Raw genomic sequence first — 56,059 nt, forward strand, 5'->3', positions numbered from 1 at the left:
TCCTTCCAGTTCGGGTGGTCGGCACGGGCAGGCCTGCTGCGACGGCGGCGAAGCCCTGCCGGATCAACGTGGTGATGGGCACGGGTGGATCGGCCATCGCGTAGGCGTCCATCGCGGCCTCAGCGATTGCGCCCATCACCCCGGCCACCATGCGCGGGTACATGTCACGCTCCTGGTCGGTTCCGGTGCGCTCGGCGATCGCCTCCACCCAGTCGGCGAACAAGGTCTTGAACATCGCGAGTCGCGTTTCCGGCACCAGCACCACCGTGCGGATCACGGCGAGTTGCTTGCGGGTCGGCGCTACTTCCGCGACACCCTCGGCCGTCAACGGTTCGAGTACCGCCTCGGCAATGGCCGACCAGAGCTGCTCGTCGACGGGCCGCTCGCGAAACACCGCGAGGCTACGCTCCATCCGCTGCACCTGGCGGTAGGCCAGCGCCTCGTACTTGTTGCCGAAGTAGTTGTTGAACGTCCGCAGCGACACCCCCGCCAGCTCCGCGATGTCTTCGCGGGTGACGCCGTCGAGGCCGCGCTCGAAGGCCAGCTTCAGCGCGGCGTCACTGAGCGCCCGACGGGTGTCGACCTTCTTGCGTTCGCGAAGTCCGGTCATGCATCCACCATAGGCCGGATTTTTGCACAGTAGGCAAGATTGCCTAGTGGGCAATTTCCTGAGGGTCTCCCGGCCGCGGAGGGAAAGAGTTAGCTGGTGCCCAACGGGTCGATGGTCCATGCGATGTAGAGCATGGCGGCGCTGACCGTCGCGGTGGTGACGAAGTCGATGCCCCTGCTGCGCACGACGAGCAGCCCGGCGCGGTCCTCGGAGAGCGTCAGGCGCATGGCCGCCGCGACACCGACGCCGATCGCCATCACCAGTGCGCCGCGGCGCCAGTAGCCTGCGACCACCAGCCCGAACGCCGCGAGCAGAAACAGCCCCACCGTCAGGATCGGCCATTGGCCTGCGAACACCTTGCGAGCAAAATCCCTTGGTGTCACACCAGACCGGCAATTCTGCTCTTCGCGCAAGCGCTCATCGCCCTTCCTCGAGCTCGACCACGTTCGTCAGCAGGAACGCCCGCGTCAACGGCCCGACGCCACCAGGATTCGGTGACACGTACCCCGCAACGTCCCAGACATCCGGAGCCACGTCGCCGACCAGCTTGCCCGCTTCGTCGCGGCTCACCCCGACGTCCACCACCGCGGCGCCGGGCTTGACCATGTCCGCGGTCACGATGTGCGCAACCCCGGCGCCGGCGATGATGATGTCGGCCCGCCTGGTGAGAGCAGGCAGGTCGCGAGTCCCGGTGTGGCACAACGTCACCGTGGCGTTCTCTGAGCGGCGGGTCAGCAGCAGGCCCATCGGCCGCCCGACCGTGACACCGCGGCCGATCACCACGACGTGCGCGCCTGCGATCGGGACGTCGAACCGGCGCAGCAGGTGCACGATGCCGCGCGGCGTGCACGGCAGGGGTGCGGGCTCGTTGAGCACCAGCCTGCCGAGGTTCATCGGGTGCAGACCGTCGGCGTCCTTGGCCGGGTCGATGCGCTCCAGCGCGGCGTTCTCGTCGAGATGCTTCGGCACCGGCAACTGCACGATGTAGCCGGTGCAGTCCGGGTTGTCGTTGAGCTCGTCGATCGTCGCGTTGAGCGTGGCCTGGTCGATGTCGGCCGGCAGGTCGCGGCGGATCGAGTTGATCCCGACCTTCGCGCAGTCGGCGTGCTTGCCCCGGACGTAGGCCTGCGAACCCGGGTCGTCGCCGACCAAGACGGTACCCAGCCCGGGAGTTCGGCCCGCCGCGGTCAGCGCCGCGACCCGTTCCTTCAGATCGACGAAGATCTCGTCGCGCGTGGCCTTGCCGTCCAGAGTGATCGCTCCCACGGCAGCCATTGTGGCAGGCTCACCAAGATGAACACTCCGCCCAATGTGTTCACCCCGGCCAAGCTCGGCCCGGTGACGCTTCGCAACCGCATCATCAAGTCGGCCACCTTCGAGGCGTCGAGCCCGAACTCGCTGGTCACCGACGATCTGATCGAGTTCCATCGACTGCCTGCCGCGGGCGGGGTCGGCATGACCACCGTCGCCTACCTTGCGGTGACCCCCGGTGGCCGTACGCAGGGACCGGTGATCTGGTGGCGCCCCGAGGCCATCCCCGGACTACGCACCCTGACCGAAGCCATCCATGCGGAGGGCGCGGCCGTCAGCGCACAGATCGCGCATGCCGGACCCGTCGCCGATGCTCGGTCCAACCAGACAGAGGCGCTGGCCCCGATGACGAGCAAGCACGCAAGGGGTGCCACTCGCGACGACATCGCCGACGTCGTCGCGGCACACGCCACCGCGGCCCGCTTCGCGATCGACGCGGGGTTCGACGCCGTCGAGATCCACCTCGGACACGGCTACTTCGTCAGCTCCTTCCTGAGCCCGCTGATCAACAAGCGCGACGACGAGTTCGGTGGCTCCTTGCAGAACCGCGCGAAGGTGGCGCGCAGCGTGGTCGAAGCGGTGCGCCGCGCCGTCGACGACGCAGGAGCGGGCAAGATCGCGGTGACCGCCAAGCTCAACATGGCCGACGGGGTGGATGGCGGAATCACGGTCGAGGAGTCACTCCAGACGGCGAAATGGTTGCAGGACGACGGCTGCCTGGACGCGATCGAACTCACTGCGGGAAGTTCGTTGGTGAACCCGATGTACACGTTCCGCGGCGGCGCACCGGGCAAGGATGTGCCCGCCCTTGCCAAGGTCGTCCGCGAATACCCTTACTACGACGCCTATCTACTCGACGATGCCCGCCTGTTCCGTGCCGAGCTGACGATTCCGCTGATCCTTCTCGGCGGCATCACCAACCGCGAGACCATGGATCTGGCCATGGCCGAGGGATTCGAGTTCATCGCGATGGGCCGAGCCCTGCTCGCCGAACCCGATCTGTTGAACCGCATCGAGGCCGACGGCGACGCGCACACCGTGACGTCGGTCTGCACGCATACCAATGACTGCATGGTCACCATCTACAGCCACACCCACTGCGTGTTGACGGGTTCGCCGCGTTGATTTCCCGGGTCTACCGGCCCGACATCTGCGTCACGACTCCCACAGCGGGATTGCGGAAGTCCTTGAACTCCACCATCGCCTCGTCGCGCATGATCCGGATGCCCGACGTGAGCAGGAGCTTGCGCTCGGACACGGTGTAGACGACCTGTTCGGTATGCGCGCCGAAGCATCCGTTGGCCAGTGCCGTGGCGGGCAGCCTCATGATCGCCCGGTCGGATATGCGCACGCCCCGGTACTCGTAACCTCCGCGGCCGTCGGCGCAGATCGCGATCTCCGACAGCTTGGTACGCCCGATCAGGACGGCCGTCTGCTGCGGGTCGCAGCGCGCCGGGGAGTTCACGAAGCCGCGCGCATCGGCGTCGTCGAGAGGTTTGGCAGCGGCAGACGGCAAAGCGACGCCCGTAGCCACGACGGCGAACGCCGCGCATCCCGCGATCAGTACCGCAACCATCCCGCGCGACCCGGAGCAGCGACGTCGCGCCTGGGCGTTCATCCTCGCCATGTCGACTACGAGACCACGTATTGCCTGAACATCGATGGATCTCGGCCGTACCAGTACCGAATCGTTAGCCGCCTGAGATCAAGGCACGCACGCAATCCTCCACGATCCCGTCCGCCGCATCCGGGATCCTTTGCCCCGCAACGAGGTGCCGACGCACGACGGCGTAGGGCACGTCGACGAGCGCCGCGCTCAGCCGGTCGGGGTCGGCGTCCAGTTCGGCACGCAGTCGATTCACGGTGCGATGGAGGCGTTCGCGCCGCGCCGCGATCGATTCCGGCCACGCCGCGCGGTCCAGTGCGTCGGCCCCGGCGAGCAGCACCTGCGCTTCTACCGGGTGCTCACGGCACCACTGGACCGCGAACCTCGCGGCCGCAACGCACCGCTCCGTCGTGTGACCCGGCGAGGCGAGCGCGTCGGCGAAGCCGCCCTGGAACCGCTCCTCGGTGCGCATCCACAGCTCGCCGCACAACGCCGCCCGCGTCGGAAAGCGGTGGTAGACCGAGCCGCTCGGCGCGCCGACCGCTCTCGCGACCGCCGACATCGACACTGCGGCAGGCCCATCGCCCGCCAGCAGAGCGGCGGCGGCATCGAGCAGGTCATCGACGGAGTAGCGCGCTGGTCTGGCCACGAGGTAATAATAGAGAGGTATCTCTAAAAAGGAGGCCGCGACATGCCCACCGCCAACTCAATCGCCCATCGGTTCTACGACGCACTCGCCGGAATCGACCAGGGGGCCCTGACCACACTGCTGTCCGACGACTTCGAAGGCACCGTCAGCGCAGGCATGCCGCACGGGGTCGGCGGCGTGCACCACGGCCCCAACGACATGCTCGGCGTGTGGGGCACGATCAACGCGCTCTACGACATGCGCGTCGAACCCAGCGATTTCCTCGAGATCGACAACCACCGCGTCGTCGTCATCGGTCACTATCGCGGCCCCGCCCGCGACGGTAACTCCGCGGTCGATGCGGCGTTCGCCCACGTCATCAAGACCCGTGGCGACCGCATGACGGCCCTGCAGCAGATCACCGACACCGCACGCTGGGGTATCGCCACGGCGCAGTGATAGTCCCCGTCGCTCCGCTCGCCCCCGGTGAGCGCGCGGACCGCCGTTACGCACGGCGCCGGAACCGATAGAGTTGCGTCCGATGACGCGACCTTCCCCACCCGCGCTGACCGTTCGTTACGACGGGTCGTCTCGCACCTTTGCGGCAGGCAACGACGTTGTCGTCGGCCGTGACTTGCGTGCCGACGTCCGCATCGCCCACCCCCTGATCTCGCGCGCGCACGTGATCCTGCGCTTCGAGGGTGGTCGCTGGCTGGCTGTCGACAACGGCAGCCTCAACGGAATGTTCGTCAACGGCCACCGGGTTCCGGTGGTCGACATCACCGACGGACTCAACGTCGACATCGGCAATCCCGACGGTCCGCGGCTCACCTTCGAGGTGGGTCGTCACCAGGGTTCGGTCGGCACGCCACCACCGACCACCTCGGTGCCGATTGCGAACCGCGCGAGCAGTTCCTGGCCCACCCAGCCGCCGCCAGGCGCGCGGCCACCCACGCCGCCTTCGGGAGCGTCGTACTCGCAACCGGTGTACCCACCACCCCAGCAACCGCGCTATCCATCGGGCCCGACACCCGCCGCGCCGTCCTACCCCAGCAGCCCGCAGTCCTATACCGGTGCGCCGCAGGCATATCCGAGCGCCCCCCCGCAGAGCTACCCGACGCCAGCGCCGTCGCAGCAGACCGCTGGCTATTCGGCCGCCACCACCATGGGGCCGACGGCGCAGCCGCGCCAGAGCGAGGGCAACCTCGCGACCAGCATGCTCAAGATCCTGCGGCCCGGTAAGGCCGCGGATGCGCCTGCGGGGTCGGTGAAGATCGGCCGGGCCACCGACAACGACATCGTCATTCCCGACGTGCTGGCCTCACGCCATCACGCCACCTTGATTCCGAGTCCCAGCGGCACCGAGATCCGGGACAACCGCAGCATCAACGGCACGTTCGTCAACGGCGCGCGGGTTGACTCCGCGAAGCTGCGCGACGGCGACGTCGTCACCATCGGCAACGTCGACCTCGTCTTCGCCGGGGGCACGCTGGCCCGGCGCAGCGAAACCGAGGCGGCAACGCGCACCGGCGGCCTCGAGGTGCACGGCGTCACGTGGACCATCGAGGGCAACAAGACGCTGCTCGACAACATCTCGCTGACCGCGCGGCCAGGCACGTTGACGGCCGTCATCGGACCGTCGGGTGCAGGCAAGTCGACGTTCGCCCGACTGGTGGCCGGGTACACCCACCCGACCACCGGCACGGTCAGCTTCGAAGGCCACAACATCCACTCCGAATACGCTTCCCTGCGAAGCAGAATCGGCATGGTCCCGCAGGACGACGTGGTGCACGGCCAGCTGACCGTCAGGCAGGCCCTGATGTACGCCGCGGAACTGCGACTGCCGCCGGACACCACGAAGGACGACCGCGAGCAGGTCGTGATGCAGGTCCTCGAAGAGCTCGAGATGACCAAGCACCTCGAGACGCGGGTGGACAAGCTGTCCGGCGGGCAGCGCAAGCGCGCGTCGGTGGCACTCGAACTGCTGACCGGCCCGTCGCTGCTCATCCTCGACGAGCCGACGTCCGGCCTCGACCCCGCGCTGGACCGGCAGGTCATGACGATGCTACGGCAACTGGCCGACGCAGGCCGCGTGGTGCTGGTGGTCACGCATTCCCTGACCTACCTCGACGTCTGCGATCAGGTGCTGCTGCTGGCGCCGGGCGGCAAGACCGCGTTCTGCGGCCCACCGAGCCAGATCGGCCCGTCCATGGGGACGACGAACTGGGCCGACATCTTCAGCAGCGTCGCCGGTGATCCGGATGCGGCCAAGGCCCGCTATCTGGCGCAGACGGGACCGCCTCCGCCGGTACCGCCCGTCGAGGCGCCGACCGACCTCGGTGAGCCCGCCAAGACCAGCCTCCTACGGCAGTTCTCCACGATCGGGCGACGCCAGATCCGGTTGATCGTCTCCGACCGCGGCTACTTCATCTTCCTGGCGTTGCTGCCGTTCATCATGGGCGTGCTGTCACTGTCCGTGCCCGGCGCGACCGGCTTCGGTCCCCCTGACAAGCTCAGCGACGCGCCCAACCAGCCGGGGCAGGTGCTGGTGCTGATGAACGTCGGCGCCATCTTCATGGGCACGGCGTTGACCATCCGCGACCTCATCGGCGAGCGCGCGATCTTCCTCCGCGAACAGGCGGTCGGGTTGTCGACGAGTGCCTATCTGCTGGCCAAGGTCTGCATCTACTCGGTGTTCGCGATCCTGCAGTCCGGAATCGTCACGGCGATAACGATCATCGGCGTCGGTCCACCCAAGAACGGCGGATTGCTGTTCGGCTCTGGCGAATTGGCGGCATCGATAGAGCTGTTCATCGGCATGGCCGCCGCGACGGTCTGCGCGGCGACGGTCGGCTTCGCGCTGTCGGCGATGGCGAAGACCAGCGAGCAGATCATGCCGTTGCTCGTCATCGCGATCATGTCCCAGCTGGTGTTCTCGGGCGGCATGATCCCGGTGACGGGCCGGATCCCGCTCGACCAGATGTCGTTCGTCACGCCAGCCCGCTGGGGCTTCGCGGCGACGGCGTCGACGGTGGGACTCACGGACCTGGTGAAGCCACCGATCATGCCCGACGACTCCTTCTGGAAACACACGTCGGGCGCATGGTTCCTCGACATGGGGATGCTGGCCGCGCTGTCGATCTTCTACCTTTGCTTCGTGCGGTTCAAGATCCGCCTCAAGGCCGGCTAACGCCGTCGTTCTGCAGCACGGCGGTGGCCGAACGCATCGAACGGGCCGAGGCCGTGGCAACGGCGGCAACGCCGGATTGATCGGCAACGGGTAGCCCGTCAGCCGCCGTGGATGTCCAACCCGTGTGCAGCGGCGTAGGCGACGGCCTGGTCGATGTCGATCTTCGCGCCACGCACCTTCGCCGTCGTCCAGAACGTCGGGTCGACGCGCGCCCCGCGCAGATCGGCGTCGTCGAGGCGGGCGTCCTGCGCGCGAGCTCCGGTGAGATCCGCCCCGCGCAGCACTGCCTTGCGCAGATCGGCGCCGACGAGGCTGGCCTCCCGTAGCCGGCAATCCGACAGGTCGACCGTGCGAAGGTCACAGCCCCCCAACACGGCCAGCGTCAGGTCGACCTCAGTGAAGGTCACCGGACGGATCCGGCTTTCGGTGAACACCGATCCGAGCAAGGTGCAGTGTCGAAAAGTGCTGTGCATCAACGATGCCCGACGGAAGTCGCAATTGCGGAAGGCCGAGCCCACGTGCACGGACTCGGACAAGTTCACACCGGCGAACACACACTCGGTGAACACCACGCGTTCGGTGTGCAGCCGGCTGAGATCTTCATCGCGAAAGTCGTGACCTTCGAACTCTCGATCTGCCCACTGCTCGTCGGGGTCGGCCACGGATCAGCCGGGCAGCGAGCTGAGGTTCATCAACGAGTACTCGGTGATGGCGATCAGTGCGGCTCGAGCCGAATGCCGGTCGCGCGCGTCGACGGTGACCACCGGGATGTGATCGGCCAGTGCCAGCGCCTTGCGCACCTCGTGCGGCGGATGCCTGCGCCCGTCGTCGAATTCGTTGATCGCGATGAGGAACGGCAGCTTCCGCGCCTCGAAGAAGTCGACCGCGGCGAAGCTGTCCTGCAGCCGGCGGACGTCGACAAGGATCACCGCGCCGATGGCACCGCGGACCAGGTCGTCCCACATGAACCAGAACCGCCGCTGACCGGGCGTGCCGAACAAGTAGAGCACCAAGTCTTCGGCGAGCGTGATGCGACCGAAGTCCATCGCCACCGTCGTGGTGTTCTTCTCCGGCGTCGCGGCAAGACCGTCGAGACCCTGCGAGGCATTGGTCACCAGGGCCTCGGTCCGCAGCGGCATGATCTCCGACACCGCGCCGACGAACGTCGTCTTGCCTGCGCCGAAGCCACCCGAGATGACGATCTTCGTGGAGGCCTTTTCTCGGCGCAGCGCGGGGCCGCCGGTGGAACCCGGGGGGCCCTCAGAGTGCCCGTAGGCCACGCAGCGTCCTTCCTATCAACTCACGTCGTTCGTCGGGAGTCGCCGACTCGCCGAGGGTGGTCTGCACACGCGCGTATCCCTGCGTCACCAGATCACCGATCAGCACCCGCGCCACACCAAGCGGCAACGATAGGCGAGCGGCGATTTCGGCGACCGACGGGCTGTCGACACCCAACCCGAGAATCTTGGCACGCACGTCGTTTCCGGGCCAGCGCGGCGCGGGCCCGAATTCCATTGTCCTGATCGGCGCCTCGAGTGGAAGGTCGACACGCGTACTGGTGCGACCGGACGTCAGCGTGTACGGCCGGACCAGGCTGGCCTCGACCCCCGGTTCAGCGGATTCCCACGCGTCTCGCACCTCGTCCATCGCAACTCACGAGTGCTGTGCGGTACGGCGGGACGCTTGGACGACGGTGCCCACTCGCTCGACCAGGATCGCCATCTCGTAGCCGATCTGGCCGATGTCGCAGGACCTGGTGGCCAGCGTCGCGAGGTTGGATCCGTCACCGACGCGCATGAGCAGCAGGTAGCCGTTCTCCATCTCGACGACGGACTGCATCACGTAGCCACCGTCGAAGAGTTGCGCGGCGCCGGTCGACAGGCTGGCAAGTCCCGACGCCACGGCGGCCAACTGATCGGCGCGCTCGGTCGGCATGTGCTCGCTCGCAGCGCGCAGCAGCCCGTCGGCGGACACCAGGATCGCGTGCGACACCCCTGCTACCTCGTTGGCGAACTTCGAGACCAACCAGTCGAGTGAGTCACGCTGGGTCGAACGGGTCATTCGTCGTCTGTTCCTCTGGTTTCTCTGGCGTGGGTGCGGCCTGCGTGCACGCCACCGAAATGGTTGCCGATGCTGGCGCGCACGGCCTCCGGATCTCGGGAAGGGCGTGCGTGCGCACCCGTGTCGAATCCCGAGTCGGCGGACTCCTCGACACCGTTGGCGCCGTTGGCGTCTCCGTTGCGATGCCTGCCATTGTGGTCGTCGTCCTGCACGTCGGCAGCGCCGGGCACCAGCCGGGCGCCGGGTTCCCGCATCGGAAGACCGTGCTCGGTGTGCTGCGACACCGGCGATTCCTCCGCCGCGGCAGCTGCCTCCCAGCCGTGGTCCCACACCGTCTTCCAGTCCAAGTCGGTGCTCTGAGCGAGCTGGTGCGGATCATCGATCAGCCACTCGGACAGCATCTTCTGGAAGATGGCGTCTTCGGTTCCCGAGGTCTGCGACGGCGCGGCCTGAACCGGTTCGGCCTGGACGGGCTCAACAGCCGGGGGCGGTGGAGGCGCTGGGGGCGGGTACATCCCGTTGGTCGGTGGGTTCGCAGCCTGCGCACGCGCCGCGAAGAAGGACGACGTGTTGGTGGGAGCCTGGCTGGGCCGCTCGACGGGTTCCACAGGCGGAGGGGGCGTAGCCGTCTGCGCGGGCATCGACTCCTCGGGCCACTCCTCCTCGTCGCCCCAGAGCGAAACGGGCTCCGGCGCCGGGGGCGGCAAGGGCACCGACGGGATGCCGGATATTCCACTCGCACCCGGGTTGCGTTGCGGCAGAAGCGAGATGGGAATGTCCGCGTGACCGTTGCGGTACTCGGCGGCTGGGGGTTCGTATTCGTAGCTCTGCTCTTCGACGTACTCGTCGTACTCTTGCTCGTACTCTTGGTCGACCGGCTGCTCGAACGCGATGGCGGCGTGGGAATCGGTGTGGGCGTCGGCGGAGTCGCCATAGTCCGTCGCCTCGACATAGTCCGGCGCGTCGACCGGCAGCGGCGCCGAACCCCGGAGCAGCAGTTCGGCCGGAATGAAGACACCAGCGGTGGTGCCCGAATTCGCCTCTCCCGCAATGGTGCTGCGCAACCGGACGACGAGACCGTGCTGCGCGGCCAGGCGACCGACCACGAAGAGGCCCATGTGGCGCGCGGTGTAGGGGTTGACCTCACCACCGGACTGCAGTCGCGTGTTGGCCACCCGCAGGTCGGGCTCCGTCATGCCGAGGCCGATGTCGCTGACCTCGACGACGAGACCGCCGTTGCCGGTGTGCACGGCCGACACCCGCACCTGCGAGATCGGCGGCGAGTAGCGCAACGCGTTGTCCATCAGTTCGGCGAGCAGATGGACCAGGTCGCCCGCGAGGACGCCGTGGATCTCGCTGTCGGGCGCGACGGCGGTGACCACGCGCGTGTAGTCCTCGACCTCGGAGGCGGCCGCGTTGATCACGGCGGCAACGGGAATCGGGGCGGCCTGCTCGCGCGGCACCCTCGAGCCGGCCAGCACCAGCAGGTTGGCGCCGTTGCGGCGCATGCGCGCGGCCAGATGATCGAGACGGAAGAGGCTCTCCAGCCGTTCGGGGTCCTGTTCGTCGCTCTCCAGACGGTCGATGAGCGTCAGCTGCTGGTCGACCAGCGAGCGGCTGCGCCGCGACAGCGTCTCGAACATGTCGCCCACCTGCAGCTGCAGCCTGGCCTGCTCACCGGCGAGCAGCACGGCCTGCTCGTGCAACTCGTCGACGGCATGCGCGACCTGCCCGACCTCCTCGGTGGTGTGCACGGGCAGAGGTTGCACGGGATCGGCAGGGCCACCCGCGCGGACCCGCTCCAACTCCTGAGCGAGATCTTGGTGGGCGACCTGCAGGGCGCTGTCGCGCAGCCTGCGCAGCGGTCGCACCAGGGTGCGCGCCACGAGCGTCACGATCAGCAGGGCGATCAGGATGGCCGCGCCGACGATCACCGAGTCGCGGATGGCCTCGTTGCGCTTGGCGGTGGCCTGGTCCTCGACACCCGTCGTGACGGACGTGATGGTCGAACGGATGACCTGGCCCGCGATCTCATTGGTGGCCTGCAACGACTGCGTCAGGTCGGGATTGTTGACCAGCACGACTGCCGGGTCGGACAGCATGGCCATCCGCTTGACCATCTCGGCCTGCAGCTTCTGGGCATCGGCAGAGCCGACCCCGAGCACCTGGCTCATCCCGAACAGCGTCGACGGCTCGGTGCCCGCCAGGGTGATCATCGAGGTGCGCAGCTCCGGCTCGGGGATCTCGCCACCGAGGTTCACCAACAGCTGCTGCATCATCATCTGCCCGCGCGCACCGATCGCGCGGGACAGGCCAAGCGTCTCGCCCCGGATCGTCTCGTCGTCGACGCGCACCGATCCGTTGATGACGTCCTCGGCGGTGAGCAGGATCGGCGCGTAGGTGGTGACCCTGTCACGCAGTCCGATGCCGTTGGCCGTCACCTTGTCCAGAAGTGCCTGCCCGCCCTGCAGCAGTGCGGTGACGCCCTTGCCGACGTCGGGCACGACGGCGGTGTCGCGCAGCCGGGTCTGCAGGGTCTGCTTGCTGGCATCGAAGGCGCTGAGCGCGGTCTGGGCGTCGCCGCCGGTGGAATTCGCCAGCAGCGCGGCGTCGAGGGTGGCCATGTAGTCCTCGATCGCCGGGACCATCTCGGCGCGGTCGGCAGCAAGGCGAAGGTCGGCGGCACCGGTCCAACCCGAGTAAACCCGCAACCCACCGAATGTGCCCGCCAAAAGCAGCGGCACCAGAACGATCGCAAACACTTTCCATCGAACCGGCCAATTGCTCACCGACCATCGCGATGGCCGCTTCACCGGTGCTGGCACATTGCTCCTGAATTCGACAGCAGCGGCCTGCGGTTGCTGCTCGAACGCCGTCATTGCGGCGCGACCCTACTACCGGCCGCTGGTCGGCATTTCAATCGCGCACAGGTCATAAGGTTCCTACTGCTCTTTGCCCAAAACGTGGGCAGGCGTGGTCCGCCCGGCAATTGGTCGAGTATGACAGCGATTAGCACCCGTTTCCACAATTCTTACTGAACAGACAGAGTTCGTGACCGAGGTGTTGCCAAGTTGTGTGCTATGCGAGCAAATGCCCAACGCCGCCTTTGATTACCCCTGCTCGGGCCGGTCTTCCCGGGCGAGTGCCAGCGGTACATTCCGGGCATGAGGCTAACGGGCAGAAGCGACGATGAGCTACTGACGGAGGCGTGGGCCTACCTGACCGCAGAGGAACTGCTCGACCTCTTTGAGTCGCTGACCTATTACTTCGCGGGCGACCAAGACGACCCCGGTTGGCACTGCCACGTCGGCGTCCCAGACGGTCCCGAGTTGACCATCGCGATCGATAATTGATCATGAAAGGCACCGCGCCGTGTTCAAGCTGATGTTCTTCTCACCGCGCATCGCGCCGAACACCGGCAATGCGATCCGGACGGCGGCGGCGACGGGATGTGAATTGCATCTCGTCGAACCGCTTGGATTCGATCTGTCCGAACCGAAGCTGAGGCGCGCCGGCTTGGACTACCACGATCTGGCGTCGGTGACCGTGCACGCCGACCTGCCGAGCGCATGGGCGGCCCTGTCCCCCGCCCGGGTGATCGCGTTCACCGCACACGCCGAGTCGTCCTACGCCGACGTGGACTACCAGCCGGGAGACGTGTTGATGTTCGGGCCCGAACCCACCGGCCTTGACGCCGCGACGCTGGCCGATCCGCACGTCACCACGCGGGTGCGCATCCCGATGCTGGAGGGCAGGCGGTCCTTGAATCTGGCCAACGCCGCGGCGATCGCGGTGTACGAGGCGTGGCGCCAGCAAGGTTTTTCCGGCGCGGTCTAGCCGGTCAATCCGTCTGCGCCAGAACGTCGTCCAGCCAATCGAAGATCACTTGGTGTGCACGTCCCATCGCGCCCATGTGGCAGTGCTCGCCGGCACCCTCGGATTCACGCAGGGTGACCAGGGTGGTCTTGGAGTTCACCATCGCCTCCGCGGCCCGCGCCGGTTCGCCCTTGAAGAACTGGTCGTTCTCCGCGTCGAGCACCAGGGCCGGGGCGGTGATGCGGTCGGCGATCCCGGCAAGCGTGTAGAGGTGAAACTTCCTGGCGAGGTCGGCGGTTGATTCGGCGCCCATCACCCACATGCCGTTACGCAGTGCCCAGCGGACCTGGGTGTTGACCGACATCAGCAGCGAAAGCACGGGGATGGCGGCATCGTCGTTGCCCTCGGCGATCCACTGGGTGACGAAGGGCGGCATCGCACCGGCCACGGCGGTCTGGAAGTCGTAGACGCCGTCATCGAGGATCAGCGCGGCGATCCGGTCGTCGAACGCGGCGGCGCGGGCCACCAGGTAACCGCCAAGGCTGTAGCCGAAGAGCGCGATCCGTCCGGGGTCGATCTCGGGGTGGGTAAGCGCGAAGTCGATCACCGGCGTGACGACGGCTTCCCAGTCGGGCCGGAAGACCAGGCGCTGTTCGCGCAGCGCGCCGCCCTGCCCCGGACCATCGAAGGCCAGCACGTTGTAGCCGCGGACCAGCGCGGCGGCCGCGATCGCGAAGTAGGACTCCTCGAGGGTCGAGTCGTAACCGCTGTTGTAGATCACGGTCGGCCTGGCCGCTCCGCCATCGACCAGGTACAGGTAGCCGGGCAGCGTGGTGTCCTGGTACGGGATCGCGATCTCGACGGTGGTGAAGTCGAACAGCCGGATCGCGGTCAGGAACGTGTCGTGTGACCGGTGCGAGAGTTCTGCCACCTCGGGGTCGTTGAACGGGTCGTCGCGACGGTAGAACTCCGCGGTACGGTAGTAGTTCGAGGCGCGCAACAACGCCTCGCGGGCGCTCACTTCGTGCCCGGCTTGCAGCGATGCGCGTCCCAGCGCCTCGGCCCGTTGGGCGATCGCCTTCCACTCCCGATGCCAGGCGGCTTCGTCGCCATCGGGGATTGCGCGGGCTGCGACGAGCACTTCGCCAAGGTCGGCGCCGCCATAGTTGGCGAACCCCGCCGCGCGCAGAGCCTCGAACGAGAACGACTCATCGTCGAACAGGAATTTCATGGCTCTCCTCCTAAGCGAAACGGAACTGCATCGTCTCGGCAAGTATGGAACAGAAATAAACGGAACGCAACCGTTCCGTCTTGTTAGGCTGGCCCGCATGACGACCACGCCGGAACCTCGCCGCCGGACCTCCGGTGGCCCTGTCTTGCAGGACGACGTGACCGCGGCCATCGAAGGGGCGTTCTTCGCCGAACTCGCCGAGGTCGGCTACGGCAGGCTATCGATCGACGCGGTCGCGAAGCGGGCGGCGGTGGGCAAGGCCGCGGTTTACCGGCGCTGGCGGTCGAAGCTGGACATGACGATGGCGCTGGTCTCGAAGACGGCGGTGGCCGCCATCGACGTCCCCGACACCGGCACCCTGCGTGGCGACATCCGTCAGTACCTGCGCAACGGCCGTGATGCACTGACGCACCCCCTGGCTCGTCGCATCGTGCCGGACCTGCTCGCCGAGGCGATCCGGAATCCCGAGCTGGCCGACCTTCTCGGCGAAACCGTGCGCGAGCCGCGACGACTCAAGGCCGTCGAGCTCTTCGAGCGTGCGGTCCAGCGGGGCGAGCTGCCCGCAGGAACCAACTTGGAGCTGTCGATGGACGTGCTCGCGGGTCCGCTGTACTGGCGGCTCGCGGTGATGGGACTCCCCGTCGACGACGACTACTGCGACCAGTTGGCCGACCGTGTCATCGCCGCCATCGCGGGCGGTTAGATCGCCATCCGCTGGTTGACGGTCCCCTGCCACGCATCGACGGCATCCTGCAGCGGCATGCCGAGCGCGTTGCAGAGTCCGATGACCGTGCCGAAGCTCGGGCTGGGGATTCTTCCGACCTCGATCTTGCGCAGCGTCTCGGGCGAGATACCGGCGTGACGCGCGATCGTCTCGGGGTCGCGACCGGCTCGGGCCGCCCTGATCAGCGCGCCGAGCCGTTCCCCGGCTCTCACCTGCTCCGGGCTCAGCGGTAAGCGCACCATGCAGGTCAGCATAGCCGGTATTCATATACCGGAGCTGGTACCGTCGTACGGTATAGAAATACCGATCGACGAAGGAGGCCGGACGTGATCGAACTCAAGACTGCCGACGAGATCGACAAGATGGCAGTGACGGGTGAGTTCGTCGCGCAGACGCTGAAGACGCTGTCGGCTGAGGCTCAGCCCGGCGTCAACCTGATGGCACTGGAGCACCACGCCCGGGAGCTGGTTTCCGAGCGGGGTGCGGAGTCCTGCTACTGGGATTACGCGCCGTCATTCGGTCGCGGTCCATTCCGGAACGTCATCTGCCTGTCGGTGAACGACGCTGTGCTGCACGGGATGCCACGCGACTACGTGCTGCGCGATGGCGACGTGTTGAGCCTGGACTTCGCGGTGTCGATCGACGGCTGGGTGGCCGATTCCGCGGTCACGGTCATCGTCGGCGACGGCGCCGACCCCGCCGACAAGGAACTCGTCGAGTCAACGCGACGTGCGCTTGACGCGGGTATCGCCGCGGCCGTGCCGGGGGGTCGACTCGGTGACGTCTCTGCTGCCATCGGCGACGTCGCCGCCGAAGCCGGCTATCGGGTCAACGCCGAATTCGGTGGCCATGGACTGGGCCGGACCATGCACGAGGATCCGCACGTCTCCAATCGCGGACGACGCGGGCGCGGATTGCTGCTGCGCGCCGGGATGACCCTCGCACTCGAACCGTGGTGGGCGCGCGGCAGCGATCGCCTGACCATCAACGGGGACGGGTGGACCCTGCGCTCGGCGGACGGGTCGAACACGGCGCACTCCGAGCACACCATCGCGATCACCGAGCGAGGCCCTCGCATCCTCACCCAGGGCTAAGAGCTCACCAGGTGTTCCAGTGGGTGAGCTGCTCGGCGGGCAGCCGTTTGGCGGGCCGGAAGTCGGTGCCCCTCGTGTAGGCGATCGGGAACAGCCCGCCCTGGGAGTACTTGTCGAACGGGATGCCGAGGATCTCGGCGGCCTGCTTCTCTCCATCGCCGATCAGGTGCAGCGTCGTCCATGCCGACCCGAGGCCGCGGGAACGCAACGCCAACATGAAGCTCCACGCCGCGGGAAGCAGCGACCCCCAGAAGGCGGCGCTCCTACCCGCGGGCGCACCGTCCGGCCTGCCCTCGAGACACGGAATCAGCATGACCGGAACCTCGTGCAGGTGTTCGTTGAGGTACTTCGCGGAGCCCATCACCAACGGCGTGCGCTCGTCGCGGCTGTCGCCGTACGTCGGCTTCTCCGCGTCCAGGTAGGGCGTTGCCGCGGTGCGGTAGATGTCGGCCAACGCCCTCTTCTTCTCCGGCTCGTCGACGAACACGAACTGCCAACCTTGGGCGTTGGATCCGGTGGGGGCCTGCAACGCGAGTTCGAGACACTCCAGCAGCACCTCGCGCGGCACCGGCTTGTCGAAGTCGAGACGCTTGCGGACCGAGCGGGTCGTGGTCAGGAGTTCGTCGACGGTGAGGTTGAGAGTCATAGCCGGAGACTACATTCGGAATCATGAGCGCTGATCTGACGCCCGAAGTCATCGACCGACTGACCAACGACCAGTACGGCTGGCTCACCACCGTCGCGAAGTCGGGCCAGCCCGTGCCGAAGCTCATCTGGTTCCAGTTCGACGGAGCCGCCGTGTTCATCTACACGATGCCCGGCGCGGCGAAGGTCGCCCACGTTCAGCGCCACCCCCGGGTCAGCCTCAACCTCGATTCCGACGGCAACGGCAGCGGCATCGTCGTGATCGGCGGCGAGGCCACCATCGACGCCACCGACGTCGACTGTCGTACCGACGAACCGTACTGGGCCAAGTACGCGGAGGCCGCCGCCAAGTTCGAACTGAGCGAAGCGATGGCGGACTACGGCACGCGGATCAAGATCACCATCGACAAGGTGTGGACCACGCCGACCGACTGACCCCCTCCCCCGCGAGCGCGCGTGTTTGCATGCCGACACGCCGCATTTCGCCAGCATTTTGCGCGCGCTCGTGCTCGACTGCTACCGATGGCGATACGACTCGTCTTGGCAGCGGGGCTGTTGGTCCTCGCCGCCTGCGGAAGCGAGCAAGTGGCTCCCGATCAGTCGCCGCCAGAGTCGATGGCCACCGCGACGACCGAGCCTGCGCCGACGTCACGGAACATCGTCACCGAAGGCGTCATCGACAAGCGCGTCGGCCAGGCGGGTGGCCTCGGCTGCGGCGAAGGTCCCGATGCGGTCTGCGACGTGGTGTTCACGGTGACGGCGCTGGAACAGGACCCGAAGTGCCCTGGCGTGTCCGTCCCTGCAGGAATGCGGTTGTTGCGCATCGAGGTTGACGCCGAAGCAGCTGTCGCCTTTCAGTTCGAACAGCCGCCGACCGCGCTGCTGCTGGCGCACTGGGACGTCGAGACGGACGACGGCGCACGCCACCCCCTTCGGATGGTCGATGCCTGCAGTCCGGATGCCGGAGTGTTCGCCGAAACGCTGGCTGCCGGTGCGCATCCCCGCGACAGCGTGGTGGTCGAGGCGCCGAAGCGCGCCACCTTCCTCTGGCTGCAGTATCTCCAGATGACATGGCGGTGGTCGGTGCGTGCGCCGGTGTGAGGGGCTTCGCTCACTGGAAGTCCCTCGACTTGGACGCCACCCGCATGTCGAGCTTGCTCATCCGGTCGGCGATCACGGTGACGGCACCGCTGGCGTTCTGTACGATGCCGCGGATCACCAAACCCGACGCCGTCTGCGCCAGCTTGCGATGCCTGCCCCAAACCCCACGCGAACACAGCACGTTGACCATCCCGGTCTCGTCCTCCAAGTTCATGAACGTCACGCCTTGGGCCGTAGCCGGCCGCTGTCGATGCGTCACCGCGCCGGCAACCAGCACCCGGGTGCCGTCCGGCACCGACAGCAACCGGTTGGCAGGCACGACGCCGATCTCGTCGAGGCGCTCGCGGAGGAACTGGATGGGGTGACTGTCCGGCGAGACGCCGGTGGCCCATACGTCGGCGGCGGCCAACTCGAGGTGGGTCATACCTGGCAGGGACGGGACGTGCGAGGACGACCCGACACCGGGCAAGCGGTCGGGGCGCTCGGATGCCGCTGCGCCTGCCGCCCACAACCCCTCGCGTCTGGAGATCCCGAAGCAGCCCAACGCACCCGCGGTGGCCAATGCCTCGGTCTGAGGCACAGAGAGCTGAACCCGGCCCGCCAGGTCGACCAGAGACGTGAACGCGCCGTTGGTGTTTCGGTCCTCGACGATCAGCTCGGCCAACTCGTCACCGATGTGCCGGACGGCACCAAGACCCAGCCTGACGGCGTTGCCCGCGTCCTCCAACGTGGCGTGCGCCAGGCTGGCGTTCGCGTCGGGCCCATGCACGACGACGCCGTGCCTGCGGGCATCGGCGACCAGTGACTGCGGCGAGTAGAAGCCCATCGGCTGCGCGCGCAACAACGCCGCGCAGAACACCGCGGGATGGTGCAGCTTGAACCACGACGAGTAGAACACCAGCGAGGCGAACGACAACGAATGACTCTCGGGGAAGCCGAAGTTGGCGAAGGCCTCCAGCTTGTCGTAGATCCGGTCGGCCACCTCGCCGGTGATGCCGTGCCGGTTGTGCATGCCGGCGTAGAACCGGTCCCGTAGCCCTCGCATCTTCTCGGTGGACCGCTTGGACCCCATGGCACGGCGCAACTGGTCGGCCTCGGCAGCCGAGAAGCCGGCACAGTCCACCGCCAACTGCATCAGCTGCTCCTGAAAGAGCGGAACTCCCAACGTCTTCCGCAGTGCCTGTTCCATCGACGGGTGGTCATAGGTCACCGGCTCCAGACCGTTGCGCCTGTTGATGTAGGGGTGCACCGAGTTGCCCTGGATCGGCCCCGGCCGGATCAGGGCGACCTCGACCACCAGGTCGTAGAACACCCGCGGCTTGAGCCTTGGCAGCGTGGCCATCTGCGCGCGCGACTCCACCTGGAACACCCCGACCGAGTCGGCGCGCTGCAGCATCTCGTACACCGCGGGCTCGGAGAGATCCAGCTTGGCCAGGTCGACTTCGATGCCCTTGTGCTCGGCGATCAAGTCGATGGCGTAGTGCAGCGCCGAGAGCATGCCAAGCCCGAGCATGTCGAACTTCACCAATCCTATTGCCGCACAATCGTCCTTGTCCCACTGCAACACGCTGCGGTTCTCCATGCGGGCCCACTCCACCGGGCACACGTCGGCGATGGGCCGGTCGCAGATCACCATGCCGCCGGAGTGGATGCCCATGTGCCTTGGCAGGTTCTTGATCTGCAACGCGAGATCGATCACCTGTTCGGGGATGTCCTCGACGTCGGGCGAGTCCGCCAGCCCGTTCCATCTGCTGATCTGCTTGCTCCAGGCGTCCTGCTGGCCTTGCGAGAAGCCGAGCGCGCGGGCCATGTCACGCACGGCGCTGCGGCCCCGGTAGGTGATGACGTTGGCGACCTGCGCGGCGTAGTCGCGGCCGTAGCGTTCGTAGACGTACTGAATCGCCTTCTCCCGCAAGTCCGATTCGATGTCGATGTCGATGTCTGGTGGACCGTCGCGCGCCGGGGAGAGGAACCTTTCGAACAACAACTCGTTGGCAATCGGATCGACGTGCGTGACACCCAACGCGTAGCAGACCGCCGAGTTGGCCGCCGATCCCCTGCCCTGAGCCAGGATGCCGTTGTCCCTGCAGAACCGGGTGATGTCGTGCACCACCAGGAAGTAGCCGGGGAAGTTCAGTTGGGTGATGACCTTCAGCTCGTGCTCGATCTGCTGGTAGGCACGCGGGGATCGCTCCGGCGGTCCGTACCGGTTGTGGGCCCCGGTCATCACCAGGTGCCGCAGCCAGCTGTCCTCGTCGTGCCCGTCGGGCACGTCGAACGGCGGCAGCTGCGGCGCGATGAGCGCCAGCCCGAATGCGCACTGCTCGCCGAGCTCGGCTGCGGCCGTCACCACCTCGGGGCAGTGCGCGAACAGCCGTGCCATCTCCTCCCCCGACCGCAGGTGCGCGCCACCCAGCGGCGCCAGCCAGCCGGCCGCGTCGTCCATCGAGTTGCGTGCCCGGATCGCCCCCATCGCCATCGCCAGCCGGCCGCGGCCGGGTTCGGCGAAATGTGCTGCAGTGCTTGCCACCACGCCAACACCGAAGCGCGGGGCCAGCGCGGCAAGGACGGCGTTGCGCTCGTCGTCGAGCGGATGACCGTGCCTGGTCAGCTCGATGCTGACCCGGTCGGCGCCGAAGCGGTCCACCAGATCGGCGAGCGCCGACTCGGCCGCATCCGGACCGCCGGTCGAGAGTGCTTGGCGCACATGGCCCTTGCGGCAGCCGGTGAGGACGTGCCAGTGCCCGCCCGCGGCCTCGGTCAGCTCGTCGAAGTCGTAGCGCGGCTTGCCCTTCTCGCCGCCGGCCAGGTGCGCCCTGGTCAGCTGCCGCGATAGCCGTCGATACCCCTCAGGCCCGCGGGCCAGGACCAGCAGATGTGGACCGGGTGGGTCGGGCTCCTCGGTGCGGGCGACGTTCCCGAGCGAGAGCTCCGCGCCGAACACCGTGGCCACGTCCAGCTCCTTGGCGGCCTCGGCGAACCGCACCACCCCGTACAGGCCGTCGTGGTCGGTCAGCGCGATGGCACGCAGGTCCAGCCGGGCGGCCTCCTCGACCAGCTCCTCGGGCGTGCTGGCCCCGTCGAGGAAGCTGTACGCCGAGTGGGCGTGCAGCTCGGCGTACGGCGTAGACGTGTGAGCCTTGCCCGTCCGGTTCTTTTCCGGCGGCTCGTAGCTCCCCCGCTTGCGCGACCAGGCCGGGCTGTCGCCGCCGTCGGCGTCCGGCTCGGGAAGACGCGAGCCGGCACGGCGCGGTTTGCCGGTGAGCACGCGCTCCATCTCGGCCCAGCTCGGCGGTCCGTTGTGCCAGCCCATCCCATCACTGTAGTCGAACATGTGTTCGATCACTACGGGCAAGAAAAAAGGGGCCCAAGAAAAAAGTGGGACCCCTTTCCACCTTCAATCTATAGCGCACCGGGGGGCTTGCCGCAAGACCCCGGTCGTGCCGCATACTCGCTGGCCAAGCCTTCAACCTGCAGAAATGGGAGTGCGAGTGACGGAAACCGACGTGATCATCGTGGGCGCCGCCCCGACCGGACTGATGCTGGCCGGCGAGCTCCGCCGGCTGGGCACGAGGGTTCTGGTCCTGGAGCGGCTGCTGGAGCCTCGCCCCGTGCCGAAGGCCGGCGGCGTCGGCGGGCAACTCCTGCGATTCCTGGACTACCGCGGCCTCACCGAGCGATTCGAGGCGGCCAGCGGCAAGCCCCGTCCGACTCCCCGGTTCCCGTTCGGCGGTCTGCACGTCGATCTCACGCAGCTCACCGACAACCCGATGGAGGCGCTGCTCCTCCCCCAGCCGGATCTCGAGCGCCTGCTCGAGGTGATCGCCGTCGAACTCGGCGCCGAGATCCGCCGTGGGCACGAGCTGGCCGGGCTGACCCAGGACGACGACTCGGTGACCGCGGACGTGCGTGGGCCCGAAGGGCCGTATCGGGTGACCGCGAGATACCTGGTTGGCTGCGACGGCGTGGGCAGCCCCGTTCGCTCCATGGCCGGGATCGCGTTTCCCGGCGTCACCTACCCGGAGGTCAACCGCCTCGGTCACTTCGCCATGCCCGATTCGGTGACGCTGCGCGACGACGGCGACTACGAGATCCCTGGCATCGGCCACGTTAGCGCGGGCTACACGCAAACGGACCGCGGTGTATTCGCGATCAGCTCCTACACACCAGACGATCTGGGTCTCTACACCAACGAGGAGGAGGAACGTTCGTACAACGATGCCGAGCCGATGACCGTAGCCGAGTTCCAAGAGAGCATCCGCCGTGTCCTCGGGGCCGACATTCCGCTGGTCGAACCGACTCGGCTGACGCGCTTCACCTACGGCGCGCGACAGGTCGACCGATACCGGGCAGGCCGAGTCCTGGTGGCAGGTGATGCGGCACACCAGTTTCCGTCTGGCGGCGTGGCACTCACCTCGGGGATGCTCGACACCGTCAACCTGGCGTGGAAGCTGGCCGCCGAGATCGACGGCTGGGCCCCGCCGGGCCTGCTCGACACCTATCATGACGAACGTCACCTCGCCGGGGCACGCACGTTGCTGCACACCCAAGCTCAGGTGGCGCTGCGGCGCGGGCTCGACGCGGCCGCCGATGCGCTTCGGCAGATCGTGTCAGAACTGTTCCTCGACGAGCAGGCGCAGCGCCGTGTTGGCGAAATGATCGCGGGCGCCGACATCCGCTACCCGATGCCCGGCTCGGACCGTCACGGACTGGTCGGTACCTTCGCCCCCGATCTGGCCCTGCGCACCGACCGGGGCACGACGAGCGTCGCGGAACTCATCCGTGCCGCGCGGCCCATCCTCCTCGTCCTCGCCGATCGCCAGGACGTCCGCGAGGCCGTTCGCGGCTGGGAGGACCGCGTCGACGTCCACACCGCCGAAACCGACGATCGACCGGCCGACGCCCTCCTGATCCGCCCGGACGCCCACATCGCTTGGGCCGCAACGATCGACGAACCCGCCGACACCGCCGCACTCACGCTCCGAGAGGCGCTGTCCTACTGGTTCGGGGCTCCCGTCAGTCGTCCACGTGGCTGACGATGTTCACGACGTTTCCGTCGGGCGCACGGACGAAGAACCTGCGCACGCCCCAGGGTTCCGTCGTCAGCGGATGGACGATCTCGAGGCCACGCCGCTGCGCGTCCTCGTACGCCGCCTCCACCTGATCGCCGACGTGAACGGAGATCACGGAGTCGACGGGCGAGGTGGCATCCCGAGTGACCAACTGGACGATCGCGCGGCCGTCTGGCGACTGGAGGTTGGCCACCCAGCCAAGGTTGAATCCTTCAACGGTGAGGCCGAGAAAGTCCACGTAGAAATCGCGGGCTTCGGCTAGATCGCCCACCGACAGGTTGGCCGTGATGTTGGTCGGTCGCATGGCGTCATTCTCGCGCCGATACCGAACGGGATTGCCGCTTCGATGATTTTCGCGCGCCTACGGAGTCAAATCAGGCAGGGATCTACATCGAGAGGAAGACATGACTCAGCAGGATTCAACAACCACCGCCACCGCCATGCCCCCCGTGGTCGATCAGGACACGTGGCGCACGGCTCTCGAGGAGCTGCGGCGCCGGGAAAAGGCCGCCACCAAGGAGCTGGATGCGATCGCCGCACAGCGCCGCAGGCTGCCGATGGTCGAGATGCCCGATTACACGTTGATCGGCGCGGACGGGCCCGTCCGGCTGGTCGACCTGTTCGAGGGCCGCTCGCAACTCATCGTCTACAACCACATGTGGTCCGACGGGGCCGAGTGGCAGTGCGGTGGCTGCACGAGCCTCACGTCGCAGTGGGACCGCCTGGACTTCCTCGACCCCTACGACGCCCGCTTCGTCGTGGTCACCAACGGACCGATCGACGAAGCGCTGGCGTACCGCAACAAGGTCGGCAACAAGATGACCTGGTACTCGTCATCGGACAGCTCGTTCGCCGCCGATGTCGACGCACCTCCCGGCGGAGGCTTCGGCGCCAACGTCTTCCTGCGCGACGGGGACACCGTGTACCGCACCTGGCACACCAACGGACGCGGTTGCGAGCAGCTCACCCTGACGTTCGCGTTGGTCGACGCGTTGCCGTGGGGCCGCCAGGAGGAATGGCAGGACTCGCCCGAGGGCTGGCCGTCGAGGCCGACGTACTCCGGCTGGCTCGACTCCCCCGACATCGCGCGGTTCTACGGACCGGGATCCGACGCATGACCGCGGCGACCGACGAGCGCTATGTCGTCACCCGCACCATCGCCGCCACCCCTGCCGAGATCTTCGCCGTCCTTGCCGACCCGACCCGCCACAAGGACACCGAACCCGGCGACTGGGTCCGCGACGCCGTGGACCCCGACCCGGTCACGGCATCCGGCCAAATGTTCGCAGTGAACATGTATCTGGAGCAGGCCGGTGGGCACTACGTGATGCACAACGTGGTGACCGAGTTCGACGAGGATCGGACCATCGGCTGGCTTCCTGGACAATTGGACGAATCGGGCAAGCACAGTCCCGGCGGCTGGACGTGGCGCTACGACCTCACCCCCAATGGCGCGGGTACCGACGTCACGCTCACCTACGACTGGAGTGGAACGGTGCAGGAGTTCCGCGACACCGTCGGGGTGCCGGTGTTCGGCGACGACTTCATCGCTGCGTCGCTGGCGACGCTGGAGCGCACCGTCTCCCAGTAGTGTCTGCCGACTGGCAGCGGATGACAGCTGGCATTGGTTTCATCCTCCAACATCACAAGACGACTACCCGACGTAGCGGCCGGTGGTCGGACTGTTCCCAGCGACCGTGAAGCCGCTTGCCAGCCACCGCGTGTTCGATTGAGAAGAACCGCGGTCAAGTGAAAGGGTGCACTCCTGTGTCCACGACCCTCGACGCCCCCTCGGCAGCAGATTCGTCCCGGAGCAGCACACGTCCCGCAGTCTTCGGCCGACGCTGGCTGCGGGGCGCCGCGGTGGTGCGCATCCTGTTCGGAGTGCTCTGGGCCTGCGACGCGAGTTTCAAATGGCTGCCCGGTTTCATCCACGGGCAGACCCTGCACGACGAGCTCGGCAAGGTCTCTCAGGTCAACACGCCCGTCATTCACCAGTGGCTGGCGCTGACGAACATGGTCGGCATGGCCAATCCGCCCGTCTTCGCGGTGGTGATCGCGATCATCGAAACGCTCGCGGCCCTCGCCATCATCTTCGGGGTGCTGTCGAACGCCGCGTTCGTCGGCTCGGCGATCCTCTCGTTCAGCATCTGGTCGGGTGTCGAGGCTTTCCACTTGCCCTTCCATTCCGGGATGACAGATCTCGGGCCTTCGGTCGGCTACATCTTCGCGTCACTCGCCCTGTTCTTCGCGGCGGCCGGCTCCACCTGGAGCGTCGACAGCTGGCTGCGCCCGCATCTCGGAGCATTCGCCTGGCTGGCAGCGCCCGCCGTCGAGGCTCGCGGCGCCTGATCGATCGGGGACGGATCGATCGACGCGTCAACAGGATGACGCCGGTGCGACGGACGGGGACTGTGCACCGAGATCCTGGTGCGGGCTGCCGAACAGACCTGGTAGTCAGTCGACGTACTCCACGGTGCCGTCGTCGAGCACCACTCGGGCGTTCGAGCCGTCGGCCTCCGCCGCCTCGGTGCGGAACACCGCGTGGCCGGGCTCGGTCTTCCAGACCGACGTGGTCAGCGTCTCGCCGGGGAACACCGGTGAGGTGAAGCGCGCGCCGACGGCCCTGATCTTCGTGGCGTCGCCGCCACCGAGTTCGGCGACGAGCACGCGGCCCGCGACGCCATAGGTGCACAGCCCGTGCAGGATTGGCTTGGGGAACCCGGCAAGGTTCTGCGCGAACCACGGGTCGCTGTGCAGCGGGTTGCGGTCGCCGGACAACCGGTAGATCAGCGGCTGATCCTCGGTGGTGGGCAGCGCCACCTTGGCGTCGGCTTCGCGGTCGGGGAACACCGGAGCGACGGGCCGCTCGCCCGGCTGGCCGCCGAAGCCGCCCTCGCCGCGGATCACCGCGGTGGACACCGACTCGGCGACCACCTCGCCGGTGTCGGGGTCGGTGCCGATGCCCTTGAACACCAGGATGGCGTTCTTGCCCGCGCCCTTGTCCTGGATGTCGACGACCTCGGAGTGCACGTTCAATTTGCCGGACGGCGGCAGCGGCGCATGCAGTCGAATCTGCTGCGAACCGTGCAGCAACATGCCGAAGTTGAACGTGCCGACCTCACCGACCGCACCCCATGCGGGGCAGGCGATGACGGCGTAGGTGGGCAGCACCTGCTGCTCGATGTCGTGGCTGTTCTCGGTGGTGAAGGCCAGATCCTTGGTGCCTGCGCCAACGCCCAACGCGTACAGCAGGGTGTCGCGTTCGGTCCATGCGAAGGGTTCCGGTGCGGTCTTGGCACCGATGGCGTCCGGGTTGATCGGCATTCGTCTCTCCCTAGAAGTCTGAGGTGGCTGTGACGGACGATAGCCGCCGCCGCGGGCCGGCACGAGGGCACGTCCCCTCGATCAAGTCACACCGTGTTGACCTTTGCCCGACAAGGGGTGACCATGGCTCGCATGCGCTATGTCGTTACCGGCGGTACCGGGTTTATTGGTCGCCGCGTCGTGTCCCGAATTCTGACCCGCGGCGATGACCCCGCAGTGTGGGTGCTGGTGCGCCGGGAGTCCCTCGCGCGGTTCGAGCGCCTCGCCAAAGAATGGGGCGACCGAGTGAAGCCGCTGGTCGGCGACCTGACCCAGCCCGACCTGGGGATCACCGACGAGTCGTGCGCCGAGCTCGGCGACGTCGACCACGTGGTGCACTGCGCCGCGATCTACGACATCACCGTCGACGAGGACACCCAGCGCGCCGCGAACGTCGACGGCACGCGTGCGGTGATCGACCTCGCCAAACGGCTCGACGCGACGTTGCACCACGTGTCGTCGATCGCGGTCGCGGGCAGCTTCCCCGGCGAGTACACCGAGGACGACTTCGACGTCGCGCAGGACCTCCCGACCCCGTATCACCAGACCAAGTTCGAGGCCGAGATGCTGGTGCGCTCGGCGCCCGGCCTGCGGATGCGGATCTACCGGCCCGCCGTGGTCGTCGGCGACTCACGCACCGGCGAGATGGACAAGGTCGATGGCCCGTACTACTTCTTCGGCTTGCTCGCGAAGCTGGCACACCTGCCGAAGTTCACCCCGATCGTGCTGCCCGACACCGGCCGCACCAACCTCGTCCCCGTCGACTTCGTCGTCGATGCACTCACCGAGCTGATGCACGTCGATGGGTGGGACGGCAAGACCTTCCACCTGACCGCGCCGAAGACCATCGGCCTGCGCGGCATCTACCGCGGAGTGGCCAAGGAGGCCGGGCTGCCGACGCTGCGTGGGTCGCTTCCTGGCTCGGTGGCCGCCCCGTTCCTGAAGGCCACCGGTCGGGCGAAGATCGTGCGCAACATGACGGCCACCCAGCTCGGCATCCCAGGGGAGATTCTCGACGTCGTCGACCTGGCTCCCACCTTCACCTCGGACAACACCGTAGAGGCGTTGCAGGGCAAGGGAATCAGTGTTCCCGAGTTCCGCACCTATGCGCCGAAGCTGTGGCGGTACTGGGCCGAACACCTCGACGTCGACCGTGCGCGTCGCGACGACCCGAAGGGTCCGCTGGTCGGGCGCCACGTCATCATCACCGGTGCGTCGAGCGGCATCGGACGTGCGTCGGCGGTCGCGGTCGCGGAGCGCGGGGCGACGGTGTTCGCGCTCGCACGCAGCGCCGAGGCGCTCGACGACCTGGTAGCCGAGATCCGCGAATTCGGTGGTTCCGCTTACGCATTCACGTGCGACGTCACCGACTCGGCGTCGGTGGAGCACACCGTCAAGGACATTCTCGGCAGGTTCGGGCACGTCGACTACCTGGTCAACAACGCCGGTCGGTCGATCCGCCGGTCGGTTTCCGCGTCCACCGACCGGTTGCACGACTACGAACGCGTGATGGCCGTCAACTACTTCGGTTCGGTGCGCATGGTTCTCGCGCTGCTGCCGCACTGGCGGGAGCGCCGGTTCGGTCACGTGGTGAACGTGTCCAGCGCTGGCGTGCAGGCGATCAGCCCGAAGTACAGCGCCTACATCCCGAGCAAGGCGGCACTCGACGCGTTCGCCGATGTGGTCGGCACCGAGACGCTTTCGGACCACATCACGTTCACCAGCATCCACATGCCGTTGGTCAAGACGCCGATGATCGCGCCGTCACGACGGCTGAACCCGATGCCGCCGATCACCGCTGAGCACGCCGCGGCGATGGTGGTGCGCGGTCTGGTGGAGAAACCCGCGCGGATCGACACCCCTGCCGGCACGCTGGCCGACATCGGCACCTACTTCACCCCGAAGCTGACCCGTCGTGTGCTGCACCAGCTCTACCTCGGGTATCCCGACTCGGCAGCTGCCCGCGGTGTCCTGCCTGCCGGCGAGCCGGAGACCACCGAGGCGGATCGCCCTGCCCGGCGACCCAAGCGGCCTGCACGTAGTGCCGTCTCGAAGATGCGGATGCCGGGTCCCATCATGCGGGCCGTGCGCCTGGTGCCCGGTGTGCACTGGTAAGTGAGCGGCCTTATCGTTGGCGGCGTGACAGGGGCGGCCTTGCCGGGTGATGGCTCTTCGACTCGGCTGCCGGTCTTCGCGGATGTCGATACCGGCGTCGACGACGCCATGGCGCTGGCCTATCTGCTGGCCAGCCCCGACGCCGAATTGGTTGGCATCGCCTCGACCGGAGGAAACGTGCCGGTCAAGCAGGTCTGCGTCAACAACCTTGGACTGCTCGACCTGTGTCACGCGTCCGGGATTCCGGTGTCCAAGGGAGCCGACCAGCCGCTGATCGAGCCGCTGCGCACCGCCGAGGACACCCACGGTCCCGAAGGGCTCGGCTATGCCCAGCTGCCTGCCAGCGATGGGCGACTCACCGACTACGACTCCGCCCATGCCTGGGTGCGCGCGGCCCGCGAGCATCCTGGCGAGCTGATCGGGTTGGCCACCGGTCCGCTGACCAACCTGGCGCTGGCAACGCGGATCGAGCCCGCCCTGCCCAGGCTGCTGCGGCGGCTGGTGATCATGGGCGGCGCGTTCGACTATCGCGGCAACACCACGCCGGTGGCCGAGTGGAACATCAGCGTCGACCCCGAGTCGGCAGCGGAGGTGTTCACCGTCTGGGGTGCGGCGTGGGGCCTGGACATGCCGACACATCTGCCGATCGTGTTGGGGCTGAACGTCACCGAGAACATCGCGATGACACCGTCGATACTGAGCAGGCTGTCCGGCGCCGCCGACTCGGCCACCACGCCGATGAGCGTGCTCGACGATCGCGGCACCCGCTCGGCGGCGACCAACCCGCTGATCCGGGTACTCGAGGATGCGATGCGGTTCTACTTCGAGTTCCACTTCGACCAGGGCGAGGGGTTTCTCGCGCATCTGCACGACCCGCTCGCCGCCGCGGTGGCGCTGGATCCCGATCTGGTTCGCTACCGGCAGGCCACCATCGACGTCGAGCTGGCAGGCACCCTGACCCGTGGCATGACCGTGGCCGACTGGAACGGACATTGGGGCCGACATCCCAACGCGCACATCGGCGTCGAGGTGGATCCGGACGCGTTCTTCGACCGGTTCATCGCCCGGGTGGGCACCTTTGCGCGGGAACTCGATCACTGAGTGGCGGGCGCCGGCAATGGGACGAGCCGGAGAAAGCGCGCAATGACGGCAGTTTCGCCGCCGACCGACGCCTCGCCGGCGCGCACCGCGTCGTCGAGGGAACGCCCTCCGTAGAGCAACGCAGCCAGCGTCGATCGATCGGTGTCCAGCGTCGCGCTCGGGTGTTCGGCCTCGCCGCGCGACACATGCAGCTTGCCGTCGGCGACCTCGACGATGAATCGGTTATCGTTGAGTGACAACATAATCGTCGCGCTGAACCCTTGCGCTGCTTGGGGATTGAACAGCGCCCGCAGCGATAGGACGAGGGAGTCGACGCTGCTATCGGCCGCCGGATTCAGCGACGCCGAGCGGCTGCCCCACTGGCCGAGCAGTGTAACCACCGGTTCGAGATCGGCGCCCCACTCTGTGAGCTCGTAGACGTCAGAGCCGGCAGGCGGTGGCAGTGTCCTTCGACGTACGACGCCTGATTCCGCCAACTCGCGCAGTCGCTGGGCCAGGACGTCCGCGCTGGCCCCTGGCATGCCTGCGCGCAGGTCGGTGAACCGCTTCGGGCCGAGCAGCAGTTCCCGCACGATCAACAGCGCCCATCGCTCGCCGATCAGGTCGAGCGAGTGCGCGACCGCGCAGCCCTCGTCGTACCTACGTTTTCCCACCATCGGCATGAGCCTACCAGCGCAATTGGTCAATCCATCTATCTAGTTGGTTTTTCCTACTAAATAGTCGTACAGTTCAACTATCAATGTTACTGATATCGAAAGGGCCACTGCCAATGACTACGGACTCGCCGAGGAAGCTCGCGGCACTCAGCATCTTCCTGCGCATCTACGGCATTTTGACGCTGATCATCTTCAGCCTGCTCTTCGTGGGATTCATCGTTCAGACGCCCCTGCTAGCCGAACACGGCGGCGTACTGAATTGGACGATCTGGAACGATGTCCGGTTTGGCAACGAGCATGCCCACGTCCCACCCATGCTGTTGCTCATCTACGTCGTCTGGGGCGTGTTCCTGCTCCGTGCAGCGAGCAATCCATCGGCCTATTCGTCGTTCCTCGCCTTCACGATGTGGGCGAACCTCGCGCACGGCCTACTCATGGCCGCGCAGGTCTTCACCGACGTCGATCGGTACTGGAGCAAATTCCTCACCGATATCCCGTTCGTGTTGATCCTTTCGCTCGGGATCTACCTGTGGCGCCCCCGCACGAAGGCGGACGAGCTTGCGCGGTCGTGACCACTCTCATCCGGAAGCTCGTCAGACCACCGGGTTCGGGTCCAGTCGGTCATTGAGATCGGGCTCGGTTGTGCGCTTACCTCCATGCCTCCAAGGTAGGAGCGTTACCGGACAGCCCCTGTCCCCTGATGGTCGTGCCGAAACTGCGGGGAGATCGCGGATTTGGCTGAGGTCGCGATCTCCCCGCAGTGTCGGGAGCTCATTGGTTTCGGGGGCTCAGTCGTCGCTGACGACGAGCTTGACGTCGATGTTGCCGCGGGTGGCGTTGGAGTAGGGGCACACCTGGTGCGCCTTCTCCGTCAGCTCCACTGCTGTGTCATGGTCGAGGTTGGGTAGCGTGACCTCGAGTTCGACCGCAAGGCCGAAGCCGCCATTGTCGAGCTGACCGATCGAAACACGTGCGCCCACAGCGGAATCCGTGACGTCGGCCTTCGCCTGGCCGGCCACCAGCCGCAGGGCGGAGTGGAAACAGGCGGCGTAGCCGACGGCGAACAGCTGCTCGGGGTTGGTGCCGTTGCCGCTGCCACCCATCTCCTTCGGAATCGCCAAGTCGAGGTCCAGCCTGCCGTCGGAGCTGCGGCCATGGCCGTCACGTCCTTCGCCAGTGGCCAATGCCTCAGCGGTGTAGAGGGTCTTCATGCGGATTCCTTTCGGTTGGATGCGTTGAGCGCATCGGTGAGATGACGGACCGCATCGCGCAGATCCGCGGCTTCTTGTTCGGTCATTCCGGTCGCGCTACCTAGCTCTTCCGGGATGCACTGGGCGCGGTCTTCGAGCCGCCTGCCTGCCGGGGTGAGCGTCACGTCGACCAGCCGCTCGTCGTCCCGCGATCGCTCGCGTCGCACGAATCCGTTGCCCTCCAAGCGCTTCAGCAACGGCGAGAGGGTGCCCGAGTCGAGCTGCAACCGCTCTCCGAGCCGTCCGACGGTAACCCGCTCTTCTTCCCACAGCACCAGCATCACCAGGTACTGCGGATAGGTGAGGTTCATCTCGGTCAGCACTGGCCGGTACGCCGCCGTCATCGCCCGCGACGCCGAGTACAGGGCGAAGCAGAGCTGCTGATCGACGGGCATCGTGGCCATGCCGGAACTATAGCGCACAATTCAATTGTGCACAACTAACTATTCGTACACACCCTCCAGATACCACCTCCGCTGCCGGTAACACAGCAGCAGAGCGCAACCGGCGGTGTCGCCGTCACCGTCGAGCAGCACCTGCACCCGGGCCGTCCGTCCTGCCTTGGCCTGCGTGGGGACTTGCCCGGAGTCCCACCACCTTTCGTCGACCGGCCACGGGCCTGCCCACCAACTCAGCCTGCCCGTCCGGCTGCCGGCAGGTTTGAGCGCTGGGGCCGTCAGGCGCGCCGGATCGGCGGAGAAGAGGCCACGACCGGTCACCCGGACGGGGTTGCCGTCGGCGTCGAACAACTCGACGGGATCGTCGAGCAGCACCGTCGGTGACGGCTCGGGCAGCTGCCCTGGCCAGGGTTGCCCTGGATCGGCTCGCGGCACCGCCTCGTCGCCCAGTGGGGTGAAGGTGATCCGTTCGGCAGGACCGCGACCGCCGCTGAGCACCGGCACCTGCACTGCCTCCTGTCCGAGCAGCCCCTGGACCCGCACCAGGGCCCGCCGGGCACGCAACCGGTCGTCGTCACCGGAGGAACCCCACAACGGCAACTGCAGCGCGGCAGCCGACACCACCTCCACCGGATCGAGTCTCAACACCGTGATCGGTGCGGTGGGCCGATCCTCTCGGCGACGGTTCAGCCAGCCGTCGAGTTGCCAGCGCACCCGATCGGCGGTGGCATCCTCGGTCAACGGCTCGGCGCACCGCCAGACCCGTTGCAGTTCTTCACCGTTGGCGGTGACGGCATGGATGGCCAGCCGGGTGCACCCGACCCCCGTCGCCTCCAGCCTGCGATGCAGCTCACCGGCCAGCGAGCGCCCCGCGAACGCGGCGGCGTCCACCCGGTCCACCGGCGGATCGCAATTCATCACGACGCCGAGATCCGCAGGCGACTCCTGGCCCGATGGGCCGCGGGTTGACTCGCCACGGGCGAACCGGTGGGCGGTGACCGCGTCGGCGCCGAACCGGGACGCCACGTCGGTGCGCAACAACGCGGCGAACTGGCCAATGCTCCGGATGCCCATGCGCCACAACAGGTCCGCCAGATCCTCCCGACCGCGTTCGGCCAGGCTCGGCTCGGTGGCCAGCTGCCGGATCGACAGCGTGGACAGGAACTGCGCGTCCCGCCCTGGTTCGACGATGCGTCCGGCACGGGCGGCGAAGACGGCGGTGGGCAACTGATCGGCGATGCCGACCTGACACTCCGCCCCTGCCGCGGCCACCGCGTCGACGAGTCGCTCCGAGGCGGACTGCTCGGACCCGAAGTAGCGGGCCGCCCCACGCACCGACAGGACCAACAGGCCCGGCCGCAATACCTCCGCGCGGGGCACGACCTCGTCCACCGCGGCCGTCACGCCTTCGAAGTGACGGGCGTCGCGGGCCGGATCGGCGGCCACCACGTGCAATTGCGGACACCGGGCCTGGGCCTCCCTGCGGCGCAACCCTCGCTTCACACCCGCCGCACGCGCGGACGCCGAGCAGGCCACCACGCGGTTGGCCAGGGTCACCGCCACGGGCTCGGTCGCGGGCAGGCCGGCCGCCGCCGCAGCGGCCACTGCAGGCCAGTCCATGCACCAGATGGCCAGCACCCTGGCGGCAGCGGGTGGCACGTTATCCGCCCACCGTGCGGACGGGACCGACGAACCGGCCCCCCGCCCTGGTGGCCAGCCGCACCCGGCTGATCCGCCCGCAGCCCGGGATGGGCGCACCACCGCCCGCGCCCGTTACCTCGTACCCGCTGACCCTGGCCTCCAGCCGGGCCGACGCCCCTGGCCAGTCGCCCCCGGTGACAAGCAGGGTGCACCCCTTCTGCCGTGCCCTGGCCGTCACCGCCCGCGCCCTGGTCGGCGGCACCGACCGACCGCCAAGCCCGAGCACCACCAGATCCAGTCCGTCCATCAACACCGCGGCCACCTCGACCGGATCGCCCCCTGGATCGGGGATGACCGCGAGCCTGCTCAGGTCGGCACCCATCTCGACGGCCGCAAGCAGACCCACCTCGGGGTGGCCGACGATCGCCGCGTGCCCACCAGCCGCCGTCACCGCCGCCACCATGCCCAGTAACAGCGACCGGGCGCCCGACAGCACGGCCACCGAACCCCTTGGCAACGACGCGGGCAGCAGATCCGCCATCGAATCCGGAAGCGGCAGCAAAGTTTCCGAGTCGGGCAACGGGGTGTTCGACGGCATGGCCCCGCGCCGGGTCGACGCGGCCGTACCGGACCCCTTCCCGGACATCATCGCCATCTTGCGGCGCAGGTGTTCTACCTGCTCAGCACGGCTTTCCCCACTCCGGTCCAGGCTCACAGCCGCGGTCACAGCAGCACCTCCCGCACCATCCGGCCCAGCAGTTATTTCGAACGTTTGTTCGATATGACGAGTAAACACTCGCCCTCCGACACCGTCAAGCGGATCCGGTCCCGCCCCGGGAGTTTCTGACGGACTCGTGACTCTGCTAGGGAACGACTGTGCGTCCGTCTGACCAGTACGTTAGAGTTTCAGCCATCGGAACCCACTTCGGGATGGGGCCGGTGTATGAGCCGTGGGCGCGCATCAGCCCGATGCAGGCCACGGACCGTACGGAATCGCTGCGCGATTCGCCGAAGACCATGTGTTCGCTTACTCGGGGATAGTAAAGGACTCAAAATGAGGTCAAATCGTCTGGCTCGTCGCATTGCGGCGGCCGTGGGCGGTACTGCAATCGTCGCGATGGTCGGGCTGACCGCCGCGTGCGGTGGCGGGGAGAAGGCTCCCGAAACGTCGACCACAACGACCACCACCACACCGTCGTCATCGGCAACGGTGTCGCCGACCGAGAAGTCGATCAACCCCACCGGCGGCAATCTGTTCACGCCTCCGGTCAAGGCGCCAGCCGCGCCGACGGCCATTCCTGGCGACAACTGACATCGCGCGGTCTCGGGAGTCAACGCTTCTCATCTCCTTGGAATTGCCAAGGCGGCAATTCCTTCGAGGATGACTCCCGAGACCATGCGACACCGTTCCACGCAAATGGTTCGAACGCCGTCGCACAACGTGACAGCACTTCCCGGTCGCCACACCAGACCAGGGCACTGGTTCCTGATCCTGGTTGCGGCGGCCGTGCTGATGCTTGCCTCGGATCTGCGACTCCCCACGGGAGCTGGAACGGCCGCTGAGATCGGCGGCCCGTTCGCGTTGTTGCTTGCTGCGTCGACCGATCTCGGTCCCGCGCGCGGCAACCACGTCCAACTCACCGCCACCCTGCACGACCCAACCAGCCCGGATGCGCTGATCGGCTGGGCGGGCGAACACGGTCTCTCCGTGCGCTGGCAACCCGGTGATGACTGGGCGATCCTCGAGGGTAGACCCGAAAGTGTCTCGCGTGCACTGGAAGTCGAGGTTCACGACTACCGGGGTCAACGCGGGCAGGAGTTCTACGCCTCACCCCAGCAGCCCGAGGTGCCACCGCCGTTGCGCACCGAGGTCACCGAACTCGGCCGAATCCTCAGCTACACACCACATCACGAGTCGCGGCCGCACATCCTGCCGTTGGACGTACCCGACCGCGGATTGACCCCCGCCGCGTTGCTCACCACCTACAACGCGGCCGGACTCGCACGAAACGGCTTCACCGGCAAGGGCACCACGATCGTCGTCTTCGCGTTCAACGGCTACGCCCAGTCCGACCTCGACACGTTCGCGACGACGTTCGGGCTGCCCAAGTTCACGCCGACCGTCGTCGGCGATACGTTGCCCGAGCCGTACGGCGAAACCACGATGGATCTCGAAGTCGCACATGCGATTGCGCCCGATGCCAAGAAGGTCGTCGTCAACGCCCGTCCAACGGTGCAGGGCGACGGCGGCTACGTGAAGATCGGTCAGATGCTCGAGGACACCGAGCGGCAGTTTCCTGGCGCGATATGGAGCTTCTCGATCGGCTGGGGCTGCGACAAGCTGGCCACCGCCGCGGACCTGGCACCGGTGCGGTCCGCCCTTGCCAACGCACATTCGCACGGCACCACGGCGTTCGACGCCAGCGGCGACCTCGCCGGCCTGGAGTGCAAGGGCGGAGACGACTGGGACTCCCCACCAGGGCAGTCCGACATCGGACTGGATTCCGTTGCCTCAGTTCCCGAGATGACCAGCGTGGGCGGCACCACCCTGTCCACCGACAACAGCGGCGTGTGGCTTGCCGAGCAGGCCTGGTTCGACGTTCCGCTGTCCCAGGGCACCGGCGGCGGGCTCTCATCGCTGTTCGATCTGCCGCCGTGGCAACGCGGGGCCTCGACTCAGGTTGTGCCCGAACGCAATACGGGTAAGCGGATGACGCCTGACATCTCCGCCGTTGCCGACCCCTTCACCGGGGTGAAGATCGTGCTCAACGGCGACACCGTGGTCGGCGGCGGCACCTCGCAGTCGGCCCCCATCATGGCGGGCCTTGCCGCGGTGATGACGCAGTTCCTCAAGGCCAACGGCGGCAGGGAGATCGGCGACATCAATCCCCTGCTGTACCGCATGGCCCAGGGCGCCATGCTTCCCGGCTTCCGCGACGTGACCCTCGGCGGAAACGCAGTCGACACCGCCGGGCCGGGCTTCGACCTGGTCAGCGGACTCGGCACCCCCGACGTCGAGAACCTTGCCCGCAATCTGCTCGTCCTGCAGAGGATCAACCAATGAGCACAGAGTCTGAAACCGACGGCCCCGCACCCGGCACTGTGGAGTGTGCGGTGTGCCGAACCGACGTCCCCGCAGGCGAGTATTGCGGCCTGTGCGGGGACCACCTGACCGAGCACCGCGACAAGGGGGCGAAGTGGCTGCGGGTCCGGGCCTACAGCGCATCACCCGGTGAGCACCTGCTGAGACCGAACATCGTCAGTACGCTCTTCCCCCACTTGGCGCCCAGCTCGCGGCTGCCGTTCCTGACGGGCCTGGGGCTGATCTTCGCCGCCCTGATCGCCACCACCATGCTGCGCCTACCCGCCGCACTGATCACCGTTGCCGCGCTCGGACTGCCCCTGCTGTTCCTCATCTATCTGCAGGAGTCCGACGTCTATCGCGACGTGCCGACCTCGACCCTGGTGGTGACGGCCGGGCTCGGCATCGGCCTCGGCGTCGGATGGGTACTCCTGACCGGCGCGATGGTGGCCCAGGCCTACGACGTCGGATTGGGCATGGGCATCGCCGGATCCCGGATCCTTCGCGACGGGCTTGGGGTGCCGATCGGCGGCTTGCTGCTCATGCTCGTCCCGGCTCTGTTGGTGCGGCTGGTGCGGCCGGGACCGCGAGAATCCTTGGACGGCTTCGCCATCGGAGCATTGGGTGCCCTGATGTTCACCGCCGCCGCGCAGATGACCCGGCTGGCGCCCCAGTTCGCGGGCGGCATGGTCGCGCGAGCAAGGCCGATGGAGGGTCTGTTCGTCGAGGCAGGCATTCGTGGCGTCGCCGTGCCGTTGACCGCGGCCGCGGTGGGTGGCCTCATCGGCACCGCCCTGTGGTTCACCCGCCCGCCGAACAAGAAACACCAGCACCGCAACTACGTTCGCGTCGCCCTGACTCTCTTCGCCCTTGCAGTGATGGCGATGTACGCCGGGCTGGGTCTCGTCGACGTCGCGCGGTTCCCCCAAAGCCTGCAGCTCGCACTGCATCTCGTGGTGACGGCCGTGGCAGTGCTCGCGTTGCGCGTCGGACTGCACCTTGCGCTGCTGCACGAGGCGCACGACGAGATCCTGTCCGATGAACCACTGCTGTGTCCGCACTGCGGTCACGTCGTGCCCGACATGGCCTTCTGCGTAGCCTGCGGCGCGGCAACGCGAGCATCGTCACGATCGTCTCGGCAGGCGCGACGTGACACCCGGCCCGTTCGGACCGATGCCGGACCGGCGCCAGCGGAAGAACCGCAGTGACGACGATCGCTCCCGGCTACTCCACGCACGCCGGAACCTACACCGTCCCAATCCAACCGAAGACCACGCATCGACGGCTGCTGATCGTCTGGGTGGGCGCCATCGCCCTCGTCGCCGCGGGCCTCGTCGCCATGTCGGGTGCCATGGAGAAACCGTCGGCGCGGTACATGTGCCCACCCCAATGCGGGCGGCCGCCGATCGGTGAGCCCGTCACCATCAACCCCAGGTTCACCTCGCCCGACGGGGCGTTCTCGGTCGCCTATCCCGCCGAAGGTGCGGCCTACAAGATCACCAAGAACCCCAATGGCGTGACGGCCGATCTGCTCGCAGGCGACGGCGGCACCATGCGGCTCTTCAGTGAGCCCGCTGCAGGCCGTTCCCCCAAGGACATCGCCACCGCGCTGGTCAACAAGACCTTCCCCGACACCAAGACCGCCTACCAAATTCCCAACACGATGGTCGGCTACCGTCCAGGTTTTGGCATGGTCGCCGACTGCTGGCCGCAAGGCTCGACGGCGAGTTACTCGCGCATGCGGGTGATCGTGATGGTCGCGGTGAAGGACGACCTCGCCCTCGTCGCAGGCGCAGTGGGCCCGTACCACGCATTCGGCCCCGACTTCGGCTCGGGCAAGCCGTCGGCGGCCAACCTGCAGATCGCCCTGGACATGGGCAAATACGTCAATAGCTTCAGCTGGCGCGGCGACCCACTGCGCTAACAACGCCCCTTTCGGCACCGTGATCGGAACCTCACATCTCTGACTGTTGACATTGACAAATGTCACCAATTGCTGTTGTACTCAGCGGACGCTTCGATGAGGAGGTCTGCGATGCCTGCCCGAACGGCTCTGACCGGCACGGATGTACCGGAGTTGATCTCCCGTCGCTTCGCTCGCCCCGGGCGCGGCTCGATCCGAGCCCGCGGCGCGGCCGCGGTGAGCAGCCTGACCCTGCGTCAGCTCAGCGCGGTACTGCCCCCAGAGCGCGCGTGGGGACTGTGGGCGTCGCGCCAGATCGTCGCCAGAGTGATGGACACCTTCGGCCCCTCGCTGTCGGGTACAAGCGTCGAGCACGTCGACGTGCGCCTGGCCGACGGCCGACGAGTGGTCGGAGAATGGGTACGCGGTGCCGGCGTCGAGCCTGGCGGTGACAGCGCCATCTACTTCCTGCACGGCAGCGGGTACGCCCTGTGCTCGCCACGGACCCACCGCCGACTGACGGCTTGGCTGTCCCGCCTCACCGGGCTGCCCGTGTTCTCCGTCGACTACCGACTGGCTCCCCGGTACCGATTCCCCACTGCCGCCGACGACGTCCGCGCGGGCTGGGACTGGCTGTGCACAGAGCAGAAGCTGGCACCGGACCGGATCTTCATCGCCGGCGATTCCGCCGGCGGACACCTCGCCGTCGACCTGCTGTTGCAACCCGACGTCGCGCATCCCGCCGGTGTGGCGTTGTTCTCCCCGCTGGTGGACCTGACCTTCGGACTCGCTCGTGCCAGGGAGCAGCTGCGCCGCGATCCGGCGATCCGTGCGGTCGATGCTGCGAAGCTGATCGGGTTGTACTGCGCGGGAACCGATGTCACGCACCCCCGACTCACCCTCGACGTGGTCGGCGGGCGCAGGCTGCCACCAATGTTGATCCAGGCGGGCGGTGGCGAGATGCTGGTGGCCGATGCCCGCAGGCTCGCCAAGGACGTCACCGCGGCCGGTGGCGACTGCGAGCTGCAGGTCTGGCCCGACCAGGTGCACGTCTTCCAGGCGTTGCCACGGCTCACCCCCGAGGCCAAACCCGCCATGCGGCAGGTGGCGGCGTTCGTGGCGAAGTCGTTGCGGGCGAGCGCAATCCACGCAATGACGGAAGAAGCATCGTGAACCTCTTCGGATCCTCGCCCAAGCGCAGCCGCGAGGCCGACGCGGTCATCACCGGAGTGGGTAGCGGCATCGGCGCGGCGTTCGCCATCGAACTGGCCAAGCGCAGCGGCAGGGTCGTGTGCAGCGATGTCGACGAAGTCACCGCTCAAGCCACGGCGGACGCCATCACCGATGGCGGGGGCGATGCGACGGCCATGCGCTGCGACGTGTCCTCGATCGACGACGTCACGCAACTGGCCAAGCACGCGCAGTCATGGTTCGGCGGACCTCCGAGTCTGGTGATCAACAACGCCGGGGTCGGCGCAGGCGGCACGCCCATCGGCGAGGCCGACCTCGACGACTGGAACTGGGTGCTTGGCATCAACCTTTGGGGCCCGATCCACGGCTGCCATGTGTTCGCACCGATCCTCCGCGAGGCAGGCCGACCAGCCGGGATCATCAACGTCGCCTCGGCCGCGGCCTTCGGCGCTGCACCCGGCATGGCCGCCTACAACGTCAGCAAGGCAGGGGTGCTCTCCCTATCCGAGACGCTGGCCGCCGAACTGTCGGGCACCGGAATCAACGTCACCGTCCTGTGCCCGACGTTCGTCAAGACCAACATCGTCGCGTCGGGCCGCATCAGCGACGAGTCGACCCAGCTGGCCGACCGGCTCATGCGCTGGATCGGCTTCGGCGATCGCAGGCGTCCCAACGCAATTCTCGCCTGAGCGGGTGGCCCGAATGTGCCTGGATACCCACGACCGCGGCGGCCTCTACTGCATGCCGCAACCCGACGCCAGGATCGGTTGGGGCATCAAACGTTTCACCCCGACGCTGTACACCCGCGCCGTCGGTCTGACCACCCGCGTGACGACACCTTAGGAGATCGGAGTGGCAATCGACATGGATGCGATGCTGGAGAAGATCAAGGACCGCCAGTGGGCACTGGCCGACATCGACTGGGACGCACCGGGAGCCGAGACGATCAGCGACGAGTTCCGGCCGAAGCTCAAGGCGTTCATGGCCGATCTGTGCTGGATCGAGAACGTCGGCGCCCGCGGGTTCGCCGCGCTGGCCAAGAAGGCACCAACCCCGACGCTGGCGGAGATCTACCGTTACTTCCACGCCGAGGAGCAGCGGCACGCCAACGCCGAACTCGCCCTGATGAAGCGCTGGGGCATGCTCGAGGACGGCGAGATGCCCGAACCGAACATCAACATCCGGCTGGCCATCCAGTGGCTGGACAAGTATTCCGACGACATGTCGCTGTCGATCCTTGGCACCGTCATCCCGATGCTCGAGGTCGCACTCGACGGAGCACTGCTGAAGTTCCTACTCGAAGAGGTGCACGACCCGGTCTGCCACCAGGTGTTCGAGAAGATCAACAACGACGAATCACGCCACATCGCAGTCGACTTCGACGTCCTCAACATGATCGGCAACGCCACCGCCCGCCGACTCGCAATCCAGTTCGTCGGCAACGTCGCCTCGCCTGGCGTCATCATCGGCGCGTTGATGTACGCGCCGCTGCTCAACCGGATGCGCAACAACATCGTCGAGATGGGCCTCGGGCCCGAGCGGCTCTACACCGCCATGAAGCGGTTCAAGCAACTCGGCGAACGCGCCGAGTTCACCAGGCGTGTACCGACGTATCAGATCCTGAAGTTGCACGCGCGGATGGTCGTCAACCCGAACAACCCCTACCACTACCTGGCCAACTCGATGGTCTGGCTGTCCGACCGCTACCCGAGCCCGCTGCTCAGCCCGATTCCGAGCTGGTTCAAGGAACTCACCCACGAGCCGGCGGCCTGACCATGCCCAACACCGCCAACTCGAAACACGTCTACGACACCCTGATCGTCGGTACCGGGTTCACCGGCATCGGCACCGCCATCAAACTGACCCAGTCGGGTGTCGACGACTTCGTCATGCTGGAGCGTCACGAGCGCGTCGGCGGCACCTGGCGGGACAACACCTATCCCGGTGCGGCGTGCGACATCCCGTCACTGTTGTACTCGTTCTCCTTCGTGGCGAACCCGACCTGGTCACGTGCCTACTCCCCCGCCGACGAGATTCGCACGCACATCGAGGACATGGTCGACCGCTTCGACCTTCGCCGCAGAATCCAGTTCGGCACCGAGGTCAACGGGTTGTCGTTCAACGAGGACGACGGCACCTGGACGGTCTCCACCACGCCGTCCAAAAAAGGCCGCAAGCAGGTATTCCGCGCCCGCACCGTCGTATTGGCCTCCGGCCCGCTGCCCGATCACGAGTGGCCGGACGTCCGCGGCATCGACACCTACGAGGGCAAGAAGATTCACAGCGCCAACTGGGACCACGACTACGACTTCACCGGAAAGCGGATAGCGGTCATCGGCACCGGCGCCAGCGCCGTGCAGATCGTGCCCGAGTTGGTCAAGCAGGCCGCGTTCGTCAAGGTCTTCCAGCGCACGCCCGGCTGGGTGATTCCACGATTGGACATCGCCACCCCTGCGCCCGCGCAGGCATTGTTCGCGAAGGTGCCTGCCGCACAACGACTTGCCAGGCAGGCGTTGTTCTGGGGCCACGAGGCCAGCGCGACCGCGCTGGTATGGGATTCACCGCTCACCTCGCTCGTCGCGCGGCTCGGGAAGGCCCACCTGCGCAGGCAGGTCAAGGACCCGTGGCTGCGCAGGCAGCTGACCCCGGACTTCACGCCCGGCTGCAAGCGGATGCTGGTGTCCAGCGATTACTACCCGGCCCTGCAGCGCGACAACTGCAAGCTCATCGACTGGCCGATCGCGACCATGAGCCCCGTGGGGATCCGTACCAGCGATGGCGTCGAGCACCACCTGGACGCGATCGTGTTCGCCACCGGGTACGACGTACATCTGACCGGGCCTCCGTATGCGGTCACGGGACTCGGCGGGCGGTCGTTGACCGACGAGTGGGTGCGCGGCGCACAGGCCTACAAGAGCATCAACGCCAGCGGCTACCCCAACCTGTTCTTCATGACCGGACCCAACTCCGGGCCTGGGCACAATTCGCTGCTGGTCTTCGTGGAGGGACAGATCGACTACGCCGTGTCCGGCATCACCACGATCTTGAAGAACGACCTGCGGTATCTCGACGTGCGGGCCGACGTTCAGCGCAGCCACAACGAGCAGCTGCAGAAACGGCTGACGAAGACCACCTGGATGAGCGGCTGCAGCAGCTGGTACCTGACCGCCGACGGATTCAACGCGTCGACGTACCCCGGGTTCGCCACCCAGTATCTTCGACAGATGCGCGACTTCAGGTTCAGCGACTATGTCGCAGTGGCAAGGGGCGCACGAATCCCCATCACCTCGTCGGCCTGACATGGCCGCCAAGCAGCCGCGACAGCAGGCGGGCGCGATATCGGCGATCCTCAAGCAGATTCGGCGGAGTTCGCGTGACGTCGTCGAGTCGGCGGTGTCGCAGTTGTTCGACGCCGCCGTGCAGCCGCACGGCGTCGAGGCGTCCGGCGAGTACCGGATCGAGGAGCTGGCGCGGCTCGCAGGCACCACCATCCGCAACATCCGGGTGTACCGCGACCGCGGGCTGCTGCACCCGCCGCTGCGGGTGGGTCGCATCGCGCTGTTCAACGACACTCATCTGACCCGGCTGCGGTTGGTCACCTCGCTGCTCGACCGCGGGTACAACATCGCCCACGTGCACGAGATGCTGTCCGCCTGGGAGCAGGGCAAGGACATTGGCGACATGCTCGGCCTCGAGTCCGCGATCGCGGGCAGTTGGGCGACCGAGCGACCCGAGCGAATGTCGGTCGACGAGGCCAGACGGTTGATCGACGACGATGGCGCGTTCAAGCGACTCACCGGCAACGGCGTGATCAAGCTCGACGGCGACGGTGAGAACGCAACGGTGGTGCGGCCCAAGCTGATCGAGGCCTTCAACGAGATCCGGCAGTACGGAATCAGCATCGACAAGCTGGTCGACATTCACGAACAGATCCTGCCGCTCACCGACCAGATCAGCGGGATCCTGGTGAGTGCGGGCGTCGATCACGTGGCTCACCGGATCAATCCTGGCGCGTCACTGCCGCCGGACACCGAAGTGGCCGAGCTGATCACGATGCTGGTGCGGTTCCGCACTCAGGCCGTCGCGGCGGTCAGCGCGACCCTGGCGTTCTCGATCGAATCGACCATCGAATCCGTGGTCAGCAAGATGCTGTCCGAGTTCATCGAGAAGGACCCCGCCGAAGAAGCCTGATCTACTCCCACTCGATCGTGCCAGGCGGCTTGCTCGTCACGTCGAGCACCACCCGGTTGACCTCGGGAACCTCGTTGGTGATGCGGGTGGAGATGCGTTCGAGCACCTCGTAGGGCACCCGCGTCCAGTCCGCCGTCATGGCGTCCTCGCTCGACACCGGTCGCAGCACGATCGGATGCCCGTAGGTGCGCCCGTCGCCCTGCACGCCCACCGAGCGGACGTCGGCAAGCAGCACCACCGGGCACTGCCAGATCTGGCCGTCCAAGCCGGCAGCGGTCAGCTCCTCGCGGGCGATGAAGTCGGCACGGCGCAACGTGTCCAAGCGCGCTGCGGTGACCTCGCCGACGATCCGGATTCCCAAACCGGGACCTGGGAATGGTTGGCGCCCAACGATTTCCTCGGGCAGCCCGAGCTCACGACCCACCGCGCGGACCTCGTCCTTGAAGAGCAGCCGCAGCGGTTCGACGAGCTTGAACTTCAGGTCGGCGGGCAGGCCGCCGACGTTGTGGTGGCTCTTGATGTTCGCCGCCCCGGTACCGCCGCCGGATTCGACGACGTCGGGATAGAGGGTGCCCTGCACCAGGAAGTCCACTTCAGGGCCGCCATCCTGCACGATCCCCCGCACCGCACCCTCGAACGCCCTGATGAACTCGCGGCCGATGATCTTGCGCTTGCCCTCGGGGTTGGTGACGCCCTCCAACGCCTCCAGGAACCGTTCCTCGGCATCGACCGTGACCAGCTTCGCGCCCGTGGCGGCGACGAAGTCACGCTGAACCTGGCCCCGCTCACCCGCCCGCAGTAGTCCGTGGTCGACGAACACGCACGTCAGCCGGTCGCCGACGGCGCGCTGCACCAGCGCGGCTGCCACGGCCGAATCCACCCCGCCAGACAGGCCGCAGATCGCCCGCCCGTCGCCGATCTGGTTGCTCACCTGCTCGATCAGTGCTCCGGCGATGTTGGCGGCCGTCCACGTCGACCCGATGCCGGCGAACTCGTGCAGGAACCGGCTCAGGATCTGTTGGCCGTGCGGCGTGTGCATCACCTCGGGGTGGTACTGGACGCCTGCGAGCCGACGGGCGCGGTCCTCGAACGCCGCGACCGGAGCCCCGGAACTCACCGCGACGACGTCGAATCCCTCCGGCGCTTCCGTGACTGCGTCGCCGTGGCTCATCCACACCGACTGAGTCTCGGGAAGATCCGAATGAAGTTGCCCACCAGTGACCTTCAACTCGGTGCGCCCGTACTCGCTGGTGCCGGTGTGCGCCACGGTGCCGCCGAGCGCCTGGGCCATCGCCTGGAAGCCGTAGCAGATGCCGAAGACCGGCACGTCGAGGTCGAAGATGGCCGGGTCGAGTTGCGGCGCGCCGTCGGCGTACACGCTGGCAGGTCCGCCGGACAGCACGATTGCCGAAGGATCCTTGGCCTTGATCTCGTCGACCGTCGCGGTGTGCGGGATGACCTCCGAATACACGTTGGCCTCGCGGACGCGCCGTGCGATCAGCTGCGCGTATTGCGCACCGAAGTCGACGACCAACACGGGGCGGGGCGATGACGATTCCACTCGCCCATTCTAGTGGCGGCCCTCCGGTCCCCCCTGCCCAGCGGGGGTAGACCGCGGATTCGGCGCGGGGATTGCGCTAGTGAACTGGTGCACGGCCTTGGTCAGCTCGAGAATCTGCCGCGACTGCTCGACCAATTGCTGCGACAGTTCAAGCAGCTGACAGTTCTGCTTGTCCTCCTCCTGCACCAGTAGCCACTGGTGGTCGGCGATCACCTGACGCTTCGCGTCCGCGCGGTTCTGGCTGATCATGACGAAGGTCGACAGGAAGATCGCCTCGAGCGACACGATCATCGTCAGCAGCCCGAAGGGATACGAGTCGAATCCGACCAAGGTGCCGAACACGATCCACACCACGAACCAGACGACGTGCAGGTACACGAACGCCATCGACCCGGCGAACGTGGTGATCTTGTCGGCGATCCGGTTCTGCAGGCTGTTGGCGCGCTCCTCTGCGTGTTTGAGGAGTGCCGGGCTGACGTGCGGGTGCTGGTGCAGGGCCTGCGCGATCGACATGGCTCACGGTAACCACTCAGTTGCCCATGAGCCGCGCGTGGGCCCCATATTCACAGGCAGATGGCAGGAACCGATCCGATCGGCGTTTGCTAACTGGCGGCGATTCGTTCCAGCACGAAGAAGTATGGCAAGGTCGTCCCGCGTAGATCCATGGCACCGATCACGACGCCGCAGTCGAACGCGCACTGGACTTTTCGCTGCGCATTACCGCGACGCTGCTGCTGTCGCCGTCACCGTTCCTGCCGACCGAGAACGACGAGCACACCCGAGAGTTCGCGCAGCGCTACCTGATACCGGTGCTCGACGCGGCCCGCTGAACTCAGCCCGCGGAGCTGACCGGGGTGATCGGCAACCTGCGGAGCGCGCCGGGAGCCTCGGCAGGCACCACCGGGCGCACGGGCGCGATCGGTGCCAGCCGGCGATACGACTCCCCTTGTGCCGGACGCTCATCCAGCTCACCACGGTTCGGCCACAGCGATGCGGCGCGCTCGGCCTGAGCGGTGATGGACAGCGACGGGTTGACCCCGAGGTTCGCCGAGATCGCCGCGCCGTCAACGACGTGCAGCGTCGGGTAGTTGTACACCCGCTGGTACGGATCGATGACACCGGTTTCGATGCTGTCGCCGATGGCGGCGCCGCCGAGGAAGTGCGCAGTCAACGGGATGTTGAACAGTTCGCCCCAGGTGCCGCCCGCGACGCCGTCGATCTTCTCAGCCATGCGGCGCGTGACCTCGTTGCCCGCAGGGATCCAGGTCGGGTTCGGCTCGCCGTGGCCCTGCTTCGACGACATCAACCGCGCACCGAGCGGCCCGCGTTTCGTGAAGGTGGTGATCGAGTTGTCCAGATGTTGCATCACCAGCGCGATCACCGTGCGCTCACTCCAGTGCTGCGGATTGAGCAGCCGCAACAACAATCGCGGATTCTTGCCGGCTTGATCGAAGAACTGCCTCCACCGCGGCACGTCCGTGCCCTGCGGCCCGGCGCCGTCGGTCATCAGTGTCTGCAGCAGGCCCATCGCATTTGAGCCCTTGCCATAGCGCACGGGTTCGACGTGGGTGTCCGCGGTCGGGTGGATGGACGAGGTGATCGCAACGCCGTGGGTGAGGTCGAGTTTGGGATCGACCTTCATCGTGGCGGCGCCGACGATCGACTCCGAGTTCGTGCGCGTGAGGACACCGAGCTTGTCGGAGAGCTTGGCTAGCTTGCCCTTGTCCCGCATCTTGAACAGAAGCTTCTGGGTGTTGTACGTGCCAGCGGCCAGAATCAGATGCGTCGCGGTGAACGTCTTCTTCTTCCTGCGCGCCTTGCCATTCGTGGCCACCGTGGTGACCTCCCACAGCCCGTCCGAGCGCTGGTCGAACCCGGTCACCGTCGTCATCGGATGCACTTGTGCCCCAGCGGATTCCGCCAGCCCGAGGTAGTTCTTGAGCAGGGTGTTCTTGGCGCCGTGCCTGCAGCCCGTCATGCACTCGCCGCATTCGATGCAGCCGGTGCGCGCAGGCCCTGCACCGCCGAAGAACGGGTCGGGCACCGTCTTGCCGGGGGTCTTGGCACCGTCGGCCCCGAAGAACACGCCGACGGGCGTTGCGACGAACGTGTCGCCGACGCCCATGTCGTCGGCGACCTCCTTGATGATCCGGTCGGCGTCGGTGAACGTCGGGTTCTTGACCACCCCGAGCATCCGCTGCGCCTGGTCGTAGTGCGGTGCCAGTTCCGACCGCCAGTCGGTGATGTGCTTCCACTGCGGGTCGGCGAAGAACGGTTCCGGTGGCACGTACAGCGTGTTGGCGTAGTTGAGCGAGCCGCCCCCGACGCCCGCGCCTGCCAGGATCATGACGTTGCGCAGGAGGTGGATCCGCTGGATCCCGTACATGCCCAACTTGGGCATCCAGAGGAACTTGCGCAGGTTCCACGAGGTCTTGGCGAATTCCTCGTCGGCAAAGCGTCTGCCCGCTTCGAGGACGCCAACGCGATAGCCCTTTTCGGTCAGTCGCAGTGCGCTGACACTGCCCCCGAACCCCGAACCGATGATCAGAACGTCGTAGTCAGGCCCCATCGAAGGATTATGAACCTACCGCGAAGTAACTTTCCAGATAGGCGACCCTAAGTAGCGAGGTCAGGACCCGACGGCCAGACCGACCTTCTGGAACTCCTTGAGGTCGCAATACCCGGCCTTGGCCATCGCCCTGCGAAGACCGCCGACCAGGTTCAGCCCGCCGAACGGATCGTCGGACGGGCCGGTGAGCACCTGCTCCAGCGAAGGCCGCTCCCCCTCCGCCACCTGTAGCAAAGCGCCACGCGGTAGCGACGGGTGGGCGGCCGCGTTGGGCCAGAACCATCCGCCACCGAGGGACTCCTGCGCGACGGCGAGCGGCGTGCCAAGCAGCACCGCATCGGCGCCGCACGCGATGGCCTTGGCCAACTCACCCGAGGTGTGGATGTCGCCGTCGGCGAGGACGTGCACGTAACGGCCCCCGGTCTCGTCGAGGTACTCCCGCCGGGCCGCTGCGGCATCGGCGATCGCGGTGGCCATCGGCACGCTGATGCCGAGCACCTCGTCGCTGGTGGTGACTCCCCATGTCGACCCGTAGCCAACGATGACGCCTGCCGCGCCGGTGCGCATCAGGTGCAACGCGGTGCGATGGTCGAGCACGCCACCGGCGACGACGGGGATGTCGAGCTCGGAGATGAAGGTCTTGAGGTTCAGCGGCTCGCCGTCCTGCGCGACGCGCTCCGCCGAGATGATGGTGCCCTGGATGATCAGCAGATCGACGCCGGCAGCCACCAGCGCAGGCGTCAGGGCCTGTGCGTTCTGCGGGCTCACTCGCACGGCGGTGGTGACGCCCGCATCGCGGATGCGTGTCACCGCGGCGCCAACCAGTTCCGGGATCAGCGGTGCGGCGTGGAGCTCCTGCAGCAGACGGATGGCGGCCGATGGGTCCGGCTCCTTGGCTGCCACCTCCAAGAGCTGGGCGATCTTGGCCTCGACGTCGACGTGCCGACCGATCAGGCCCTCGCCGTTGAGCACGCCAAGCCCGCCGAGCCGGCCCAGTTCGATGGCGAATTCCGGGGACACCAACGCGTCGGTCGGGTGGGCGACGACGGGTATGTCGAATCGGTAGGCGTCGAGCTGCCAGCCCGTCGACACGTCCTGAGACGAGCGCGTGCGCCGCGACGGCACGATGTTGATGTCGGATAGCTCGTAGGTACGACGAGCAGTTCGGCCCATGCCGATTTCCACCAAGTCACGCATGCGTGTGATCCCCCGGGCTCAGCGAGCGTAGTAGTTGGGCGCTTCAGCGGTCATGGTGATGTCGTGCGGGTGGCTTTCCTTCAGCCCTGCCGCAGTGATCTGCACGAACTGCGCCTGCTGAAGATGCTCGATGGTGGCAGAACCGGTGTAGCCCATCGCGGCGCGCAGGCCACCGGTCAGCTGATGGATGACGGTCGACAGCGGGCCGCGGAACGGCACCCGGCCCTCGATGCCCTCCGGCACCAGCTTGTCCTCGCTCAACACGTCGTCCTGGAAGTAGCGGTCCTTGGAATAGGACTTCGCGGCGCCGCGACCCTGCATGGCGCCCAGCGAGCCCATGCCGCGGTAACTCTTGAACTGCTTGCCGTTGACGAGGATCAAGTCGCCTGGCGCCTCGGCGGTGCCTGCCAGCAGCGATCCCAGCATCGCCGTCGACGCCCCGGCAGCGAGAGCCTTGGCGATGTCACCGGAGTACTGCAGACCACCGTCGGCGATCACCGGCACGCCGTGGGGTGCGCACGCGGCGACGGCCTCCAGGATGGCGGTGATCTGCGGGGCGCCGACACCGGCGACCACTCGCGTCGTGCAGATGGAGCCGGGGCCTACACCGACCTTCACCGCATCCGCGCCCGCTTCGACCAGCGCGGCTGCGGCGGCACGGGTGGCGATGTTGCCGCCGATCACCTGGACGCGATCGCCGAGCACGCTCTTGGCCCAGTGCACCATGTCGAGCACGCCGCGGTTGTGGGCGTGCGCGGTGTCCACGATCAGCACGTCGACGCCCGCGTCGACGAGCGTCATCGCCCGCTCGCGGGCATCGCCACCAACACCGACCGCGGCGCCGACGAGCAGCCTGCCGTCACTGTCCTTGGTGGCCAGCGGGAACTGCTCGGTCTTGACGAAGTCCTTGACGGTGATCAGCCCGGTCAGCTTGCCGTGGCCGTCGACGATCGGGAGTTTCTCGATCTTGTTGCGCCGCAACAGACCCAGCGCGGCATCGGCGGTGACGCCCGACTGCGCGGTGATCAGCGGTGCCTTGGTCATCACTTCGGCGACGGGCTTGCTCATGTCGACTTCGAAGCGCATGTCGCGGTTGGTGATGATGCCCACCAGCGAACCGTCCGCGTCGACGACGGGCAGGCCGGAGATCCGGAACCGCGCGCACATCGCGTCGACCTCGGCCAGCGTGTTGTTCGGAGAACACGTGACGGGATCGGTGACCATGCCCGCCTCGGACCGCTTCACCGTCTCGACCTGGCCGGCCTGCTCGGCGACGGGGAGATTTCGGTGCAGCACGCCCATGCCGCCGGCGCGCGCCATCGCGATGGCCATCCGGGACTCGGTGACGGTGTCCATGGCGGAGCTGACCAGCGGCACCCGCAGACGGATGCGCTTGGTCAGCTGACTGGAGGTGTCGGCGTTCGCGGGCACAACGTCTGAGGCGGCAGGCAGCAAGAGGACGTCGTCGAAGGTAAGCCCGAGCATCGCGATCTTGGTCGGATCGTCGCCACCGGTCGGCACCGGAACGGTGATGGGAAGGCTGCTTTCAGCGATCGACATGGGTTGGGCCTCCAGACGGCGCAGATCTAAATGTCCATCTTATCGGGACAACCGGCGGTGTCTGGCCTCACACGGGGTTCGGGCCGGGGTGTCGCGGTACGGACGGCTGGCGCGATGACGGAGGTGCTGCGTAATGTGGAAGCGTGCGCGACCACCTGCCGCCGGGTTTGCCGCCCGACCCGTTCGCCGACGACCCCTGCGATCCTTCAGCAGCGCTCGACGCGATCGAACCGGGCCAGCCCCTGGACCCGCAGGAACGCGTCGCCGTCGAGGCGGATCTGGCCGACTTGGCCGTGTATGAGGCGTTGTTGGCGCACAAGGGAATTAGCGGCCTGGTGGTGTGCTGCGACGAGTGCCAGCAGGACCACTATCACGACTGGGACATGTTGCGGGCCAACCTGCTCCAACTCCTGGTCGACGGCACGGTGCGGCCACACGAGCCGGCCTACGATCCCGAACCCGATGCCTACGTGACCTGGGATTACTGCCGCGGATACGCCGACGCCTCGTTGAACGAAGCTGCGTCGGAATCCGACGGATATCGCTGAACGCGTAATTCGCCTTAGTTGCCGTTGCCTGCCGGCGGCGCGACCACGGTAGTCACCACTTGTTCGGGTTGCTTGGGCGCTGACGACGGCGGCTGAACGGGTTCTTCTGCCGGCTTGGGCGCGCTGGATGCCGCAGGCGGAGCCGCGGGAACCGTCGGGGTGACCGCGATGCGTGGTTCCGAGACGGGCGGTTGGACGCTCGCCGGGGGCGGCGCCTGGACCGCGGGCGGTGCACGCACGGGCGGAGCGCTCACGGGAGGAGCGCTGACCGGAGGCGGCGCCTGGATCGCGGGCGCGGACGAAGGCACCGACACCGTCGACGGCGGCAGCGAGGACGGCGGCAGGGCGGCGGGCTGCTGCACAGTCGTCGTAGTGGTCGTCGTGGTGGTCGTCGTCGTGGTCGGGGTCGTCGGGGTGGTGGTGGATGGCGGTGTCGACGAACTGGACGGCGGCGAGGTCGGCGGGGTCGGCGCGATGATCAGATCCGACGGCGGCAAAGACGTCGAGGGCGACGGCGGGGTGGTCGAGTCCGACGGGGAGGTCGGCGTCGGTTCCGAAGTCGAGATTGCCGTGGAAATCGATGGTGAAGTCGAGGTTGACGTCGACGTTTCCGTGCTGGTTTCAGTGACCACCGGGACCTGCAGCAGGGTCAGAGGCGACGACGGCAGCACCGGTTGCGGCTGATCGGGCGGCGGCAGCGTCGCAGCGGGATCCTGTTCGACCACCTTGTAGGCCAACGCATTCCACTGCTGGACCAGGTCCTGCTTGTCCTGCACCTGATCGACGCTCTGCACCGTGGTGGACAGCGTCTGAAGCCGATCCTGCGCCTGCTGCCAATCACCCCGCTCGACCAGCTGCTGCACCTCGGCGAGTTGCTGCGAGGCCAGCATGACCTGGTCGCTGCGTTCCCTCGGCTGCTCGCCGAAGAGCTGGGTCCGCACGCCGTAGAGCGAGTCGCCGGGGCCTGCGCCGTACACGGCGGCGCTGAAGCCACCAAGGACCAGCAGCGCTGCGGCGGCCGATCCGACCAGGGTCAGCGAGGTGCGGGTGCGCTTGCGGGAATCGAGGCTCCCGCGCAACGCGATGGCGGCGTCGCGGGGCGTGACGACCGTCGTGGCCGGGGTATCGCGAATCTCGTCACGCCAGTCCGAGAGCAGGAACGCCAGTTCTGCTTCGGCGGGATCGGTGGCGTACACCGGTTGGCCCGAGGCGAGGGCGTCCAGGAACCGCTCATCGCGGTTGATCTCATTGAGCGACGGGTCTCCGCCGTTGCCGGTCCAGCGTCCGAAGTCAGGCATGATCGCGCCTCGTCGTGCCGATCTCGGACTTCAGTTTCGCCAGTGCACGGTGCTGGGCGACCCGGACTGCGCCCGGCGTGCTGCCGACCGCTTCCGCCGTCTCCTCGGCACTCATGCCGACCACGACGCGCAGGATGATGATCTCCCGCTGCTTCTCGGGCAGCGCTGCCAGCAGCCTGTCCATCCGAGCGGCCGACTCCGAGTCGATCGCGATTTGTTCGGGACCCGCTGCAGATGAGGCACGGTCGGGCAGCGAGTCGGTGGCGTCGGCACGGTTTCGTCCGGCGGCGCGGTGAGCGTCGGCAACCTTGTGAGCGGCGATGCCATAAACGAAGGCCAGGAACGGTCGTCCCTGATCCTTGTAGCGCGGCAGCGCCGTGATGGCGGCCAAGCACACCTCCTGAGCCACGTCGTCTGCTGAAAGCCCACTTCTGTCCGCTGTCCCGATCCTCGCCCGGACATACCGGACGACGATCGGACGGATGGTCTCCAGCACCGTCCGGAGTGCGTCTCGATCGCCTGCCACCGCCTCAGCAACGACAGCATCGAGACCTTCTCCCGAACTGATCATCGCGAGTGTTATCTCCAGTGTTACGGATGAGGCATGCCCCAAAAAGGTTGTGTCAGGTAAAGACTAATGATCAGCGCGTGAAAGCCGGCGTCAGCGGGCCGCCCACACGCCCCCTCTGCGGCGTACCGCGTCGGCGGATTCATCGCGTATCGCGGCGACCCGGTCATGGGGGTGAACGGCACTGCCGACGTCCAAGAGAAGGCATGCTAAAGCCCAGCTCAGCGGCACTAAACCCAACTGCTGAGTGACCTCGATGGCGACGTCGGCGACACGGCGAGACCCGTCCGGATCGCCTGCGCTGCACAGTGCTGCGGCCAGCACCACATCCGACTTGACGGCGTGTCGCACGGAGCCCGTCGACGCCGCCAGCCCGACGGCTCGTTCGGCATGCGCGAGCGCCGCGGCGCCGTCGCCGGTGAACATCGCCAACTCGGCGGAAACCCAGCCGAACCGGACCGGCAATCGCGCATGCGACGCGTCACCGAGGACCTCGCGGGCCCGCTGCAGCAGCCGGGCCGATACCCCGAAGCGACCGATCCCGAGCGCGTCGGCGGCCAGTCCGATCAACGCGTCGGCGCGTGCATCGGCGTCGGACCCCGACGATGCAAGCGCCCGTCCGTCCCACGGCCGCGCATCGACGTGCCTGCCGAGCTGACGGAGGAACGACGCCCTGGTGCTCAGCGCCAGCGACGCCACCAACCCCGCACCTGGCGTGCGGCCGACGGCGTCCAGGTCGGCGAAGCCACTCGCGTACCGACCCTGACCACCGGCGGCCACGGCACGTTGCCAGGTCTGCAGCGGCGTCGTCGCCTCGGGCAGTGGCCACCGACCGGGATCGTCGCCGAAGGCGGCGTTTGCAAGCTCATCCATCGGATCGGGACGCTATCAATACGTCGGGATGAGCCGCGAAGAACCCAGTACCGCGGGGCACGGGTAAAACTGTGTTGCGGATTCAACATTGGTTAACAGTTGGTGCTGGGCATGTTAATTCGGTATCAACTGACTACTGGGCGGTAGGAATCGTGGCCGCAATGCCGTTCGCTGCGAACAGCGGAAACGGGACTCGTGATCATTTGGAAGCCGTTTCGTGATCACCCTTCTCGTTGCGGGAGGGTCGCAACGATGAACGTGATGTAAATTCTCGAGCTGCGGTTATGCCCTTGAGCACATGTGCGGGCTATTGACTGAATTTCGTGAGCCCTTCTACGTTGTGTGCACGAGTAGTCACCGGCGACACCGTGCTCGGATCGGTTCAACGAACCACGCCCTCTCGCGATACGCGAAAGGGGTGCGCAGAGAGGGGTTTTCCTAATGCCACAGCCGCAGCAGCTACCCGGACCCAATGCAGACATCTGGGATTGGCAGATGGCCGGCCTTTGCCGAGGTGTTGATTCATCGATGTTCTTCCATCCAGACGGAGAGCGTGGCCGGGCCCGCGCACAGCGGGAGATGCGTGCCAAGGAGATGTGCCGGAGTTGCCCGGTGATCACGCAGTGCCGTACGCACGCACTGGGCGTCGGTGAGCCCTATGGCATTTGGGGCGGCCTGAGCGAGTCGGAGCGCGAGATGCTCCTCAAGCGGGGCATTCGCCGCACCGCCTGAAATTCGAGACGCACAGAGGTCCCCGGCACGCTCGTCGTGTCGGGGACCTCTCTGCGTCTGACTACGGACGGCGCGACCGCGCCATCCGGGCGATGACGTACAGGATTCCGGCCACGACGACCAGCACGCCCAACCACGGCAGCAGCAGCCCAAAGAGCAGAACCGCGTTGCCCACCACCGAAACCAAGCCGTCCCAACCGCGCTCGATCTGGCCGGTGAACCCGTCGTACTGTTTCGGGGCCGGTCCGCCGATCTGCTCGGCGACGAAGCTCAGATCGATGGTGCTGTACTGGATGCGGTCGCCCAGTTGATCGCGCTGCGCACGCAGGCTGTCCAGATCCGCCTGGCGCTGCGACAGCGCGCTCTCGGCGTTGATGAGCGCATCGGGATCCTTGGCGTCGCGCATGATCCCCAGAAGTCGATCCACCGAGGTCTGCAGGGCCTTGATCCTCGCATCGATATCGACCCGTTGCGCCGTCACGTCCTCGGACTTGGTTTCTGCGGTCTGCACCTTTCCGAGAGCCTTCAGATCCCGTACCACGCCGTCGAGTTTCGCGACGGGCACCCGCAACACCTCGGAGGTACGGGCGAAGCCGCCGGCCGATCCCGCATCCTCCGAGCGGCTGTCCACCCGGCCGTCGGCCTTCTCCACTAGAACGGCCGCCTCGTCCGCGGCCTCGGAGATGTTGGCCACCGTGATGGTCATCGACGCGGTCTTGACGACGTCGCGCGGGAGTTCCGCCGGTGGCGCGGTCGGCGGCGGCGCGCCTGGCGCTGGCCCGGATTCGGGCATCGGCGCGGTGATGCCGTCCTTCATTCCGGCCGCGGGCGCTGTCGTCATGCCTGCGCCCTGCGGCGCGTTGTTGTCATACGGTCCCGCGCAGGCCGTCAGCACGCCCAACACGGCGAACCCCGCCATCCCAAGGGTCAACAACCTGCTCGAGACGGGGTTCATGATCACCAACCTTGCCATCGCCTGTGAAGTCCGACAACGACGCTGGTCACGCCCCATCGCTAGGCAATCAGCGGCCTGAGCGCCTCTCCCACCTTGGTGATGACGCCTGGCGTGTAGCCGTGGGTGGGCAGGTTGACGATCACGCCGTCGACGCCGACATCGAGCACGTTGGTCTTGATCTGCTCGGCCACCTGCTCGGCGGTGCCACGCACCGC

The 56,059-nt window shown here is 67.1% G+C and carries 57 protein-coding genes and 1 pseudogene (2 of these 58 only partly in view); 27 read left to right on the forward strand and 31 right to left on the reverse strand.

Features of this window, described 5'->3' with window-relative positions; translation table 11 throughout:
* From HNP02_RS29345 to HNP02_RS29355, 3 genes are all read right to left on the reverse strand, one after another.
* Positions 1 to 610, reverse strand: partial view of a TetR/AcrR family transcriptional regulator gene (locus HNP02_RS29345; protein ID WP_184444144.1) — the 5' portion only. It extends 14 nt beyond the left edge of the window; only the first 610 of its 624 coding nucleotides appear in the window; its start codon is at positions 608 to 610; its stop codon lies off the left edge, out of view.
* A gap of 89 nt (positions 611 to 699) precedes the next feature.
* Complete coding sequence (locus tag HNP02_RS29350; RefSeq protein ID WP_184444145.1) at positions 700 to 993, reverse strand: DUF3017 domain-containing protein; 294 nt, start codon at positions 991 to 993, stop codon at positions 700 to 702.
* A gap of 34 nt (positions 994 to 1,027) precedes the next feature.
* Positions 1,028 to 1,876, reverse strand: a complete 849-nt coding sequence (locus HNP02_RS29355; protein WP_184444224.1) for a bifunctional methylenetetrahydrofolate dehydrogenase/methenyltetrahydrofolate cyclohydrolase — start codon at positions 1,874 to 1,876, stop codon at positions 1,028 to 1,030.
* A gap of 27 nt (positions 1,877 to 1,903) precedes the next feature.
* Between HNP02_RS29355 and HNP02_RS29360 the strand changes: the two genes are divergently transcribed.
* Entirely contained in the window at positions 1,904 to 3,046 is a 1,143-nt protein-coding gene (locus tag HNP02_RS29360; protein WP_184444146.1) for an NADH:flavin oxidoreductase, read from the forward strand.
* A gap of 10 nt (positions 3,047 to 3,056) precedes the next feature.
* On the opposite strand, the gene HNP02_RS29365 is transcribed toward HNP02_RS29360, so the two are convergent.
* The gene (locus HNP02_RS29365) at positions 3,057 to 3,548 is read right to left on the reverse strand and encodes a hypothetical protein (RefSeq protein ID WP_184444147.1); all 492 of its coding nucleotides are present in this window, start codon (positions 3,546 to 3,548) and stop codon (positions 3,057 to 3,059) included.
* Between the two features lie 64 nt (positions 3,549 to 3,612).
* Entirely contained in the window at positions 3,613 to 4,176 is a 564-nt protein-coding gene (locus tag HNP02_RS29370; protein ID WP_184444148.1) for a TetR/AcrR family transcriptional regulator, read from the reverse strand.
* Between the two features lie 42 nt (positions 4,177 to 4,218).
* Here HNP02_RS29370 and HNP02_RS29375 point away from each other — a divergent pair, with 42 nt between their 5' ends.
* Both HNP02_RS29375 and HNP02_RS29380 read left to right on the forward strand, forming a co-directional pair.
* Positions 4,219 to 4,614: a nuclear transport factor 2 family protein gene (locus tag HNP02_RS29375; RefSeq protein WP_184444149.1), complete on the forward strand. Its 396-nt coding sequence runs from the start codon at positions 4,219 to 4,221 to the stop codon at positions 4,612 to 4,614.
* Between the two features lie 82 nt (positions 4,615 to 4,696).
* Entirely contained in the window at positions 4,697 to 7,345 is a 2,649-nt protein-coding gene (locus tag HNP02_RS29380; RefSeq protein WP_184444150.1) for an FHA domain-containing protein, read from the forward strand.
* 98 nt (positions 7,346 to 7,443) lie between these two features.
* Here the strand turns inward: HNP02_RS29380 and HNP02_RS29385 are convergent, their stop codons facing one another.
* The 5 genes from HNP02_RS29385 to HNP02_RS29405 are packed head-to-tail and all read right to left on the reverse strand — an operon-like array spanning position 7,444 to position 12,285.
* Entirely contained in the window at positions 7,444 to 8,007 is a 564-nt protein-coding gene (locus HNP02_RS29385; protein WP_184444151.1) for a pentapeptide repeat-containing protein, read from the reverse strand.
* Between the two features lie 3 nt (positions 8,008 to 8,010).
* Entirely contained in the window at positions 8,011 to 8,574 is a 564-nt protein-coding gene (locus HNP02_RS29390; RefSeq protein WP_184444225.1) for an ATP/GTP-binding protein, read from the reverse strand.
* A 31-nt stretch (positions 8,575 to 8,605) separates the two neighbouring features.
* Positions 8,606 to 8,992 carry a DUF742 domain-containing protein gene (locus tag HNP02_RS29395; RefSeq protein WP_184444152.1) on the reverse strand — a complete coding sequence of 129 codons (387 nt, stop codon included), beginning with the start codon at positions 8,990 to 8,992 and terminating at the stop codon, positions 8,606 to 8,608.
* Positions 8,993 to 8,998: 6 nt separating this feature from the next.
* The gene (locus HNP02_RS29400; protein WP_184444153.1) at positions 8,999 to 9,406 is read right to left on the reverse strand and encodes a roadblock/LC7 domain-containing protein; all 408 of its coding nucleotides are present in this window, start codon (positions 9,404 to 9,406) and stop codon (positions 8,999 to 9,001) included.
* Positions 9,403 to 12,285 carry an ATP-binding protein gene (locus tag HNP02_RS29405; RefSeq protein ID WP_184444154.1) on the reverse strand — a complete coding sequence of 961 codons (2,883 nt, stop codon included), beginning with the start codon at positions 12,283 to 12,285 and terminating at the stop codon, positions 9,403 to 9,405. Before HNP02_RS29405 ends, HNP02_RS29400 begins: the two co-directional genes overlap by 4 nt.
* A gap of 285 nt (positions 12,286 to 12,570) precedes the next feature.
* Here HNP02_RS29405 and HNP02_RS29410 point away from each other — a divergent pair, with 285 nt between their 5' ends.
* Together HNP02_RS29410 and HNP02_RS29415 are read left to right on the forward strand one after the other, a co-directional pair.
* Positions 12,571 to 12,759 carry a hypothetical protein gene (locus HNP02_RS29410; RefSeq protein ID WP_184444155.1) on the forward strand — a complete coding sequence of 63 codons (189 nt, stop codon included), beginning with the start codon at positions 12,571 to 12,573 and terminating at the stop codon, positions 12,757 to 12,759.
* Between the two features lie 19 nt (positions 12,760 to 12,778).
* Positions 12,779 to 13,243 (forward strand): tRNA (cytidine(34)-2'-O)-methyltransferase, encoded by a 465-nt coding sequence (locus HNP02_RS29415; protein WP_184444156.1) that lies wholly within the window; start codon positions 12,779 to 12,781, stop codon positions 13,241 to 13,243.
* A gap of 4 nt (positions 13,244 to 13,247) precedes the next feature.
* Here HNP02_RS29415 and HNP02_RS29420 read toward each other — a convergent pair whose 3' ends face one another.
* Complete coding sequence (locus tag HNP02_RS29420; protein WP_184444157.1) at positions 13,248 to 14,453, reverse strand: S9 family peptidase; 1,206 nt, start codon at positions 14,451 to 14,453, stop codon at positions 13,248 to 13,250.
* A 97-nt stretch (positions 14,454 to 14,550) separates the two neighbouring features.
* On the opposite strand from HNP02_RS29420, the gene HNP02_RS29425 reads away from it, so the two are divergent.
* On the forward strand, positions 14,551 to 15,156 hold the full coding sequence (locus tag HNP02_RS29425; protein ID WP_184444158.1) for a TetR/AcrR family transcriptional regulator: 606 nt from the start codon (positions 14,551 to 14,553) through the stop codon (positions 15,154 to 15,156).
* On the opposite strand, the gene HNP02_RS29430 is transcribed toward HNP02_RS29425, so the two are convergent.
* Entirely contained in the window at positions 15,153 to 15,419 is a 267-nt protein-coding gene (locus HNP02_RS29430) for a helix-turn-helix transcriptional regulator (protein ID WP_184444159.1), read from the reverse strand. The two genes, HNP02_RS29425 and HNP02_RS29430, sit on opposite strands and share 4 nt — an antisense overlap.
* Before the next feature lie 84 nt (positions 15,420 to 15,503).
* Between HNP02_RS29430 and map the strand changes: the two genes are divergently transcribed.
* Positions 15,504 to 16,271 (forward strand): type I methionyl aminopeptidase, encoded by a 768-nt coding sequence (gene map, locus HNP02_RS29435; protein WP_184444160.1) that lies wholly within the window; start codon positions 15,504 to 15,506, stop codon positions 16,269 to 16,271.
* A 4-nt stretch (positions 16,272 to 16,275) separates the two neighbouring features.
* On the opposite strand, the gene HNP02_RS29440 is transcribed toward map, so the two are convergent.
* A complete protein-coding gene (locus HNP02_RS29440; RefSeq protein WP_184444161.1) occupies positions 16,276 to 16,917 on the reverse strand; it encodes a nitroreductase family protein in 642 nt (213 codons plus the stop codon).
* Between the two features lie 23 nt (positions 16,918 to 16,940).
* Here HNP02_RS29440 and HNP02_RS29445 point away from each other — a divergent pair, with 23 nt between their 5' ends.
* Both HNP02_RS29445 and HNP02_RS29450 read left to right on the forward strand, forming a co-directional pair.
* A complete protein-coding gene (locus tag HNP02_RS29445; RefSeq protein WP_184444162.1) occupies positions 16,941 to 17,351 on the forward strand; it encodes a TIGR03667 family PPOX class F420-dependent oxidoreductase in 411 nt (136 codons plus the stop codon).
* A gap of 87 nt (positions 17,352 to 17,438) precedes the next feature.
* A complete protein-coding gene (locus tag HNP02_RS29450; protein ID WP_184444163.1) occupies positions 17,439 to 18,017 on the forward strand; it encodes a hypothetical protein in 579 nt (192 codons plus the stop codon).
* 10 nt (positions 18,018 to 18,027) lie between these two features.
* Here HNP02_RS29450 and HNP02_RS29455 read toward each other — a convergent pair whose 3' ends face one another.
* A complete protein-coding gene (locus HNP02_RS29455; RefSeq protein ID WP_184444226.1) occupies positions 18,028 to 21,330 on the reverse strand; it encodes an error-prone DNA polymerase in 3,303 nt (1,100 codons plus the stop codon).
* Positions 21,331 to 21,508: 178 nt separating this feature from the next.
* Here HNP02_RS29455 and HNP02_RS29460 point away from each other — a divergent pair, with 178 nt between their 5' ends.
* Positions 21,509 to 23,053, forward strand: coding sequence for an FAD-dependent monooxygenase (locus HNP02_RS29460; protein ID WP_309241734.1), 1,545 nt, complete (start codon positions 21,509 to 21,511; stop codon positions 23,051 to 23,053).
* Here HNP02_RS29460 and HNP02_RS29465 read toward each other — a convergent pair.
* Positions 23,034 to 23,393 (reverse strand): VOC family protein, encoded by a 360-nt coding sequence (locus HNP02_RS29465; protein ID WP_184444165.1) that lies wholly within the window; start codon positions 23,391 to 23,393, stop codon positions 23,034 to 23,036. The genes HNP02_RS29460 and HNP02_RS29465 overlap by 20 nt on opposite strands.
* 100 nt (positions 23,394 to 23,493) lie before the next feature.
* On the opposite strand from HNP02_RS29465, the gene HNP02_RS29470 reads away from it, so the two are divergent.
* The 3 genes from HNP02_RS29470 to HNP02_RS29480 all read left to right on the forward strand — a co-directional run bounded on the left by HNP02_RS29470 (position 23,494) and on the right by HNP02_RS29480 (position 25,441).
* Entirely contained in the window at positions 23,494 to 24,207 is a 714-nt protein-coding gene (locus tag HNP02_RS29470; protein ID WP_184444166.1) for a DUF899 family protein, read from the forward strand.
* Positions 24,204 to 24,680: an SRPBCC family protein gene (locus tag HNP02_RS29475; RefSeq protein ID WP_184444167.1), complete on the forward strand. Its 477-nt coding sequence runs from the start codon at positions 24,204 to 24,206 to the stop codon at positions 24,678 to 24,680. The genes HNP02_RS29470 and HNP02_RS29475 overlap by 4 nt, the downstream gene beginning before the upstream one ends.
* Before the next feature lie 176 nt (positions 24,681 to 24,856).
* Positions 24,857 to 25,441 carry a hypothetical protein gene (locus HNP02_RS29480; protein WP_184444168.1) on the forward strand — a complete coding sequence of 195 codons (585 nt, stop codon included), beginning with the start codon at positions 24,857 to 24,859 and terminating at the stop codon, positions 25,439 to 25,441.
* 105 nt (positions 25,442 to 25,546) lie between these two features.
* On the opposite strand, the gene HNP02_RS29485 is transcribed toward HNP02_RS29480, so the two are convergent.
* Positions 25,547 to 26,416 (reverse strand): MaoC family dehydratase, encoded by an 870-nt coding sequence (locus HNP02_RS29485; RefSeq protein ID WP_184444169.1) that lies wholly within the window; start codon positions 26,414 to 26,416, stop codon positions 25,547 to 25,549.
* Between the two features lie 132 nt (positions 26,417 to 26,548).
* Here HNP02_RS29485 and HNP02_RS29490 point away from each other — a divergent pair, with 132 nt between their 5' ends.
* Entirely contained in the window at positions 26,549 to 28,570 is a 2,022-nt protein-coding gene (locus HNP02_RS29490) for an SDR family oxidoreductase (RefSeq protein ID WP_184444170.1), read from the forward strand.
* A 66-nt stretch (positions 28,571 to 28,636) separates the two neighbouring features.
* Positions 28,637 to 29,671 carry a nucleoside hydrolase gene (locus HNP02_RS29495; protein WP_184444227.1) on the forward strand — a complete coding sequence of 345 codons (1,035 nt, stop codon included), beginning with the start codon at positions 28,637 to 28,639 and terminating at the stop codon, positions 29,669 to 29,671.
* On the opposite strand, the gene HNP02_RS29500 is transcribed toward HNP02_RS29495, so the two are convergent.
* Positions 29,665 to 30,327, reverse strand: a complete 663-nt coding sequence (locus tag HNP02_RS29500) for a helix-turn-helix domain-containing protein (protein ID WP_184444171.1) — start codon at positions 30,325 to 30,327, stop codon at positions 29,665 to 29,667. The two genes, HNP02_RS29495 and HNP02_RS29500, sit on opposite strands and share 7 nt — an antisense overlap.
* Positions 30,328 to 30,440: 113 nt before the next feature.
* Between HNP02_RS29500 and HNP02_RS29505 the strand changes: the two genes are divergently transcribed.
* Positions 30,441 to 30,899, forward strand: a complete 459-nt coding sequence (locus tag HNP02_RS29505; RefSeq protein WP_184444172.1) for a DUF6632 domain-containing protein — start codon at positions 30,441 to 30,443, stop codon at positions 30,897 to 30,899.
* Positions 30,900 to 31,115: 216 nt separating this feature from the next.
* Here HNP02_RS29505 and HNP02_RS29510 read toward each other — a convergent pair whose 3' ends face one another.
* From HNP02_RS29510 to HNP02_RS29525, 4 genes are read right to left on the reverse strand one after another with little or no spacing between them, the layout of a single operon-like run.
* Entirely contained in the window at positions 31,116 to 31,538 is a 423-nt protein-coding gene (locus tag HNP02_RS29510; protein WP_184444173.1) for an organic hydroperoxide resistance protein, read from the reverse strand.
* Positions 31,535 to 31,981 (reverse strand): MarR family winged helix-turn-helix transcriptional regulator, encoded by a 447-nt coding sequence (locus HNP02_RS29515; RefSeq protein WP_184444174.1) that lies wholly within the window; start codon positions 31,979 to 31,981, stop codon positions 31,535 to 31,537. Before HNP02_RS29515 ends, HNP02_RS29510 begins: the two co-directional genes overlap by 4 nt.
* 39 nt (positions 31,982 to 32,020) lie before the next feature.
* Entirely contained in the window at positions 32,021 to 33,595 is a 1,575-nt protein-coding gene (locus HNP02_RS29520; protein ID WP_184444228.1) for a DNA polymerase Y family protein, read from the reverse strand.
* A 40-nt stretch (positions 33,596 to 33,635) separates the two neighbouring features.
* Positions 33,636 to 34,343 carry a hypothetical protein gene (locus tag HNP02_RS29525; protein ID WP_184444175.1) on the reverse strand — a complete coding sequence of 236 codons (708 nt, stop codon included), beginning with the start codon at positions 34,341 to 34,343 and terminating at the stop codon, positions 33,636 to 33,638.
* Between the two features lie 327 nt (positions 34,344 to 34,670).
* Here HNP02_RS29525 and HNP02_RS29530 point away from each other — a divergent pair, with 327 nt between their 5' ends.
* From HNP02_RS29530 to HNP02_RS29565, 9 genes and pseudogenes are all read left to right on the forward strand, one after another.
* Entirely contained in the window at positions 34,671 to 34,928 is a 258-nt protein-coding gene (locus HNP02_RS29530) for a hypothetical protein (RefSeq protein ID WP_184444176.1), read from the forward strand.
* A 201-nt stretch (positions 34,929 to 35,129) separates the two neighbouring features.
* Positions 35,130 to 36,680: a S8 family serine peptidase gene (locus HNP02_RS29535; RefSeq protein WP_184444229.1), complete on the forward strand. Its 1,551-nt coding sequence runs from the start codon at positions 35,130 to 35,132 to the stop codon at positions 36,678 to 36,680.
* A complete protein-coding gene (locus tag HNP02_RS43030; protein WP_255507079.1) occupies positions 36,677 to 37,906 on the forward strand; it encodes a zinc ribbon domain-containing protein in 1,230 nt (409 codons plus the stop codon). The genes HNP02_RS29535 and HNP02_RS43030 overlap by 4 nt, the downstream gene beginning before the upstream one ends.
* Positions 37,903 to 38,622, forward strand: coding sequence for a hypothetical protein (locus HNP02_RS43035; RefSeq protein WP_255507081.1), 720 nt, complete (start codon positions 37,903 to 37,905; stop codon positions 38,620 to 38,622). Before HNP02_RS43030 ends, HNP02_RS43035 begins: the two co-directional genes overlap by 4 nt.
* A gap of 111 nt (positions 38,623 to 38,733) precedes the next feature.
* Entirely contained in the window at positions 38,734 to 39,774 is a 1,041-nt protein-coding gene (locus HNP02_RS29545) for an alpha/beta hydrolase (protein ID WP_184444177.1), read from the forward strand.
* A pseudogene (locus HNP02_RS29550) lies at positions 39,771 to 40,635 on the forward strand (SDR family NAD(P)-dependent oxidoreductase). The gene HNP02_RS29545 and the pseudogene HNP02_RS29550 overlap by 4 nt, the downstream one beginning before the upstream one ends.
* Before the next feature lie 9 nt (positions 40,636 to 40,644).
* On the forward strand, positions 40,645 to 41,565 hold the full coding sequence (locus tag HNP02_RS29555) for a ferritin-like domain-containing protein (protein WP_184444178.1): 921 nt from the start codon (positions 40,645 to 40,647) through the stop codon (positions 41,563 to 41,565).
* A gap of 2 nt (positions 41,566 to 41,567) precedes the next feature.
* A complete protein-coding gene (locus HNP02_RS29560) occupies positions 41,568 to 43,091 on the forward strand; it encodes an NAD(P)/FAD-dependent oxidoreductase (protein WP_184444179.1) in 1,524 nt (507 codons plus the stop codon).
* 1 nt (position 43,092) lies between these two features.
* Positions 43,093 to 43,983 (forward strand): MerR family transcriptional regulator, encoded by an 891-nt coding sequence (locus tag HNP02_RS29565; RefSeq protein ID WP_184444180.1) that lies wholly within the window; start codon positions 43,093 to 43,095, stop codon positions 43,981 to 43,983.
* 1 nt (position 43,984) lies between these two features.
* Here the strand turns inward: HNP02_RS29565 and guaA are convergent, their stop codons facing one another.
* From guaA to guaB, 5 genes are all read right to left on the reverse strand, one after another.
* The gene (gene guaA, locus HNP02_RS29570) at positions 43,985 to 45,544 is read right to left on the reverse strand and encodes a glutamine-hydrolyzing GMP synthase (protein ID WP_184444181.1); all 1,560 of its coding nucleotides are present in this window, start codon (positions 45,542 to 45,544) and stop codon (positions 43,985 to 43,987) included.
* A gap of 9 nt (positions 45,545 to 45,553) precedes the next feature.
* Positions 45,554 to 46,057, reverse strand: coding sequence for a DUF1003 domain-containing protein (locus HNP02_RS29575; protein ID WP_184444182.1), 504 nt, complete (start codon positions 46,055 to 46,057; stop codon positions 45,554 to 45,556).
* 319 nt (positions 46,058 to 46,376) lie between these two features.
* Positions 46,377 to 48,113 (reverse strand): GMC family oxidoreductase, encoded by a 1,737-nt coding sequence (locus tag HNP02_RS29580; RefSeq protein ID WP_184444183.1) that lies wholly within the window; start codon positions 48,111 to 48,113, stop codon positions 46,377 to 46,379.
* A gap of 60 nt (positions 48,114 to 48,173) precedes the next feature.
* Positions 48,174 to 49,301, reverse strand: a complete 1,128-nt coding sequence (locus HNP02_RS29585; protein ID WP_184444230.1) for a GuaB3 family IMP dehydrogenase-related protein — start codon at positions 49,299 to 49,301, stop codon at positions 48,174 to 48,176.
* Between the two features lie 27 nt (positions 49,302 to 49,328).
* Entirely contained in the window at positions 49,329 to 50,870 is a 1,542-nt protein-coding gene (gene guaB, locus HNP02_RS29590; protein WP_184444184.1) for an IMP dehydrogenase, read from the reverse strand.
* A gap of 143 nt (positions 50,871 to 51,013) precedes the next feature.
* Between guaB and HNP02_RS29595 the strand changes: the two genes are divergently transcribed.
* Positions 51,014 to 51,418, forward strand: a complete 405-nt coding sequence (locus HNP02_RS29595) for a DUF5319 domain-containing protein (protein ID WP_184444185.1) — start codon at positions 51,014 to 51,016, stop codon at positions 51,416 to 51,418.
* A gap of 14 nt (positions 51,419 to 51,432) precedes the next feature.
* Here HNP02_RS29595 and HNP02_RS29600 read toward each other — a convergent pair whose 3' ends face one another.
* The 3 genes from HNP02_RS29600 to HNP02_RS29610 form a co-directional block, all read right to left on the reverse strand.
* The gene (locus tag HNP02_RS29600; RefSeq protein ID WP_184444186.1) at positions 51,433 to 52,716 is read right to left on the reverse strand and encodes an anti-sigma-D factor RsdA; all 1,284 of its coding nucleotides are present in this window, start codon (positions 52,714 to 52,716) and stop codon (positions 51,433 to 51,435) included.
* Complete coding sequence (locus tag HNP02_RS29605) at positions 52,709 to 53,287, reverse strand: sigma-70 family RNA polymerase sigma factor (protein ID WP_184444187.1); 579 nt, start codon at positions 53,285 to 53,287, stop codon at positions 52,709 to 52,711. The genes HNP02_RS29600 and HNP02_RS29605 overlap by 8 nt, the downstream gene beginning before the upstream one ends.
* A 90-nt stretch (positions 53,288 to 53,377) precedes the next feature.
* On the reverse strand, positions 53,378 to 54,157 hold the full coding sequence (locus tag HNP02_RS29610) for a tetratricopeptide repeat protein (RefSeq protein WP_184444188.1): 780 nt from the start codon (positions 54,155 to 54,157) through the stop codon (positions 53,378 to 53,380).
* A 441-nt stretch (positions 54,158 to 54,598) separates the two neighbouring features.
* Between HNP02_RS29610 and HNP02_RS29615 the strand changes: the two genes are divergently transcribed.
* Positions 54,599 to 54,889 carry a WhiB family transcriptional regulator gene (locus tag HNP02_RS29615; protein WP_184444189.1) on the forward strand — a complete coding sequence of 97 codons (291 nt, stop codon included), beginning with the start codon at positions 54,599 to 54,601 and terminating at the stop codon, positions 54,887 to 54,889.
* A gap of 61 nt (positions 54,890 to 54,950) precedes the next feature.
* Here HNP02_RS29615 and HNP02_RS29620 read toward each other — a convergent pair whose 3' ends face one another.
* Both HNP02_RS29620 and HNP02_RS29625 read right to left on the reverse strand, forming a co-directional pair.
* A complete protein-coding gene (locus tag HNP02_RS29620) occupies positions 54,951 to 55,808 on the reverse strand; it encodes a DUF4349 domain-containing protein (RefSeq protein WP_375373721.1) in 858 nt (285 codons plus the stop codon).
* 95 nt (positions 55,809 to 55,903) lie between these two features.
* Positions 55,904 to 56,059: the 3' portion of an LLM class F420-dependent oxidoreductase gene (locus tag HNP02_RS29625; RefSeq protein ID WP_184444191.1), read on the reverse strand. 765 nt of this gene lie beyond the right edge of the window; 156 of the gene's 921 nt are visible here — the last part of the coding sequence; the start codon falls outside the window, past its right edge; it ends in the stop codon at positions 55,904 to 55,906.

Source organism: Mycobacterium sp. AZCC_0083, from assembly GCF_014202335.1.
Lineage (GTDB): Bacteria > Actinomycetota > Actinomycetes > Mycobacteriales > Mycobacteriaceae > Mycobacterium.

Coding starts and splice junctions, on each gene's coding strand:
- HNP02_RS29605 (WP_184444187.1), bottom strand. CDS start 53,287: ATGATCAGTTCGGGAGAAGGTCTCGATGCTGTCGTTGCTGAGGCGGTG.
- HNP02_RS29505 (WP_184444172.1), top strand. CDS start 30,441: ATGACTACGGACTCGCCGAGGAAGCTCGCGGCACTCAGCATCTTCCTG.
- HNP02_RS29535 (WP_184444229.1), top strand. CDS start 35,130: ATGCTTGCCTCGGATCTGCGACTCCCCACGGGAGCTGGAACGGCCGCT.
- HNP02_RS29520 (WP_184444228.1), bottom strand. CDS start 33,595: ATGGACTGGCCTGCAGTGGCCGCTGCGGCGGCGGCCGGCCTGCCCGCG.
- HNP02_RS29510 (WP_184444173.1), bottom strand. CDS start 31,538: ATGAAGACCCTCTACACCGCTGAGGCATTGGCCACTGGCGAAGGACGT.
- HNP02_RS29425 (WP_184444158.1), top strand. CDS start 14,551: ATGACGACCACGCCGGAACCTCGCCGCCGGACCTCCGGTGGCCCTGTC.
- HNP02_RS29375 (WP_184444149.1), top strand. CDS start 4,219: ATGCCCACCGCCAACTCAATCGCCCATCGGTTCTACGACGCACTCGCC.
- HNP02_RS29575 (WP_184444182.1), bottom strand. CDS start 46,057: ATGTCGATCGCGCAGGCCCTGCACCAGCACCCGCACGTCAGCCCGGCA.
- HNP02_RS29475 (WP_184444167.1), top strand. CDS start 24,204: ATGACCGCGGCGACCGACGAGCGCTATGTCGTCACCCGCACCATCGCC.
- HNP02_RS29530 (WP_184444176.1), top strand. CDS start 34,671: ATGAGGTCAAATCGTCTGGCTCGTCGCATTGCGGCGGCCGTGGGCGGT.
- HNP02_RS29440 (WP_184444161.1), bottom strand. CDS start 16,917: ATGACTCTCAACCTCACCGTCGACGAACTCCTGACCACGACCCGCTCG.
- HNP02_RS29450 (WP_184444163.1), top strand. CDS start 17,439: ATGGCGATACGACTCGTCTTGGCAGCGGGGCTGTTGGTCCTCGCCGCC.
- HNP02_RS29405 (WP_184444154.1), bottom strand. CDS start 12,285: ATGACGGCGTTCGAGCAGCAACCGCAGGCCGCTGCTGTCGAATTCAGG.
- HNP02_RS29615 (WP_184444189.1), top strand. CDS start 54,599: ATGCCACAGCCGCAGCAGCTACCCGGACCCAATGCAGACATCTGGGAT.
- HNP02_RS29560 (WP_184444179.1), top strand. CDS start 41,568: ATGCCCAACACCGCCAACTCGAAACACGTCTACGACACCCTGATCGTC.
- HNP02_RS29500 (WP_184444171.1), bottom strand. CDS start 30,327: ATGGTGGGAAAACGTAGGTACGACGAGGGCTGCGCGGTCGCGCACTCG.
- HNP02_RS43030 (WP_255507079.1), top strand. CDS start 36,677: ATGAGCACAGAGTCTGAAACCGACGGCCCCGCACCCGGCACTGTGGAG.
- HNP02_RS29455 (WP_184444226.1), bottom strand. CDS start 21,330: ATGGGCTGGCACAACGGACCGCCGAGCTGGGCCGAGATGGAGCGCGTG.
- HNP02_RS29620 (WP_375373721.1), bottom strand. CDS start 55,808: ATGGCGGGGTTCGCCGTGTTGGGCGTGCTGACGGCCTGCGCGGGACCG.
- HNP02_RS29400 (WP_184444153.1), bottom strand. CDS start 9,406: ATGACCCGTTCGACCCAGCGTGACTCACTCGACTGGTTGGTCTCGAAG.
- HNP02_RS29420 (WP_184444157.1), bottom strand. CDS start 14,453: ATGAAATTCCTGTTCGACGATGAGTCGTTCTCGTTCGAGGCTCTGCGC.
- HNP02_RS29430 (WP_184444159.1), bottom strand. CDS start 15,419: ATGGTGCGCTTACCGCTGAGCCCGGAGCAGGTGAGAGCCGGGGAACGG.
- guaB (WP_184444184.1), bottom strand. CDS start 50,870: ATGTCGATCGCTGAAAGCAGCCTTCCCATCACCGTTCCGGTGCCGACC.
- HNP02_RS29365 (WP_184444147.1), bottom strand. CDS start 3,548: ATGGCGAGGATGAACGCCCAGGCGCGACGTCGCTGCTCCGGGTCGCGC.
- HNP02_RS29610 (WP_184444188.1), bottom strand. CDS start 54,157: ATGGATGAGCTTGCAAACGCCGCCTTCGGCGACGATCCCGGTCGGTGG.
- HNP02_RS29565 (WP_184444180.1), top strand. CDS start 43,093: ATGGCCGCCAAGCAGCCGCGACAGCAGGCGGGCGCGATATCGGCGATC.
- HNP02_RS29360 (WP_184444146.1), top strand. CDS start 1,904: ATGAACACTCCGCCCAATGTGTTCACCCCGGCCAAGCTCGGCCCGGTG.
- HNP02_RS29600 (WP_184444186.1), bottom strand. CDS start 52,716: ATGCCTGACTTCGGACGCTGGACCGGCAACGGCGGAGACCCGTCGCTC.
- HNP02_RS29580 (WP_184444183.1), bottom strand. CDS start 48,113: ATGGGGCCTGACTACGACGTTCTGATCATCGGTTCGGGGTTCGGGGGC.
- HNP02_RS29465 (WP_184444165.1), bottom strand. CDS start 23,393: ATGCGACCGACCAACATCACGGCCAACCTGTCGGTGGGCGATCTAGCC.
- HNP02_RS29515 (WP_184444174.1), bottom strand. CDS start 31,981: ATGGCCACGATGCCCGTCGATCAGCAGCTCTGCTTCGCCCTGTACTCG.
- HNP02_RS29470 (WP_184444166.1), top strand. CDS start 23,494: ATGACTCAGCAGGATTCAACAACCACCGCCACCGCCATGCCCCCCGTG.
- HNP02_RS29545 (WP_184444177.1), top strand. CDS start 38,734: ATGCCTGCCCGAACGGCTCTGACCGGCACGGATGTACCGGAGTTGATC.
- HNP02_RS29445 (WP_184444162.1), top strand. CDS start 16,941: ATGAGCGCTGATCTGACGCCCGAAGTCATCGACCGACTGACCAACGAC.
- HNP02_RS29380 (WP_184444150.1), top strand. CDS start 4,697: ATGACGCGACCTTCCCCACCCGCGCTGACCGTTCGTTACGACGGGTCG.
- HNP02_RS29490 (WP_184444170.1), top strand. CDS start 26,549: ATGCGCTATGTCGTTACCGGCGGTACCGGGTTTATTGGTCGCCGCGTC.
- HNP02_RS29410 (WP_184444155.1), top strand. CDS start 12,571: ATGAGGCTAACGGGCAGAAGCGACGATGAGCTACTGACGGAGGCGTGG.
- HNP02_RS29395 (WP_184444152.1), bottom strand. CDS start 8,992: ATGGACGAGGTGCGAGACGCGTGGGAATCCGCTGAACCGGGGGTCGAG.
- HNP02_RS29485 (WP_184444169.1), bottom strand. CDS start 26,416: ATGCCGATCAACCCGGACGCCATCGGTGCCAAGACCGCACCGGAACCC.